Origin of the sequence: Nitrosopumilus zosterae (assembly GCF_025998175.1) — an archaeon.
Classification (GTDB): Archaea; Thermoproteota; Nitrososphaeria; order Nitrososphaerales; family Nitrosopumilaceae; genus Nitrosopumilus; species Nitrosopumilus zosterae.
The window spans coordinates 1,713,428-1,771,098 of the sequence record NZ_AP026695.1; the positions used below are offsets into that span (position 1 = coordinate 1,713,428).

62 protein-coding genes (2 of these 62 running past the window's edge) are annotated in these 57,671 nt (G+C 33.7%); 26 read left to right on the forward strand and 36 right to left on the reverse strand.

Going from position 1 to position 57,671, the window contains the following annotated elements; translation table 11 throughout:
• Together OO712_RS10710 and OO712_RS10360 are read right to left on the reverse strand one after the other, a co-directional pair.
• A protein-coding gene (locus OO712_RS10710; RefSeq protein WP_425342916.1) for a hypothetical protein crosses the window boundary here: on the reverse strand, positions 1 to 10,927 show its 5' portion. 4,673 nt of this gene lie to the left of the window's left edge; 10,927 of the gene's 15,600 nt are visible here — the first part of the coding sequence; its start codon is at positions 10,925 to 10,927; its stop codon lies beyond the left edge, outside the window.
• Positions 10,928 to 11,485: 558 nt separating this feature from the next.
• A complete protein-coding gene (locus OO712_RS10360) occupies positions 11,486 to 12,250 on the reverse strand; it encodes a glutamate racemase (protein ID WP_109877642.1) in 765 nt (254 codons plus the stop codon).
• 110 nt (positions 12,251 to 12,360) lie between these two features.
• Here OO712_RS10360 and OO712_RS10365 point away from each other — a divergent pair, with 110 nt between their 5' ends.
• Positions 12,361 to 13,011: a Snf7 family protein gene (locus tag OO712_RS10365; RefSeq protein WP_109877641.1), complete on the forward strand. Its 651-nt coding sequence runs from the start codon at positions 12,361 to 12,363 to the stop codon at positions 13,009 to 13,011.
• 35 nt (positions 13,012 to 13,046) lie between these two features.
• Here OO712_RS10365 and OO712_RS10370 read toward each other — a convergent pair whose 3' ends face one another.
• The 3 genes from OO712_RS10370 to OO712_RS10380 form a co-directional block, all read right to left on the reverse strand.
• Positions 13,047 to 13,925 carry a hypothetical protein gene (locus OO712_RS10370; protein ID WP_109877640.1) on the reverse strand — a complete coding sequence of 293 codons (879 nt, stop codon included), beginning with the start codon at positions 13,923 to 13,925 and terminating at the stop codon, positions 13,047 to 13,049.
• Positions 13,919 to 15,085: a glycosyltransferase gene (locus tag OO712_RS10375; RefSeq protein ID WP_109877639.1), complete on the reverse strand. Its 1,167-nt coding sequence runs from the start codon at positions 15,083 to 15,085 to the stop codon at positions 13,919 to 13,921. The genes OO712_RS10370 and OO712_RS10375 overlap by 7 nt, the downstream gene beginning before the upstream one ends.
• A gap of 92 nt (positions 15,086 to 15,177) precedes the next feature.
• Positions 15,178 to 15,936 (reverse strand): hypothetical protein, encoded by a 759-nt coding sequence (locus tag OO712_RS10380; protein ID WP_225866932.1) that lies wholly within the window; start codon positions 15,934 to 15,936, stop codon positions 15,178 to 15,180.
• Positions 15,937 to 16,051: 115 nt separating this feature from the next.
• Between OO712_RS10380 and OO712_RS10385 the strand changes: the two genes are divergently transcribed.
• Both OO712_RS10385 and OO712_RS10390 read left to right on the forward strand, forming a co-directional pair.
• Entirely contained in the window at positions 16,052 to 16,252 is a 201-nt protein-coding gene (locus tag OO712_RS10385; RefSeq protein WP_109877637.1) for a hypothetical protein, read from the forward strand.
• 85 nt (positions 16,253 to 16,337) lie between these two features.
• Positions 16,338 to 17,006 (forward strand): hypothetical protein, encoded by a 669-nt coding sequence (locus OO712_RS10390; protein WP_109877636.1) that lies wholly within the window; start codon positions 16,338 to 16,340, stop codon positions 17,004 to 17,006.
• Positions 17,007 to 17,032: 26 nt separating this feature from the next.
• Here the strand turns inward: OO712_RS10390 and cobM are convergent, their stop codons facing one another.
• The 4 genes from cobM to OO712_RS10410 are packed head-to-tail and all read right to left on the reverse strand — an operon-like array spanning position 17,033 to position 19,629.
• Positions 17,033 to 17,791, reverse strand: coding sequence for a precorrin-4 C(11)-methyltransferase (cobM, locus tag OO712_RS10395; protein WP_109877635.1), 759 nt, complete (start codon positions 17,789 to 17,791; stop codon positions 17,033 to 17,035).
• Entirely contained in the window at positions 17,784 to 18,506 is a 723-nt protein-coding gene (cobI, locus tag OO712_RS10400) for a precorrin-2 C(20)-methyltransferase (RefSeq protein WP_109877634.1), read from the reverse strand. The genes cobM and cobI overlap by 8 nt, the downstream gene beginning before the upstream one ends.
• Positions 18,507 to 18,542: 36 nt before the next feature.
• Positions 18,543 to 19,133, reverse strand: a complete 591-nt coding sequence (gene cbiT / locus OO712_RS10405) for a precorrin-6Y C5,15-methyltransferase (decarboxylating) subunit CbiT (protein WP_109877633.1) — start codon at positions 19,131 to 19,133, stop codon at positions 18,543 to 18,545.
• Between the two features lie 19 nt (positions 19,134 to 19,152).
• A complete protein-coding gene (locus OO712_RS10410) occupies positions 19,153 to 19,629 on the reverse strand; it encodes a hypothetical protein (protein ID WP_109877632.1) in 477 nt (158 codons plus the stop codon).
• Positions 19,630 to 19,728: 99 nt separating this feature from the next.
• Between OO712_RS10410 and rqcH the strand changes: the two genes are divergently transcribed.
• Positions 19,729 to 21,675 (forward strand): ribosome rescue protein RqcH, encoded by a 1,947-nt coding sequence (rqcH, locus tag OO712_RS10415; protein WP_109877631.1) that lies wholly within the window; start codon positions 19,729 to 19,731, stop codon positions 21,673 to 21,675.
• Here rqcH and OO712_RS10420 read toward each other — a convergent pair.
• The gene (locus OO712_RS10420) at positions 21,653 to 22,039 is read right to left on the reverse strand and encodes an aconitase X swivel domain-containing protein (RefSeq protein WP_109877630.1); all 387 of its coding nucleotides are present in this window, start codon (positions 22,037 to 22,039) and stop codon (positions 21,653 to 21,655) included. The two genes, rqcH and OO712_RS10420, sit on opposite strands and share 23 nt — an antisense overlap.
• Positions 22,036 to 23,190, reverse strand: coding sequence for an aconitase X (locus OO712_RS10425; RefSeq protein ID WP_109877629.1), 1,155 nt, complete (start codon positions 23,188 to 23,190; stop codon positions 22,036 to 22,038). The genes OO712_RS10420 and OO712_RS10425 overlap by 4 nt, the downstream gene beginning before the upstream one ends.
• A gap of 53 nt (positions 23,191 to 23,243) precedes the next feature.
• On the opposite strand from OO712_RS10425, the gene OO712_RS10430 reads away from it, so the two are divergent.
• Positions 23,244 to 23,894 (forward strand): endonuclease III domain-containing protein, encoded by a 651-nt coding sequence (locus OO712_RS10430; protein ID WP_109877628.1) that lies wholly within the window; start codon positions 23,244 to 23,246, stop codon positions 23,892 to 23,894.
• On the opposite strand, the gene OO712_RS10435 is transcribed toward OO712_RS10430, so the two are convergent.
• Genes OO712_RS10435 through OO712_RS10445 form a run of 3 tightly spaced genes read right to left on the reverse strand, consistent with a single transcriptional unit; the run spans position 23,878 to position 26,442 of the window.
• Entirely contained in the window at positions 23,878 to 24,543 is a 666-nt protein-coding gene (locus OO712_RS10435) for a hypothetical protein (RefSeq protein WP_109877627.1), read from the reverse strand. The genes OO712_RS10430 and OO712_RS10435 overlap by 17 nt on opposite strands.
• A gap of 30 nt (positions 24,544 to 24,573) precedes the next feature.
• Positions 24,574 to 25,716, reverse strand: a complete 1,143-nt coding sequence (sat, locus tag OO712_RS10440) for a sulfate adenylyltransferase (RefSeq protein ID WP_109877626.1) — start codon at positions 25,714 to 25,716, stop codon at positions 24,574 to 24,576.
• Between the two features lie 9 nt (positions 25,717 to 25,725).
• On the reverse strand, positions 25,726 to 26,442 hold the full coding sequence (locus tag OO712_RS10445; protein ID WP_109877625.1) for a phosphoadenylyl-sulfate reductase: 717 nt from the start codon (positions 26,440 to 26,442) through the stop codon (positions 25,726 to 25,728).
• A gap of 84 nt (positions 26,443 to 26,526) precedes the next feature.
• On the opposite strand from OO712_RS10445, the gene OO712_RS10450 reads away from it, so the two are divergent.
• The 4 genes from OO712_RS10450 to OO712_RS10465 all read left to right on the forward strand — a co-directional run bounded on the left by OO712_RS10450 (position 26,527) and on the right by OO712_RS10465 (position 29,783).
• A complete protein-coding gene (locus OO712_RS10450) occupies positions 26,527 to 27,642 on the forward strand; it encodes a thiamine biosynthesis protein (RefSeq protein ID WP_109877624.1) in 1,116 nt (371 codons plus the stop codon).
• Between the two features lie 30 nt (positions 27,643 to 27,672).
• Positions 27,673 to 28,905 (forward strand): glycosyltransferase, encoded by a 1,233-nt coding sequence (locus OO712_RS10455; protein WP_109877623.1) that lies wholly within the window; start codon positions 27,673 to 27,675, stop codon positions 28,903 to 28,905.
• Positions 28,906 to 29,057: 152 nt separating this feature from the next.
• Entirely contained in the window at positions 29,058 to 29,369 is a 312-nt protein-coding gene (locus OO712_RS10460; protein ID WP_109877622.1) for a hypothetical protein, read from the forward strand.
• Positions 29,370 to 29,381: 12 nt separating this feature from the next.
• Positions 29,382 to 29,783: a hypothetical protein gene (locus OO712_RS10465; RefSeq protein WP_109877621.1), complete on the forward strand. Its 402-nt coding sequence runs from the start codon at positions 29,382 to 29,384 to the stop codon at positions 29,781 to 29,783.
• Positions 29,784 to 29,785: 2 nt separating this feature from the next.
• Here OO712_RS10465 and OO712_RS10470 read toward each other — a convergent pair whose 3' ends face one another.
• The 3 genes from OO712_RS10470 to OO712_RS10480 form a co-directional block, all read right to left on the reverse strand.
• A complete protein-coding gene (locus tag OO712_RS10470; RefSeq protein ID WP_109877620.1) occupies positions 29,786 to 30,586 on the reverse strand; it encodes an SDR family NAD(P)-dependent oxidoreductase in 801 nt (266 codons plus the stop codon).
• A 74-nt stretch (positions 30,587 to 30,660) separates the two neighbouring features.
• Entirely contained in the window at positions 30,661 to 31,668 is a 1,008-nt protein-coding gene (locus OO712_RS10475; protein WP_109877619.1) for a lysylphosphatidylglycerol synthase transmembrane domain-containing protein, read from the reverse strand.
• A 92-nt stretch (positions 31,669 to 31,760) separates the two neighbouring features.
• Positions 31,761 to 31,913 carry a hypothetical protein gene (locus OO712_RS10480; RefSeq protein WP_200829113.1) on the reverse strand — a complete coding sequence of 51 codons (153 nt, stop codon included), beginning with the start codon at positions 31,911 to 31,913 and terminating at the stop codon, positions 31,761 to 31,763.
• A 135-nt stretch (positions 31,914 to 32,048) separates the two neighbouring features.
• Here OO712_RS10480 and OO712_RS10485 point away from each other — a divergent pair, with 135 nt between their 5' ends.
• The 3 genes from OO712_RS10485 to OO712_RS10495 are packed head-to-tail and all read left to right on the forward strand — an operon-like array spanning position 32,049 to position 34,412.
• The gene (locus OO712_RS10485) at positions 32,049 to 32,807 is read left to right on the forward strand and encodes a PRK13768 family protein (protein ID WP_109877669.1); all 759 of its coding nucleotides are present in this window, start codon (positions 32,049 to 32,051) and stop codon (positions 32,805 to 32,807) included.
• Complete coding sequence (locus tag OO712_RS10490; RefSeq protein ID WP_109877618.1) at positions 32,807 to 33,727, forward strand: homoserine kinase; 921 nt, start codon at positions 32,807 to 32,809, stop codon at positions 33,725 to 33,727. The genes OO712_RS10485 and OO712_RS10490 overlap by 1 nt, the downstream gene beginning before the upstream one ends.
• A 10-nt stretch (positions 33,728 to 33,737) precedes the next feature.
• Positions 33,738 to 34,412 (forward strand): 7-cyano-7-deazaguanine synthase, encoded by a 675-nt coding sequence (locus tag OO712_RS10495; RefSeq protein ID WP_109877617.1) that lies wholly within the window; start codon positions 33,738 to 33,740, stop codon positions 34,410 to 34,412.
• A gap of 2 nt (positions 34,413 to 34,414) precedes the next feature.
• On the opposite strand, the gene OO712_RS10500 is transcribed toward OO712_RS10495, so the two are convergent.
• The 7 genes from OO712_RS10500 to OO712_RS10530 form a co-directional block, all read right to left on the reverse strand.
• Entirely contained in the window at positions 34,415 to 34,666 is a 252-nt protein-coding gene (locus tag OO712_RS10500; RefSeq protein ID WP_109877616.1) for a hypothetical protein, read from the reverse strand.
• 43 nt (positions 34,667 to 34,709) lie between these two features.
• Entirely contained in the window at positions 34,710 to 35,267 is a 558-nt protein-coding gene (gene folE / locus OO712_RS10505; protein WP_109877615.1) for a GTP cyclohydrolase I FolE, read from the reverse strand.
• A 63-nt stretch (positions 35,268 to 35,330) separates the two neighbouring features.
• Positions 35,331 to 36,044: a 7-carboxy-7-deazaguanine synthase QueE gene (locus OO712_RS10510; protein ID WP_109877614.1), complete on the reverse strand. Its 714-nt coding sequence runs from the start codon at positions 36,042 to 36,044 to the stop codon at positions 35,331 to 35,333.
• Between the two features lie 41 nt (positions 36,045 to 36,085).
• Positions 36,086 to 36,280: a hypothetical protein gene (locus OO712_RS10515; protein ID WP_109877613.1), complete on the reverse strand. Its 195-nt coding sequence runs from the start codon at positions 36,278 to 36,280 to the stop codon at positions 36,086 to 36,088.
• 45 nt (positions 36,281 to 36,325) lie between these two features.
• Positions 36,326 to 37,360 carry a hypothetical protein gene (locus tag OO712_RS10520; protein WP_109877612.1) on the reverse strand — a complete coding sequence of 345 codons (1,035 nt, stop codon included), beginning with the start codon at positions 37,358 to 37,360 and terminating at the stop codon, positions 36,326 to 36,328.
• Complete coding sequence (locus OO712_RS10525) at positions 37,357 to 38,388, reverse strand: helix-turn-helix transcriptional regulator (protein ID WP_109877668.1); 1,032 nt, start codon at positions 38,386 to 38,388, stop codon at positions 37,357 to 37,359. Before OO712_RS10525 ends, OO712_RS10520 begins: the two co-directional genes overlap by 4 nt.
• Before the next feature lie 5 nt (positions 38,389 to 38,393).
• Positions 38,394 to 38,681: a winged helix-turn-helix domain-containing protein gene (locus OO712_RS10530; protein WP_225866931.1), complete on the reverse strand. Its 288-nt coding sequence runs from the start codon at positions 38,679 to 38,681 to the stop codon at positions 38,394 to 38,396.
• A 316-nt stretch (positions 38,682 to 38,997) separates the two neighbouring features.
• Between OO712_RS10530 and OO712_RS10535 the strand changes: the two genes are divergently transcribed.
• The gene (locus tag OO712_RS10535) at positions 38,998 to 39,672 is read left to right on the forward strand and encodes a hypothetical protein (protein ID WP_109877610.1); all 675 of its coding nucleotides are present in this window, start codon (positions 38,998 to 39,000) and stop codon (positions 39,670 to 39,672) included.
• 98 nt (positions 39,673 to 39,770) lie between these two features.
• The gene (locus OO712_RS10540; RefSeq protein WP_109877609.1) at positions 39,771 to 40,235 is read left to right on the forward strand and encodes a transcriptional regulator; all 465 of its coding nucleotides are present in this window, start codon (positions 39,771 to 39,773) and stop codon (positions 40,233 to 40,235) included.
• 10 nt (positions 40,236 to 40,245) lie between these two features.
• Here OO712_RS10540 and OO712_RS10545 read toward each other — a convergent pair whose 3' ends face one another.
• The gene (locus OO712_RS10545; protein WP_109877608.1) at positions 40,246 to 40,887 is read right to left on the reverse strand and encodes a Snf7 family protein; all 642 of its coding nucleotides are present in this window, start codon (positions 40,885 to 40,887) and stop codon (positions 40,246 to 40,248) included.
• Between the two features lie 219 nt (positions 40,888 to 41,106).
• Between OO712_RS10545 and OO712_RS10550 the strand changes: the two genes are divergently transcribed.
• From OO712_RS10550 to OO712_RS10565, 4 genes are all read left to right on the forward strand, one after another.
• On the forward strand, positions 41,107 to 41,538 hold the full coding sequence (locus tag OO712_RS10550; RefSeq protein WP_109877607.1) for a hypothetical protein: 432 nt from the start codon (positions 41,107 to 41,109) through the stop codon (positions 41,536 to 41,538).
• Positions 41,539 to 41,802: 264 nt separating this feature from the next.
• Positions 41,803 to 42,546 (forward strand): SDR family NAD(P)-dependent oxidoreductase, encoded by a 744-nt coding sequence (locus OO712_RS10555; protein WP_109877606.1) that lies wholly within the window; start codon positions 41,803 to 41,805, stop codon positions 42,544 to 42,546.
• Positions 42,547 to 42,586: 40 nt separating this feature from the next.
• A complete protein-coding gene (locus OO712_RS10560) occupies positions 42,587 to 42,793 on the forward strand; it encodes a hypothetical protein (RefSeq protein WP_109877605.1) in 207 nt (68 codons plus the stop codon).
• A gap of 10 nt (positions 42,794 to 42,803) precedes the next feature.
• On the forward strand, positions 42,804 to 43,619 hold the full coding sequence (locus tag OO712_RS10565) for a 3'(2'),5'-bisphosphate nucleotidase CysQ family protein (RefSeq protein WP_109877604.1): 816 nt from the start codon (positions 42,804 to 42,806) through the stop codon (positions 43,617 to 43,619).
• Here OO712_RS10565 and cysC read toward each other — a convergent pair.
• Both cysC and OO712_RS10575 read right to left on the reverse strand, forming a co-directional pair.
• Positions 43,611 to 44,126, reverse strand: a complete 516-nt coding sequence (cysC, locus tag OO712_RS10570) for an adenylyl-sulfate kinase (protein WP_109877603.1) — start codon at positions 44,124 to 44,126, stop codon at positions 43,611 to 43,613. The genes OO712_RS10565 and cysC overlap by 9 nt on opposite strands.
• A 32-nt stretch (positions 44,127 to 44,158) precedes the next feature.
• The gene (locus OO712_RS10575) at positions 44,159 to 44,704 is read right to left on the reverse strand and encodes a hemerythrin domain-containing protein (RefSeq protein WP_109877667.1); all 546 of its coding nucleotides are present in this window, start codon (positions 44,702 to 44,704) and stop codon (positions 44,159 to 44,161) included.
• 117 nt (positions 44,705 to 44,821) lie between these two features.
• On the opposite strand from OO712_RS10575, the gene OO712_RS10580 reads away from it, so the two are divergent.
• On the forward strand, positions 44,822 to 46,279 hold the full coding sequence (locus tag OO712_RS10580; protein WP_109877602.1) for a cation:proton antiporter: 1,458 nt from the start codon (positions 44,822 to 44,824) through the stop codon (positions 46,277 to 46,279).
• 1 nt (position 46,280) lies between these two features.
• Here the strand turns inward: OO712_RS10580 and OO712_RS10585 are convergent, their stop codons facing one another.
• A complete protein-coding gene (locus tag OO712_RS10585) occupies positions 46,281 to 47,186 on the reverse strand; it encodes a transcription initiation factor IIB (protein ID WP_109877601.1) in 906 nt (301 codons plus the stop codon).
• Positions 47,187 to 47,309: 123 nt separating this feature from the next.
• On the opposite strand from OO712_RS10585, the gene OO712_RS10590 reads away from it, so the two are divergent.
• Positions 47,310 to 48,260, forward strand: a complete 951-nt coding sequence (locus OO712_RS10590) for a COG1361 family protein (protein ID WP_109877600.1) — start codon at positions 47,310 to 47,312, stop codon at positions 48,258 to 48,260.
• On the opposite strand, the gene OO712_RS10595 is transcribed toward OO712_RS10590, so the two are convergent.
• Positions 48,257 to 48,556: a hypothetical protein gene (locus OO712_RS10595; protein ID WP_109877599.1), complete on the reverse strand. Its 300-nt coding sequence runs from the start codon at positions 48,554 to 48,556 to the stop codon at positions 48,257 to 48,259. The genes OO712_RS10590 and OO712_RS10595 overlap by 4 nt on opposite strands.
• A 107-nt stretch (positions 48,557 to 48,663) precedes the next feature.
• Between OO712_RS10595 and OO712_RS10600 the strand changes: the two genes are divergently transcribed.
• Positions 48,664 to 48,873, forward strand: a complete 210-nt coding sequence (locus OO712_RS10600) for a hypothetical protein (RefSeq protein ID WP_109877598.1) — start codon at positions 48,664 to 48,666, stop codon at positions 48,871 to 48,873.
• Positions 48,874 to 48,972: 99 nt separating this feature from the next.
• Entirely contained in the window at positions 48,973 to 49,245 is a 273-nt protein-coding gene (locus OO712_RS10605; protein ID WP_109877597.1) for a hypothetical protein, read from the forward strand.
• On the opposite strand, the gene OO712_RS10610 is transcribed toward OO712_RS10605, so the two are convergent.
• Both OO712_RS10610 and crcB read right to left on the reverse strand, forming a co-directional pair.
• Positions 49,246 to 49,476, reverse strand: a complete 231-nt coding sequence (locus OO712_RS10610; RefSeq protein WP_109877666.1) for a hypothetical protein — start codon at positions 49,474 to 49,476, stop codon at positions 49,246 to 49,248.
• A gap of 5 nt (positions 49,477 to 49,481) precedes the next feature.
• Complete coding sequence (gene crcB / locus OO712_RS10615) at positions 49,482 to 49,862, reverse strand: fluoride efflux transporter CrcB (protein ID WP_109877596.1); 381 nt, start codon at positions 49,860 to 49,862, stop codon at positions 49,482 to 49,484.
• A 128-nt stretch (positions 49,863 to 49,990) separates the two neighbouring features.
• On the opposite strand from crcB, the gene OO712_RS10620 reads away from it, so the two are divergent.
• Together OO712_RS10620 and OO712_RS10625 are read left to right on the forward strand one after the other, a co-directional pair.
• Positions 49,991 to 50,182, forward strand: coding sequence for a DUF1059 domain-containing protein (locus OO712_RS10620; protein WP_109877595.1), 192 nt, complete (start codon positions 49,991 to 49,993; stop codon positions 50,180 to 50,182).
• A gap of 177 nt (positions 50,183 to 50,359) precedes the next feature.
• Positions 50,360 to 51,280 carry a transcription initiation factor IIB gene (locus tag OO712_RS10625; protein ID WP_109877594.1) on the forward strand — a complete coding sequence of 307 codons (921 nt, stop codon included), beginning with the start codon at positions 50,360 to 50,362 and terminating at the stop codon, positions 51,278 to 51,280.
• 17 nt (positions 51,281 to 51,297) lie between these two features.
• Here the strand turns inward: OO712_RS10625 and OO712_RS10630 are convergent, their stop codons facing one another.
• The 4 genes from OO712_RS10630 to hsp20 all read right to left on the reverse strand — a co-directional run bounded on the left by OO712_RS10630 (position 51,298) and on the right by hsp20 (position 54,719).
• A complete protein-coding gene (locus tag OO712_RS10630; RefSeq protein ID WP_109877593.1) occupies positions 51,298 to 51,729 on the reverse strand; it encodes a hypothetical protein in 432 nt (143 codons plus the stop codon).
• Between the two features lie 71 nt (positions 51,730 to 51,800).
• Positions 51,801 to 52,019, reverse strand: coding sequence for a hypothetical protein (locus OO712_RS10635; RefSeq protein WP_048114480.1), 219 nt, complete (start codon positions 52,017 to 52,019; stop codon positions 51,801 to 51,803).
• Positions 52,020 to 52,049: 30 nt separating this feature from the next.
• Entirely contained in the window at positions 52,050 to 54,191 is a 2,142-nt protein-coding gene (locus tag OO712_RS10640) for a CDC48 family AAA ATPase (RefSeq protein WP_109877592.1), read from the reverse strand.
• Positions 54,192 to 54,218: 27 nt separating this feature from the next.
• Entirely contained in the window at positions 54,219 to 54,719 is a 501-nt protein-coding gene (gene hsp20 / locus OO712_RS10645; protein ID WP_109877591.1) for an archaeal heat shock protein Hsp20, read from the reverse strand.
• 120 nt (positions 54,720 to 54,839) lie between these two features.
• Here hsp20 and OO712_RS10650 point away from each other — a divergent pair, with 120 nt between their 5' ends.
• Positions 54,840 to 55,490: an ACT domain-containing protein gene (locus OO712_RS10650; protein WP_225866930.1), complete on the forward strand. Its 651-nt coding sequence runs from the start codon at positions 54,840 to 54,842 to the stop codon at positions 55,488 to 55,490.
• Positions 55,491 to 55,568: 78 nt separating this feature from the next.
• On the forward strand, positions 55,569 to 56,924 hold the full coding sequence (locus OO712_RS10655) for an NAD(P)/FAD-dependent oxidoreductase (protein WP_109877589.1): 1,356 nt from the start codon (positions 55,569 to 55,571) through the stop codon (positions 56,922 to 56,924).
• Positions 56,925 to 56,975: 51 nt separating this feature from the next.
• On the opposite strand, the gene OO712_RS10660 is transcribed toward OO712_RS10655, so the two are convergent.
• A protein-coding gene (locus tag OO712_RS10660) for a peptidylprolyl isomerase (RefSeq protein WP_109877588.1) crosses the window boundary here: on the reverse strand, positions 56,976 to 57,671 show its 3' end. It continues 852 nt past the right edge of the window; the window shows 696 of its 1,548 coding nt (coding positions 853-1,548); its start codon lies beyond the right edge, outside the window; its stop codon occupies positions 56,976 to 56,978.

The window sequence follows — 57,671 nt, forward strand, 5'->3', positions numbered from 1 at the left end:
TTACAGTTTCAGATGTTGCAACAGAGTCAGATGGTGTGAGTGTTTCTGTGAGTGTTACAGTTTCAGATGTTGCAACAGAGTCAGATGGTGTGAGTGTTTCTGTGAGTGTTACAGTTTCAGATGTTGCAACAGAGTCAGATGGTGTGAGTGTTTCTGTGAGTGTTACAGTTTCAGATGTTGCAACAGAGTCAGATGGGGTCAAGGTCTCAGATAGTGTTACAGTTTCAGATGTTGCAACAGAGTCAGATGGGGTCAAGGTCTCAGATAGTGTTACAGTTTCAGATGTTGCAACAGAGTCAGATGGTGTGAGTGTTTCTGTGAGTGTTACAGTTTCAGATGTTGCAACAGAGTCAGATGGTGTGAGTGTTTCTGTGAGTGTTACAGTTTCAGATGTTGCAACAGAGTCAGATGGTGTGAGTGTTTCTGTGAGTGTTACAGTTTCAGATGTTGCAACAGAGTCAGATGGTGTCAAGGTCTCAGATAGTGTTACAGTTTCAGATGTTGCAACAGAGTCAGATGGGGTCAAGGTCTCAGATAGTGTTACAGTTTCAGATGTTGCAACAGAGTCAGATGGGGTCAAGGTCTCAGATAGTGTTACTGATGCTGCAGTGGTTGTGGTGAGTACATCAGATGGAGTCAAGGTCTCAGATAGTGTTACTGATGCTGCAGTGGTTGTGGTGAGTACATCAGATGGTGTGAGTGTTTCATCCAGGGTTACTGATGCTGCAGTGGTTGTTGTGAGTACATCAGATGGAGTCAAGGTCTCAGATAGTGTTACTGATGCTGCAGTGGTTGTGGTGAGTACATCAGATGGAGTCAAGGTCTCAGATAGTGTTACTGATGCTGCAGTGGTTGTGGTGAGTACATCAGATGGAGTCAAGGTCTCAGATAGTGTTACTGATGCTGCAGTGGTTGTGGTGAGTACATCAGATGGTGTGAGTGTTTCATCCAGGGTTACTGATGCTGCAGTGGTTGTTGTGAGTACATCAGATGGAGTCAAGGTCTCAGATAGTGTTACTGATGCTGCAGTGGTTGTGGTGAGTACATCAGATGGTGTGAGTGTTTCATCCAGGGTTACTGATGCTGCAGTGGTTGTGGTGAGTACATCAGATGGAGTCAAGGTCTCAGATAGTGTTACTGATGCTGCAGTGGTTGTGGTGAGTACATCAGATGGTGTGAGTGTTTCATCCAGGGTTACTGATGCTGCAGTGGTTGTTGTGAGTACATCAGATGGAGTCAAGGTCTCAGATAGTGTTACTGATGCTGCAGTGGTTGTTGTGAGTACATCAGATGGAGTCAAGGTCTCAGATAGTGTTACTGATGCTGCAGTGGTTGTGGTGAGTACATCAGATGGAGTCAAGGTCTCAGATAGTGTTACTGATGCTGCAGTGGTTGTTGTGAGTACATCAGATGGAGTCAAGGTCTCAGATAGTGTTACTGATGCTGCAGTGGTTGTGGTGAGTACATCAGATGGTGTGAGTGTTTCATCCAGGGTTACTGATGCTGCAGTGGTTGTTGTGAGTACATCAGATGGAGTCAAGGTCTCAGATAGTGTTACTGATGCTGCAGTGGTTGTGGTGAGTACATCAGATGGTGTGAGTGTTTCATCCAGGGTTACTGATGCTGCAGTGGTTGTGGTGAGTACATCAGATGGAGTCAAGGTCTCAGATAGTGTTACTGATGCTGCAGTGGTTGTGGTGAGTACATCAGATGGTGTGAGTGTTTCATCCAGGGTTACTGATGCTGCAGTGGTTGTTGTGAGTACATCAGATGGAGTCAAGGTCTCAGATAGTGTTACTGATGCTGCAGTGGTTGTTGTGAGTACATCAGATGGAGTCAAGGTCTCAGATAGTGTTACTGATGCTGCAGTGGTTGTGGTGAGTACATCAGATGGAGTCAAGGTCTCAGATAGTGTTACTGATGCTGCAGTGGTTGTTGTGAGTACATCAGATGGAGTCAAGGTCTCAGATAGTGTTACTGATGCTGCAGTGGTTGTGGTGAGTACATCAGATGGAGTCAAGGTCTCAGATAGTGTTACTGATGCTGCAGTGGTTGTTGTGAGTACATCAGATGGAGTCAAGGTCTCAGATAGTGTTACTGATGCTGCAGTGGTTGTTGTGAGTACATCAGATGGAGTCAAGGTCTCAGATAGTGTTACTGATGCTGCAGTGGTTGTGGTGAGTACATCAGATGGAGTCAAGGTCTCAGATAGTGTTACTGATGCTGCAGTGGTTGTGGTGAGTACATCAGATGGAGTCAAGGTCTCAGATAGTGTTACTGATGCTGCAGTGGTTGTGGTGAGTACATCAGATGGTGTGAGTGTTTCATCCAGGGTTACTGATGCTGCAGTGGTTGTGGTGAGTACATCAGATGGTGTGAGTGTTTCATCCAGGGTTACTGATGCTGCAGTGGTTGTGGTGAGTACATCAGATGGAGTCAAGGTCTCAGATAGTGTTACTGATGCTGCAGTGGTTGTGGTGAGTACATCAGATGGAGTCAAGGTCTCAGATAGTGTTACTGATGCTGCAGTGGTTGTGGTGAGTACATCAGATGGAGTCAAGGTCTCAGATAGTGTTACTGATGCTGCAGTGGTTGTGGTGAGTACATCAGATGGAGTCAAGGTCTCAGATAGTGTTACTGATGCTGCAGTGGTTGTGGTGAGTACATCAGATGGTGTGAGTGTTTCATCCAGGGTTACTGATGCTGCAGTGGTTGTGGTGAGTACATCAGATGGTGTGAGTGTTTCATCCAGGGTTACTGATGCTGCAGTGGTTGTTGTGAGTACATCAGATGGAGTCAAGGTCTCAGATAGTGTTACTGATGCTGCAGTGGTTGTGGTGAGTACATCAGATGGAGTCAAGGTCTCAGATAGTGTTACTGATGCTGCAGTGGTTGTTGTGAGTACATCAGATGGAGTCAAGGTCTCAGATAGTGTTACTGATGCTGCAGTGGTTGTTGTGAGTACATCAGATGGAGTCAAGGTCTCAGATAGTGTTACTGATGCTGCAGTGGTTGTGGTGAGTACATCAGATGGTGTGAGTGTTTCATCCAGGGTTACTGATGCTGCAGTGGTTGTTGTGAGTACATCAGATGGAGTCAAGGTCTCAGATAGTGTTACTGATGCTGCAGTGGTTGTGGTGAGTACATCAGATGGAGTCAAGGTCTCAGATAGTGTTACTGATGCTGCAGTGGTTGTTGTGAGTACATCAGATGGAGTCAAGGTCTCAGATAGTGTTACTGATGCTGCAGTGGTTGTGGTGAGTACATCAGATGGAGTCAAGGTCTCAGATAGTGTTACTGATGCTGCAGTGGTTGTGGTGAGTACATCAGATGGAGTCAAGGTCTCAGATAGTGTTACTGATGCTGCAGTGGTTGTGGTGAGTACATCAGATGGAGTCAAGGTCTCAGATAGTGTTACTGATGCTGCAGTGGTTGTGGTGAGTACATCAGATGGAGTCAAGGTCTCAGATAGTGTTACTGATGCTGCAGTGGTTGTTGTGAGTACATCAGATGGAGTCAAGGTCTCAGATAGTGTTACTGATGCTGCAGTGGTTGTGGTGAGTACATCAGATGGAGTCAAGGTCTCAGATAGTGTTACTGATGCTGCAGTGGTTGTGGTGAGTACATCAGATGGAGTCAAGGTCTCAGATAGTGTTACTGATGCTGCAGTGGTTGTGGTGAGTACATCAGATGGTGTGAGTGTTTCATCCAGGGTTACTGATGCTGCAGTGGTTGTGGTGAGTACATCAGATGGAGTCAAGGTCTCAGATAGTGTTACTGATGCTGCAGTGGTTGTGGTGAGTACATCAGATGGTGTGAGTGTTTCATCCAGGGTTACTGATGCTGCAGTGGTTGTGGTGAGTACATCAGATGGAGTCAAGGTCTCAGATAGTGTTACTGATGCTGCAGTGGTTGTGGTGAGTACATCAGATGGAGTCAAGGTCTCAGATAGTGTTACTGATGCTGCAGTGGTTGTGGTGAGTACATCAGATGGTGTGAGTGTTTCATCCAGGGTTACTGATGCTGCAGTGGTTGTGGTGAGTACATCAGATGGTGTGAGTGTTTCATCCAGGGTTACTGATGCTGCAGTGGTTGTGGTGAGTACATCAGATGGAGTCAAGGTCTCAGATAGTGTTACTGATGCTGCAGTGGTTGTGGTGAGTACATCAGATGGAGTCAAGGTCTCAGATAGTGTTACTGATGCTGCAGTGGTTGTGGTGAGTACATCAGATGGTGTGAGTGTTTCATCCAGGGTTACTGATGCTGCAGTGGTTGTTGTGAGTACATCAGATGGAGTCAAGGTCTCAGATAGTGTTACTGATGCTGCAGTGGTTGTGGTGAGTACATCAGATGGAGTCAAGGTCTCAGATAGTGTTACTGATGCTGCAGTGGTTGTGGTGAGTACATCAGATGGAGTCAAGGTCTCAGATAGTGTTACTGATGCAGTATAGTTGGTTGTAATGGTATCAGAATGGGTTAATGTTTCAGATAGAGTAACGGATCTGGCGATATTTGTTGCAACTACATCAGATGGGGTGAGTGTCTCAGATAGAGTAGTTGATGATATTGTCATTGTGGTGATTGTGTCAGATGGAGTGAGTGTCTCAGATAGAGTAGTTGATGATATTGTCATTGTGGTGATTGTGTCAGATGGAGTGAGTGTCTCAGATAGAGTAGTTGATGCAGTGTAATTAGTTGTAATTGTATCAGAATGGGTTAATGTTTCAGATAGGTCTGCAGTTCTGGCAATATTTGTTGTAATTGTGTCAGATGGAATTAATGTTTCAGATAGAGTAACAGTTCCAATATTTTGTGTGACAATGAAGTCAGAGATGGATAATGTTTCAGTGAGAACAACTTTCTTTGGCAAAAATTCTATTGTTTGGTATCCAACTGTAAATGTTCCAGTTCCATCACCTCTTATTACACGTATAGTATTTGCGTCATCAAGTTGCAAGGTTGACTGAATTCTATCAATTGAACCGGCAACAGTACTAGAACCACTACCTGTTCCACAACCAAATGGTGAACAAACGGTACCAATAACAAATGCTCTATCCACATTTGTAATAGAATCTCCTCCCTCTAGATCAAAAGTAGTATTAGACTGAGTATCACTCTGAGTGTGTGTTCCATGTCTAATATTTGCATAATCCTCAGGAAGCTCAACTAGAGTCCAGTTAATCTCAATTGCAGGAGCCCCGGTTCCAGAGTTTCTTGCAAATACCAAGTCGTTATTAGAATTGATTGTGGCATGGATGTATGATTGGTTAGGAATATAGTCAAATGCTGTATCATCTTTCATAAAAGATACAAACAAAAGGCTTCTTGTTCTATCAATTGATGTAGGTGGAGTAATGGTAGTGGTGGTACTTCCTGATGAAATTGATGTCTGTCCTCTTTGAACATTAACTTCAAGGTTATTCCAGTCAAACAAGCCCATGTAATTATCTTGAGGACCACTGCCAGGGGCAGTCTTTACTTGCCATTCCCATTGAGTTGAACTAGTAAGTCTGATTCTATCAAGCTCTTCTGAACCAACTTGGGATTCATTATTGTCATGAACATGTCCTTGATACCACTCCATTGTTTCACTCAAATCTACTGGAGTGCCACTCAAAGTTGTAGTAACTACAGTACTTCCTGATGCAGCTTGAGTAAAAGACTGAGTGCTGCCTTCAACAGTAGATGCATTGCCAAATTCAATTACACTACAAACATAGTTCACGGAGTTTGGTCCGGGTGGTTTTGCAGTTGCGTGAATTGTAAGTGTGGTATCATCAAGTTCCCACGCTCTAAATATTTTGTTGTGTTCACTTTGTCGATTATGATTAAACGAGCACATTGCAAATGCTTTGCTTGCATCTGCAAGTGGTGAATCAAGAGTAATGGTTGTTGGATCACTAGAACTAGTACCAGAATAAACCGTTACTTTGAGAGGTCTTGCGTTAGGATCATCCCCAGGAGATCTTTTGGCTGCATCAACACTGTCAGAGAGAGAAAGTGTCTCTGAAATAGTACTGATAATACTGATGGATAAGGAAACAGAATCAGAAATTGAAAGAGATTCATCTAAAATAATATTCGTGAGAGGTGTATTCGTTGCAATAGCATCAGATGTATTCAATGTTTCAGAAAGATCAACATCCTGCGTAATTGCTGCAAAAATATCATCTGAGATGCTTAATGTTTCGGTTAAGGTTCTAGAAGCACTGATTCCAATTACTAAATCATCAGAAATACCAAGTGTTTCTGAAAGTAATGGCTGTTTTACAATTGGTGAACCATATAATCTGTTTATATTTGTGTCAAAGAAATCTGCATACAATAAATTCTCATTGTAGTTGTTAATAGATAATCCTCTAAAGTTACTTGTAGAATTCGTTAACAGTTTTTCAGAACTCCAACTAATTGATGGGATTGAAGTTGATTTGTAGTAGACATCGTTTGAAGTTGCAACAGCACCATAATTGTAAATTGCATATAATTTTCCAGAATCTCCGTTAATTCCTACTGATGTATCTATATACCGTTTGCTTCCATCAGTGCTGGTTACTTTAGGTAAAGTGGACCAACCAGATCCATCAACATAACGATAAATTCTAACTTCGCTGTCTGTGGCAGCAACATTAGGAACTGCTGTGACATAAATGTCTCCGGTTTTTTTATCAACCACTCCTGAGACTGCATGATCATAAGCAGTAGAATCAACTATTCCTGTGTCAATTGTGGTCCAACCTGCATCCCAAGTACCTGCACTCTGATCGTATTGTTTGGAACGTAAGACATGACCGCTAATGTCTAGTGAAACCAGTAAGATATCGTCATCATTAGGTAATGGCAACAATATTAGAGAATCATTGCCGTCATCATTACCCCATATTGTATTTCTTGCACCAGCGTTACTCCAATCTGATTGAGATTCACAAGAATGACCAGATTCAGTACATACTCTAACACGTGATAATGGATCATCAGTTGCAGAACCATCAATTGTACCAATATAGATATCACCATTTGTACCCAGAGCGATTGAAATGTTTCCTGCATCAGCCAAAGTACCAAAGTTTCCTATGCCGTTACTAATGTCCACCAATGGAGTAGCAATAGTTGCATCTGAAGGATCAAACTTTATGTAAAACATTGTATCATCACCGCCGTCATATGCCGCAATGTGGATGAAATTATCAGTCAATTCAGGCGTATCAAGCTCATACCAAGTAGCAATTCCTATAAACAGATTATTCACAGATTCTATTTCACCACCATAATTCCATGAAAATCCGCCATCTGTGGAATAGCTGTAGGCAAGATCCTGTTCTGCATCAATGTAAAATGAGTAGACATGGGAGCCGTTAACTGCAACAGTTCTTTTGGAGGCATCCTGCCACCTATCATCATTGATAGTTACACTTGCGTCAATTAAGAAGTGAGGATCAACTGCTACAAACCAGTTTCTAGCTTCAGTGAAAGTTGGAATGCCTGACTGCATAATTTCCATTTTACCCAGGGGATATAGTTCAGGTGTTACAAGTGGTACAGAGTATGAGTATGAAAATGTTTCAACATAGCCATCTTGAGGGGTTTTCTTCCATGTCAACACTTTATAATTTCCAACAGTCTCAACAGTGGCATCTGTATTGAAAATCCCAAATGATGATGGAACATATTCACGAATTGTAAGCTCATCATTTCCAACAAATGATGTAATGTCAATTTCTACATCAAAGTCATTAGGATCTACAAATGGATCAATTTTGCTGTCAGTGTATCTAATAATGTCATAATCATAATTATCAAGTACGGTAAAGTATGTTGAAAAGTTTGCAATTCCATTTCCAGTTTCAGCTTGAATATTTATTGTGTAGTTTCCTATAATGGATGTAGGATAGTTTGTAAGATATAATCCACAAGAAGCTTCAATGATATCATTTGAAGATATCAATGTTGATGACAAGTTTGGATCTATGATTTGCATTATAGTATTTGCAGGACATACAGGAGCTCCTGTTCCATTAAGGACAACAATTTCAAACTCTGCAAGTTCTCCTGGTTTGTAAATACTTTTCATCGAGTTTACAGATACAAGACCCCATGCAAATTCACTTTCTGAAATGAATTGTTTTCCATCCATATTGAGAATTGTTTTGATTTTGTAAATTCCCGGTTTTGCTTTTGCAGGATCAAACTTTATATTGAATTTTCCTTCTCTTTGTTTTTCAAACGTTACATCTAGTTCTACTTTGTTGTTGTTTACATCATATACTTCAGTTGTGATTGTTTCCTTGTCATTCCAGTTATCTTTTTGTTTCTGCTGTTTGTTTGTAATTTTTTCGAGTTTTTCAATTACAGAGTTTAGTTTGTCAGTTTTCTTTTGTTGTTTTGATTCTTTTACTTCTTCTTTTATTTGATCAACTAAGAGTTTGATTTTATTTTTTATTGTATCTAGTTCGTTTTCTGATACAGTTTCGCTTTTTTTGATTTGAGTGATTTCTTTTTTGAGTTGTTTTATTTTTGCTTTAATTGAGGTGCCATCATCTTTTGCTGCATCAGCTTCTGGAATTGGTAGTACAAATAATCCAAAAATTTCATCTAATGGAGATGGATTGAGAGCACTTTCAGTGTCAGTATCAGCAGTTTCTATGGCAACATCAAGATTCTCAAATTCTTGAACCATAGCCTCAGTTTCAGTGAAGAATTCAAAGACGATTTCAGCCTCCTCATTAATTGTAAATGTATCCTTTACAGGTATCAAATGAGGAGAAATATCAGGCACCACTATGATTGCAGAGGTGTTATTTCGTGCCTGAGAATAATCAAATGATAGAATGTCTTGAATGGACATTTGTGCCTGTAAGGAATCTGATGAGATTTGTGCCTGAGGATCTTCAGCAATATTTTGTGCCTGAATATGAGTAGTTGAGAGGATATCAGAAAGGGACATTTGTGCCTGTAAGATTTGTGTGTAATTTTGTGCCTGCAGTGCGGCCATCTCTTGCTCGATTTCTTTTAGAATATCATCCAATGTTTTTTCTTGGGTTGGACCATGAGCAGATTTACCTTGGGAATACAATTGTCCAATTTCTGTCTCTAAAAGGGAGTAATCAAACAAAAGAATCTCATCGATCATGCCTGAGAACATGTTGTTTGGATGGGAAATGTTGTTTCTTGTAGTGATGTAGGCTCCAACTACAATATCATTTTCCGATGAAATGTTTTCAATATCAACATATTCTAATTTTCCATCTATGGATAGGGAAGGTATTCTTGTTAGCTGCTTTGTGCCTTCAATTTCTCCGTTTACATAGATACTGATAGTTTGGTTGCTAAATGACGCCAAAATATGCGTCCATTCTTCAGGAATTTCAGATATGGAATCTATTTGGGTCCATTTTATACCATCAAAAACAGAGAATTTTGCGGTATTTCCGGATTTTAGATTGTTTACAGCCAATGAAAATGAACCCTCTTTGCTCATAATTGTGAATTCTGGAGAACCGTGGGAGTAGTCAGGTTTTATCCAGGTACTAATGACAAAAGATTGTAGATTATTTGTAGAATTTTCATTTATCTGCATAAAATCTTGATATCCATTTAGGTCAACAGTATTCTCTTCATTGATTTTTGCTTTATCTGTAGAAAATTTAGGCGTGAAAATTATTTCCAATAGATCAGAGATGGACATGTTTGATTTAGTTGAGGATGAGTCAGATGTGTCAGGCATGTTGTCTGTAAATGGTGACAGCGTGATGCTGAGAATGTCAGAGATGGACATGTTTGATTTAGTTGAGGATGAGTCAGATGTGTCAGGCATGTTGTCTGTAAATGGTGACAGCGTGATGCTGAGAATGTCAGAGATGGACATGTTTGATTTAGTTGAGGATGAGTCAGATGTGTCAGGCATGTTGTCTGTAAATGGTGACAGCGTGATGCTGAGAATGTCAGAGATGGACATGTTTGATTTAGTTGAGGATGAGTCAGATGTGTCAGGCATGTTGTCTGTAAATGGTGACAGCGTGATGCTGAGAATGTCAGAGATGGACAAATCATTATTTGATTGAGTTCGGAATGATTCAATAGGAATAACTTCAGATAGATCAATTTCAGGATTATCATTCAATTGAGAAATAATTGTAACATTCTCCTGAGAAATAATTTCAGAATCATCTAATTGAGAAATAACTTCAGTACTGTTATCCATTTCTCCAAATGCATAACCCCAATAAGATGAAGAGATTGATAATGGAGTAATTACTGCAGATGAAACAAGAATAATTATAAAAGCAAAAGTAAAAAATTGTTTTATTTGATAAAATTTAGTTTGTTCGTTATCATAACGAATTAGGACAAAACCTGCAAAAGGTATCAATAATATTAATAATATTGGATTTTCTGGATCAAAAATTTGATCATTTAAAAATTCAATATTATTTTGAATGTAAAGATCAGAGTTAGGGTTAAAATAATTTGAAATTGTTTTTTGTGTTTCAATAGTATTTGAAAGTAGATCAGTTAATTCAAAATATAATTTGTCAAATGATAAATAATCTGAAAATATTAGATCATTATTAACAATATTTTGATCGTGGTAATCTAATGTTGATGGTAAAACCATTTTTAAAAATTTAGATTCATTAATTTGGAATTTTGATTGTCTGTCAGAAATTCTTTCCATCATTACTTTTCTATCAGATTCATGTTTAACCAAAATAATTTGATCTTTAACTTCTTTGGAACTTGAAGTAGAAAGTTTTTCATACAATGAAACTGAAAATGAATTTACTTGATCAGTTTTTTCTTTTGTTTCTAAAAATCCAATTTTTTCAATTAAATCAACTGTAAAATTTTCTGGAACTGATTTAAAATTTTCTGGAACTGATTGTGAATAAACATAATCAGTTCCAGATGAAAGTGTTGACAGAACCAAAATCAAAAACATGGATATGGCTAAAGATTTCAGAACTGATCACCTCCAAAAATTTTAGGACATGGAATTGAATTTGAGATGACTCTAGAAAAATGAATTTGTGTAAAACTTACGTTTACAGATGTACTAAATTCAAGTGCCATATCCAATAAAATTCAGTCAGATCAAAGCATAAGGATCGAGGAAATTACGAGAAATGACTGGATCCATGATGGAATTTTGTGATTTCAGAGATACCAAAACGGCAATTTGATTTTTCGTAAAATTGATCAAGAAAAAATGAAAATTTATGAAAATTTTAAAAAAATATTTTTTGAAAAAATAAATTATTGAATTGAAAATAATACAACATGATCTATTGAATTGAAAATAATACAACATGATCTATTGAATTGAAAATAATACAACATGATCTATTGAATTGAAAATAATACAACATGATCTATTGAATTGAAAATAATACAACATGATCTATTGAATTGAAAATAATACAACATGATCTATTGAATTGAAAATAATACAACATGATCTATTGAATTGAAAATAATACAACATGATCTATTGAATTGAAAATTTTGAAATTTTATTGTTAATATTCATATAACTAAGTTTTTTTTCAAGTAATTTAATACTGCCAGAGGTAAAAATTTGTAGTGAATTTCTTTTTTTGTTAGGATCAGCATAATGTTGTTTTAAATTAATAGCTAATGACTCACTAGGATCAAGAAAGACAATATTAGGAAATATCTTTTTAAAGAATTTCAAAAGAAATGGCAAGTGTGTGCTAGATAACGTAACTACATCCACGTTGTTTTTAAGAAATGTCAAACTTAGAATTTTTTTAATCATGTTCTTACATAATTCAGGATTTGAATAAAACTTACCAGATTCTACCAAGTCAACTAGTGCAGATGCATTTATTTTAATAATTTTGATGTTATTTATTTTCAAGCTTTTGATATAATTATCAAGTAGTTTACTTTTTACAATTGATTCTGTTGCCAATATTGCGATAGATTTTGATTTTGAAATTGCTTTTGCTTCATTTATTGGTGGCAATACGGTAAAAATATTATTTGAATGTGAATCTAATGTGAGTGATAGAGTGTTTGAACCAATAACAATTAACTTAGGCGCAAAAGAATTTTGAATTGATGAAATTGTTTTTAATGTAATGCTTTTTAATTCTTTAATAGGTTTTTTTCCATAAGGAAAGTTTTTTGTGTCAGCAAAGTAAATTATGTCGCACTTCATTTGTTTTTGAATAGGTTTTATGATGGATAATGAACCTAAACCAGAATCAAATACAGCAATTTTTACCATCTATGAACAATATTTTGAATATGATTTAGATTTTGTTAGCTAAATTTAATCTAAAACTGATCTAAATTTACACTGTTGATTAAGACTAAATTTGTAAATCATCATTCATAATGCCAAACTTCGATAAAACTTGGGCTCATCAAGAGACCCAAAGCGTAACTGGCAAACTCCGTGAAGCAGTAAAGCCTCAAGGTGCATTAAAACCACGAATTCAAACTGCAGTGAATAAACTACAGGTCCAAATATCAAAAATGGATTCTATGTTAGGAAAGCTGCATGAAAGAGATGCGCAACTCTTTCAACGTGTGGTAACCGCAATGCAACAACATGATACTAGCACAAGTAGAGTTTTGTCCAACGAATTAGCTGAAATTCGTAAAGTTACAAAGATGCTCGGCAATGCAAGAATGTCATTAGAACAAGTCCAACTAAGACTGACAACTATTCACGATCTTGGTGATGCAATGGTAGCAATTGGACCAGCGATGTCTACAATGAAGGGATTGAAGTCATCACTAGGAAGATTCATGCCAGAAGCTGATTCAGAATTGAATAGTATGACACAGACACTTAATGGACTCATGATGGATTCACTTGCAGGAGACTCGTTTAGCATGGAGTCTGCCGCTTCAAATGAAGAAACCGAAAAGATTCTACAGGAAGCATCTGCAGTAGCTGAGCAACAGATTGGTGATAGATTTCCATCTGTACCAACTTCCACCGGACTTTCGTCTCAAAGCTCTACAACAACGTTTGAGTAGAGTAGAAAAGACGAACGTTTCTTATTTTTAATTTTCTAGATTTCTTTGAGGGCTTTTAATAATGAGGCATCTTCATAGAGTTGTTCTTCAGGAAAACAATTTAGCATTTTACCATTCTCAATTTCATAAAATTCCCAATTATCACAATCTCTATCAAATTCATATGGACGAGTATTATCAAAAACCCAGTCAAAGCCATTATCAATGTGCTTTTCTGGGTATCCATGACCCCTGATCAAAGTAGCAGTATTTTGGTCATAATTTACTTCTATTTCAGCATATAATGCATTAGGGTATAGATAGATTACATTTGGATGTGAAGTGATAGCATCAAATTCTTTCTTTGTAACATATTCACTATGTAATAGAATAACTTTATCAAAATGGTTTAAAATTTCAGGATTTTTATCAACATCGATATCACTTAGAAATTTATAATTTAGAAGTTTTAGAATCTGTGCACCATTACCGCCCATTTCTGTACGTAAAATTAATTTTATTGGGACAGTAAGACATGATACATCACATCTGTCAGAATAATAATCATAAAATCCAGGAGAATTATATGCAGAAGAAGTAAAAATTGGAAATATAACTACTGTTTTTTCATCTGTGTTGGATAATTCGTCGTATAATGATAAGTTTTCATCATCCAATTCAAAAGCGAGTTTAAGATATTTGTGAATATTTTTATCAAGAATATAATCATCTTTGATTGCTTTAATTATAAAAATGGAATCAATAGGTAATTCAACCATATCAAAATCTTTAAAATCAATATTGAAATTAAAAAATTCAATATCATGAATGTTTGATTCTTCTATAGGAATTTCTGTTTGATATTGTGTAAAAATCACTAATGTGATGAAAGCTGCAATTATTCCAATAAAAATTATTTTGAAATTAATTACCATAGTTTATCTTTGAATGTCCATTTTTTATTCAAAATGAAATTACTAAAAGCTCCAGTTAAGACCCCAACACCCAATGCAGTTGTATACATCCAATCATAATTATCGACCAATGAAAATACAACACCAAGTTGTATTAATGCACCAAACGAACTGAACATGATGAATTTTGAAAACTGTGAAATTGTTTTCTTAAAAGAAAAATCTCTATCACCAAATGTCCACCACTTGTTCAAGACAAAATTTGATGTCATTGACGTTATTATTCCCAAAATATTTGCATGTAGATACCAAATCTCTGTTAGCCCACCAGAAAACATCAATGAAATGATATAGTTTATTGCAAAACCTGTTGCCCCAATGGTATAAAATCTTCCTGCCTTAGAGAAGAATTTTACAGATTTTCTTTTTTCATTATTTTCTTCTGGTTTACCTGAACGGTATAGTTTCCAAACAGATTTAACATAATCAATGATTATAGGAAAATCTAATTTGCTCGAACCTAATGTTCTGTTTTGAAATGTATATGGTATTTCTTTGATATCAAGTCCTCTTTTCTTAACTAGAATTTCTAAGAGTATTTTGTAACCAATTGCGTCAAAATTCAATCCTTTCAGAATACCTTTTCTAAATGCAAAAAACCCGGACATTGGATCATTTGTTTTAACCCCAAGACCTTTTTTTGCAATCATTGTTGCAATTTTACTTAACAACTTTCGTTTTTTGTTCCATCCGTTAATTTTACCGCCAGTAATATATCGAGATGCGACCACCATATCGCATTGATAATGTCTTAGTGTTTCAATCATTTTAGGAATTATTTGTGGAGGATGAGAGAGATCACTATCCATTACAACAATTGTATCGCCGGTTGCTCGTTGTATTCCACTAAGAATAGCTGAACTCAACCCATTTTTTGCCGTTCTATGAATGACATTTACTGTGTATCCAGCAATTTTTTTAACATTTTTCAAATAATCTTCTACAATTTTGCCTGTTCCATCAGGAGAATTATCATCAACAACAATTGCTTCTGTAAAAATATTTTTTGGAATAATATCTCCGATAGATTTTAAGACATTTAGGATATTTTGTGATTCGTTATAGGTTGGAATAATTATTGAAACTTGAGGCTTGTTTGCGTTCCTAGTTTCAAGAGCCATTTGATTAAATGGAAAAATTAGTAGTTATTAATTTTTAATTAAAAATATCAGATTTCAGGCACCAAATTTTTGAAATTGATATTATAGTTTTTTTAATGTCTAAAGGTATTGATCTTAAACATGTTAAATTTTGTAATAATGATAGATACTGTCATTAATGAGAATGTTAAAGAGAACATAATTAGTAGATCAAATTCTGGAAGTGATTTGTCAGGAGACACTAAATCACCCCATTGACTTGGACTAGAAAAAGAAGTTTGATTTTTTATTTCATAGGGCCATGAATAATGATTTTGGGAATCTCCATCATATACAGAAACATAAAAACCGTAATTGTCTGAACGTCCCAACACATCTAATGGAATTCTAAATTCATAGCTTGTATGTGGGACTTTGCTATATCTGTCATATTTATCAGATGCAGTGCCCTTTGCAACAAAATTTTTGTCATTGGAAATTATATCAAAACTATCATCAATTGAAGAATTATTTCCTCTGTAGGTGAATGAATTTTTTGTATCTAGTGTTGTGGAAAAACAATAATCATCAGATTGTGGAATTATGGTTTTATCATTTTTAGTGTCAAAACAAATCATTGCATTATCAGATCCTTTATCGATATTTGTATCACTTGCAAAATTAATATGAACATAAATAAAATTATCTTGATGACCTGTTCTCAAGTGAATTTCATTTCCATCGTCAAATACAAATCTGTTATAGCTAGATTGTTTCCATTCATACGCATGAGTCCATTTTCCATCAAAGATTACTTGATCTAAATCAGACGAGATAGAAATCAGGATAGGATCTTCAGCATGTACGCTCTCAAAAAAAATAGGAAAAAACAAAATTATGAATAAGATATTAAGAATTTTTAATTTATTTTTCATTGGATTTGTTTATTTATTCACCTATAGAAAAATTTATTTCAGTCTTTTTATACTAGATGTAGATTAAAAAATTATGAATAAAGTAATAATTATCGGAATTATTGTAGCAATTATTGGGATTGGTGCATTATCAGTTTTAGGCATTAGTTCAGATAGCAATAATAAAGAATCAATGGATGAATTTGGCAATGAAGTTTCCAGCGACGATGTTAAAACTGAGCCTAAACAATTTACAATAGGATTAGAGGAATCTGTAGGAGTTTCAGGAGGATAGTTATTTCCAAAATGATCCATTTTGGAGCTAATATTCAGAAAAATTTACCAGAATGCCTATAAGTTAATTTATCTACAAGATTTCAATGAAAAACGCAACAGGCATTGGTATGTTAGCCGCAATCACATTTGCAGTCGGAATGGTTGGATTAAACTTTTCAGATGGTACATTTGATTTGCAAAGTAATACCGCATCTTCATATTCAGAAGGTTCAAGTATACTAGGACATATCGAAGTCATACACACTGATAGTGAAGGAAATATTCTTTCTTATCAACAAACAGATAATGCAATTGTAAATGATGGACGAAACTGTACTGCAATGTTGCTATTTGGAGCAAACAGTGGCTGTACTGCTGCAACCGCAGCTAGTTTAGGCAAATACACAGTTATTGGTATCAGTAACGGTTCAGCATTAGCAGATACAACTGCAAACACAGTGCTTCCAGCTGAAATCACGGTTGGCGATGGATTAAATGCAGTAGCAGGTACTTTGGGTACATTCACAAATTCAACTGGCGACTCTGATCCTGCAGTACAAAGAATTTCAAATCAATTCACGTATGATTCAGGAGCATCCCAAACTGGAAACCAAATTAATGCAGCAGGCTTGTTTAATCAAACAGCCACTGGTGCAGACAGAGGAGTATTCGCATTGAAGAACTTCCCATCAACAGTAACCATGAATCCAGGTGATCAGTTAACTGTTAACTGGGATATCACAATTGATGGTTCAGACGCAGTAGGACCTTAGACATCTAAATCTGTTTTTATTTTTCTTTATTTTTTCTTTCTATAGCCATGGCTAAAGTTTTTGTCATACAGTTTTGAATATTCGTATGATTCAGGATCAATTACATCACTAATAATCACAATTGCGGTTCGAGTAATTTTTTCATCTTTGACTTTTTTTGCAATATCTTCCAGAGTTCCCTTGACAATCTTTTGATCTTCCCAGCTTGCTCTGTACACTACTGCAACGGGTGTAGTTTTTTTGTATCCGCCTTCAATTGCTTCTTTAACTAATTTAGAAAGTAGATGGACACTAAGATAAAAGATCAACGTAGCTTTGTGTTTTGCAAGTTCAGAGATGCTTTCGCGTTTGGGTACTTTGGTTCGAGATTCTGCCCTGGTAACTATGATTGTCTGAGTTACACCGGGAAGTGTCAATTGAGTTCCAAGTGCTGCAGCTGAGGCTAAAAATGCAGTTACGCCTGGAACAACTACAGAGTTTATTCCGTTTTTCTCAAGATTGTCAATCTGTTCCTTTATCGCACCATAAATTGAAGGATCACCATCATGCAATCTGACAACAAGTTTGCCTTTTTTTGCATTCTTGTACAGCAAGTCAAAAATTTCCTCTCTCACCAGTTTTGCAGCATCAAAAAGATTTCCCTTTTTGCAAAGATTCAAGATAGGTTCAGGAATTAAAGAGCCAGAATAAACTACGACGTCTGCTTTTTGAATCAGTTTTTTTGCCTTTATTGTGATTAGTTCAGGATCACCGGGACCACAGCCTACAAAGAATACATCAGACACGCTTTACCACCAAGATTGAGAAATATTTTGTAGTTAATGTATCATCATTTACTTCACCCAATGTAAGTTTCCGAATAATTTCATGGTCTGTTCCAAGATCTTGCCCTATTGCAAAGATAGAGTCATCGGGAAATCCAGATTCCTTTAGAACTTGAATCACCTGATCAAAGTACCTTCCGTCTTTTAAAAATACCATAGTCTCAGAATTCTTTGCAATTTCTTTTACACTTGACAGATCATAGCATGATGGAATTATTGCAACTTTTTCTGCACCTTCAGCAATACTTACACCTACCTTTGATGCAAATGTAAACATGGAAACAATTCCAGGAATCACACTAATCTCCATGTCGGGATAATTTTCTTTGAGATCCTTGTGCATGTATATCCAAGTGCTGTACAAATATGGATCACCTACTGTAAGATATACCACATTTTTTCCTGACAAAACAGTTTCAGCCATTATCTTTGCATTTTTTTTCCATGTCTGCTCCAGAATATCCTTGTCTTTAGTCATTGGAAAGATTAGTTTTACAATTTGTTGATTTTTTGATTTATCAATTAATGATGAAACAACTGACAACGCAATGCTGGGTCTGTCCTCTTTAGAAGCTGGACACATGATGATGTCTGCATTATTTATTGCATTTACTGCCTTGACTGTAAGTAATTCTGGATCCCCAGGACCAACACCAATTCCAATTAATCCAGGCATGAAAAGAATCACTTTTCTCCCAATTAAAAATCTAGATTACACTCTAGTAGCAGAAATTATGGTGACAGGATTTCTTGCAAGCATCATAGTTCCGGTACTAGTCTTTCGACTCTTGGATATGGTTACTTGGGTGATATCAATTGACTCAAACTGTAATTTATCTAATATTTGCAGTACGGAATAGAGTGTCTCAATTAGAATAATACCAATTACAATTCTGCCGCCTGATTTTAGCTTGTTCTCAGAAAGTTCAACTATATCTCTGGTATCGCCTCCAGTACCTCCGATAAATATTACATCAGCCTCTTCAAGATCTTTTATCTTTTCTTTGGCATCTCCAAATATTACTGAAATATTTGATAATCCAAATTTTTTCATATTTTTTTTTGTTAGTTCTATTGCATTCTCATCATGATCAATTGCTAATACCTTGCCTGTTGATTCTATTTGAAAGCCAGCTTCAACAGATATAGAACCGCTTCCGCATCCAATATCATAAATTGTTTGGCCTGGTTTTAATCTAGCTTTGCTGATTTGTATAGTTCTTACTTCTTCTTTTGTGATTGGAACATTTTCTGTTCTCTCAAAATATTCATCAGGAATTCCAGGCGTTTTGTAATTCCACATATACAATCTTCATTTGTTTTTAGATGTTAATTCCACTTGAAACACTTCCTGCGTGGACTAGCGTATATGTTACAATCCATGTAAACAAGTACAAGAAAACATAACTGCCAATTGCTTGTGTGACAATTTTCTTTCTATCTGAAGAAGGTAATTGCATTTTCATTCCCTTTGCAACTATAATTGTTCCAAAAAACACCATAATCATAAACGCAATTGATGCCCATCTTCTGTCTTCACCTTCTATATCTTCAAAGATAAAAGTTGCAGCAGTTCCTGCTATTACTGCCAATGCAACACGCATCCAAAATAATTTGTTTAGTTTTCTATCTTTCTCGCTTTTCTCAGCTACACTGACTGGTGGTTCAGATGATGGATTCTCCGAAGTAGGTTCAGATTTCTCCGTTTCAGGAATATCAACTGGATTTTCACTAGATTCTTTTTTAGAATCTTCAGGTCCTGAAGTAGGTTCAGATTTTTTCTTTTTGAATTTTGCCAAAGTAAATTTCTAGCGTGACTCAGGCAAACCATGTTTAATATCTTTGGTCAAAGGAATAGTATAGCAAGGGTATAATTTTAGATATAAAACACAATAACCATGACATTATCGGGCATAGAACTACGGTATTTAGTAAATCAGATTTCAGAACAAGTTCAGGATTATTACATTAGCAACATTTACGGAATTACAAAGGACAGCATTCTCTTCAAGCTTCATCATACTGAAAAAAGTGATCTGTTCATGATGATTTCAACTTCAGGAGTGTGGCTGACCAAAGTAAAAATCGATCAAATGGAACCAAATAGATTGCTCAAAAGACTACGAAGTGATCTACTTCGATTGAAATTAAAAAAAATAGAACAAATAGGTGCAGAAAGAATTGCATATTTTACATTTGAAGGATTTGGAAAAGAATTTGTTCTAGTAGGGGAATTTTTTGGAGATGGAAATATTTTGCTCTGCAACAATGATATGAAGATTTTAGCATTGCAGCATTCAATAGAAGTCAGACATAGAAAACTTAGTGTAGGATTAGATTATGTACAACCACCTACTAGTGGAACAGATATTTTTAACATATCCGAATCAGACTTTGAAGATCTTAAAACCACTGATTTAGTTTGTGCAAAATGGTTTGGTAGAACCTTGGGTTTACCAAAAAAATATGTTGAAGGAATTTTTGAGATTTCAAATGTTGATGGTAAAAAAATCGGTAATTTGTTAACTGCTGAAGAGACAAAGAGAATTTTTGATACAACAAAAAAAATTGTTTCAGATATTGTATCAGGAAATCATGATCCAATTATTGTTAGAAATGGAAAAGCTGAAGTCCTTCCAGTAAGATTAGGAAAAATGGAAGGCGAAGTAATTAAGGCAAATAGCTTCATAGAAGGATTAGATACTGTTTTTACTGAAAACATTGTTGAGAAAGGAAAATCAATTCAGTCAAGCGGATCTGATAAAAAAATAAAAGAACTGGAAACTCAGATTTCAGAGCAAGAAAAAGCAATCGAGACAGTAAAAGAAAGATCAAAAAACATTACAAATGTAGCAAATTCCCTTTTTGAAATGGTCTCACATGGAATTGTATCAATTGAAGACAATTCTGCTCATAAGATTTTAGCTAATAATAATGCAAAATTAATTACTGAAAAAGGGATTCCATTAATTGTAATTCAGGATGAAAAAATAAAGATCAACACCAAAGCTCCTCTTCAATCTATTGCATCCGTACTATTTAATGAAGCCAAAAAACAATCAGGTGCAATCAAATCAATCCAGGAAATCAAAGAACGAACAATGAAAAAATTGGAAAAATTACAAAACAAAACAGAATCTGAAAAAGACATCACTGTGATTTCAGAAATTAGGAAAAAAAATTGGTATGAAAGGTATAGGTGGTTCTTTACATCTGATGATTTACTTGCTATTGGTGGAAGAGATGCAGCATCAAATTCTGCAGTAGTTAGAAAGCACTTGGTAAAAAATGACAAGATATTTCATGGGGATATTTTTGGTTCTCCATTCTTCATCCTTAAAGAAGCACAAAATGCTCCAGATAGAAGTATGAATGAAGTTGCTCATGCCACTGTATGTTTCAGTCGTGCTTGGAAAGAAGGAATGTATGGTGTGAGTGCCTTTTGGGTAAATCCAGAACAAGTAAAAAAATCAGCCCCAAGCGGAGAGTTTCTTCCAAAAGGTTCCTTTACAATAGAAGGGCAAAGAAATTTTATCAAATCAGATACTCTCAAGTTAGCTGTAGGAATTATTCCTCAAGATGATGATTATGTGTTAACGTGTGGTCCCCCAGATCCAATCAAGAAAAAATCTATTTGTTACGCAATAATTGAACCACATGGATTAGAATTAGTGGATGTTGCAAAGAAAATTCGAATAGAGTTTTTAAAAATGTATGAAGACATCGTGAAGAAAATCAATCTTGACGAGTTTGTTCGTGTCTTACCCTCCGGTAAAAGTCAGATAAAGGAAATTAGTATTGGAGATCTAGATATAGAAAAATTCACTGATTCTGAATTGGATTAGAAGAATCAGTATCCAGAGATATTCTCATTCCATCTTTAATAGAGTCAAATTCTTTATCTGAAATTGTTATTAATAGAATATTTGCCAGTGCACATCCAGTAGCTACTGTGAGATCTGCCTTTTTACAAATCATTGCAAGGGGTGCAGATTTGTTTGATTTTATTGAATAAATAGTATAGGCACCAACGCTACTGCCCACTCCCGATGGAAATACAAGAATTGCATCTTTAATTGATTTGCCAAACAAATCATGGTTGTTATCACTAATTATTCCAGTCTTTTTGTCCACTGTTCCTAGGAAATTAATTGGATTTTCAGATTTTAAAACAGTCCCTTCTACTTTTCCCGCAACTAGAACTTTCATCTTGTTTCATCTTGAATTATTTGTGATAAGGATTTCAGATTTACATCTACACCGTTGGAGTTTTTAAGATAAAATGCACCCTTGATACTATTTGTCGTAACAGAATCAACATTATCTTTGTTAATCAACGGAGTCAAACATGTACAACAATCAGAGAGAATTTCGCATCCAGCACGTTCAAGTTCTGTTGTGTATCCAATTTTTCTTGCTTGCTCTTTTACGGTCCTCGGACAAAAAACCATACATCTCTTTTGAAAAGATCTTCCCTTTAGCATATTTGTAAGATCAGAAATTTCATCCAATCCCAATTGAGGACTGCCAAGTGTAATCATGTCACCTTTTTCAGCAGTGTTTAGCTCATCATGTACATTTTGCATCTCTTTTTCATCAAAATCTATTTTTTCACAATCAGAATCACCATCACTGAAAATGAATTTGGCACAAGTTCCTGATGTACCCATTCCACCACACATTGCTTTGCATTGTCTGTTATCCATTTCAGCGAGTCCTGAAATATTTACAGATGTATCTCCAACTTTTCCTGCAAAGAATCCTAGCATTCCATATGTCAGTTCGTTTGGATTTTTTATCTTCATGTTAATTGTAACATTTGGAGTGTCGTCTTTTCTTATTGAAGAATAAGGACTTTTTCCAACTAACGCACTAGCTAGTGCACTGAATGCACTTTCTTTGTTTGTTTTGAGATTATCATATGAATTTGCATGAATTGCTGCATTACTTTCTGCAAATGCAACTTGAGTCCCATCTTTTGGAATCTCAAAAATTTCATAAGGAATGCACGAGAAAGAAGGGATTACACCCATTGTCTCATATGATTTTCTAATTGATAGTTGCTTTAAGATAAAATTTTCGTCTAATCCATAGTTTATTACATTGTCAATATCAAATCCCATTGGATTAAGGGTAGTTTTTACGGTGACTCGTGCGTCTTTGCTAATACTTGACAGAAATTCTTCTCCGGCATCCCCAATTGTATTATAATTTACGCCTGAAAGGTGTGCCCATTCTATTGGAATTAATTTTTCTGCATCTGTCGCCTCTCCTGTTGCAATTAAAATTCTATATGCCATCTGCATAATTTCCCCTTGCTCGCCTTTTAATGCAGATTCTTCTTCTCTAGTTAATTCCAACGAGATAATTTGTTATTACAGTTATAATACTTGTACGTAGATTTTCGTTGAAAATGGAAAAAATTCTTCGTGGAATGACTGATACAATGAATTCTGTAAAGCCACCAAGAATTACAGCATTACAAGATCTTCATGATGCAGAAACTGGTCCATTTAGCATTCTAATTGGAACAATACTTTCAGCTAGAACCAAAGACGAAGCTACAACAAAGGCTGTAAAAGCATTATTCTCAAAGTACAAAAATCCAAAAGAACTAGCAAAGGCGAAAATAAAGGACGTAGAGAAAATAATAAAATCAATTGGATTCTATCATGTAAAATCAAAAAGAATCATAGAAGTTGCAAAAATTATTGATAAAAAATACAAAGGAAAAGTTCCAGATAATCTAGATACTTTGGTGCAGCTGCCAGGAGTTGGAAGAAAGACTGCAAATTGTGTTCTAGTATATGCATTTGAAAAGCCCGCAATTCCAGTTGATATTCATGTTCATAGAATCTCAAACAGATTAGGATTGGTGGATACCAAAAATCCAGAGGAGACAGAGCAGGAACTAATGAAGAAAATTCAAAAAAAATATTGGATAGACATTAATGATACGTTTGTAATGTATGGTCAAAATATCTGTAAACCAATTTCTCCAATGTGTGATGTATGCAAGATTAAAAAAATGTGCAAGTATTACAAATCTAAGAACGTTTCTTAGTTAGAAATAATATGCCAACTATTATCCCAATTGCTGCTGCCATGTAAAAAGGCAACATTGCAAACGTATTCTTTGCAGGATCACCTGATAGAAATTCTATGATCATTACTCCAGAATTGATCGCTGGAGGATCGGTTGAATCTTCCATTCCATAAACTGAATACGAGTCAATTACAAATGTACCAATATCCAGATTGGTAACTACAATTCTTGCGCCATTATTGACGGTCAATCCTGCTGTATCAGTAAATGATACGATGGATTTTGCTTGTGGATACCAACCTCTATCTAGATCTTTATGGACAACAACGTATCCTTCTTTTGGAGTTTGAACCGCAACCCAAAACTTGTGATCAGGTTGTGAACCCATTCCGACTTCAATAAACTCATCAGGAGTCTCTTTATCATATAGTCTCAGAACAGCATTTCCATTAGGATTTGCATAAAGTAGATTGTTATCAATTGTTACTTGCCAGCTAACAGCATGTACGTCATCAAGCATTATAACTGGTGCATCTCGCAGAATTGTGTTAAATTCACCTGCGGGAATCTCTATTGTATTTATGATTAATGACGGATTAGTTAACTCTTGAGCAAAAACAGGAGTGAAAAAAAATCCTAGAGATAGAATAAGAAAAACATATTTCACAAGCTAGAACAAATTTGATTGAATAAAAATCTAATCAACAAAAGGTTTAGGATGATCTAAAATAACTTTAGCAACTTCGGGTCTTAGAATAAATTCAGAAGGTGCTTGACCGTTTTGAATCATTTCTCTTAATTTGGTTCCACTAATTTGCTCTTTATCATCATCACCATGTGGACATGCTTTTGGAGTTGTGTATGTTAGACATTTTCTACAATAGAAGAATGGTGGAAAAAATACAGGAGCAATTTCTAATTCCGGATAATCAGAGAAGATTTTTTGTGCAGCAAATGGATCATAGAATGTTCCTACACCCGCATGATCTCGTCCAATAATGATGTGTGTGCATCCATAGTTTTGCCTCATTATTGCATGATGAATCGCTTCTTTTGGACCTGCATATTTCATCTCAGTGTGTAAAGTTCCTAAAATACATCTGTTTTCTGGATAGTACAACTTTATCATGGTCTCATAGCATTTTACAATGACTTCATCAACAAAATCGCCTGATTTTTTCTTTCCAATAATTGGATTTACAAATACGCCATCCCGTGTAGTAATTGATGTTTTTTGTAGCATTTCATGTGCTACATGTGGAGGATTTCTGGTTTGAAATGCACAAATTGTCTTCCATCCTGCCTTTGCAAAGGCTTCTCGTGTCTGTTTTGGAGTTAATCTATTTTCTCTAATTTCAGTATCACTAGGTCTTTGAATATAATCAATCTTGCCGCCAACCAAATAATCTTGCATTGACATTGTCTTTGCAACACCCGGATGTGAGTTATCATTTGTACCATACACTCCTTGCACAAATTTTTCCTTATCAAGAGAATATGTTTCATCTACATGTAAAACTGCAACTCCAACTCCATCTGGGTTTTTTAATAATACATCACCTGATTCTTTCATTTTAGAAGCAGTTTGCTCATCAACATCAAGAACTATGGGTATGGTCCAAGCTAAATCATTTGCCAGTCTTCCTCTTGAAACAACACTTTCAAAGTCTTGTTTTCCTAAAAATCCCTCAAGTGGGCTGAATATTCCATCGGCAATGTTTTCAACATCATTTGCAAGATCTTCTGTAATTGTTATTGAGAATAGTCCAGTAGGATCAACTTTAGCAATTCTATTTACCAGTATTCCACCATGCGGTTTAATCGAGTTGCCTTCTGACATGTTATTTCTCTATTCAGGGTCTATATGAAGGCCACACTCTTTGTTTCCTCCTTGCTCCCACCACCATCTTCCTGCACGAATATCTTCTCCAGGTTTTACAGCCCTAGTACATGGTTCACAGCCAATGCTCGGATACCCTTTGTCAAGAAGACTATTGTATGGGAGATCATTCTTTTTGATATATTCTTGGATTTGTTCCCAAGTCCAATTAATAATTGGATTAATTTTTAGAATACCGCCATGTCCGTGATCAAGTTGAAACATGGTTACATTTTCTCGATTTTTTGTCTGCTCACGTCTCAATCCTGTTATCCATCCATCCAAAGTTTTCAGCATTTTGTTCATTGGATGAACTTTACGAATTTCACAACATAGTTTTCTATTTTCTATGCTTTCATAGAATAGATTCATTCCTTTTTCTCTAACCATATCTTCTACTTCCTTTGTATCAGGAAACAAGACTTCAATTGAAATATTGTATTTTTTACTGACAATGTCTATTATATCATAGGTTTCTTGTGGAAGTCTGCCAGTATCTAGTGTAAAGAAACGAAATTTAGGATTAATTTTTAGCATAATATCCATTACTACTGCGTCTTCTGCGCCAAAACTGGATGCCTTTGCAACTTTTGGGTGAAGGTTATCAGATACCCACTGAAGTGCTTCTTCAGTCGTGTTAATTTTGGAGTTTAGTTCATCTACTTGCTCTTGTGTGAATTGTTTCACATTTTTCAATAAAGTATTTGTTTTATATTGATTACCCGAAATTTTATCCTAAATTATAAACAAGTATATTTTAATTTAAAAAATATGGCCGAAATATCTTATGTAGTAGTTTTTCCAACAATTTTTTCAAAAAATAAAATTCCGCAATTAATTACAAATATAAAAAAAATTCTTAAGATAAAAAATCAGCAATTCAAATCAGTCAAACGTGATGATAATATTATTTTAGTTGATGCAAATGATCCTGTATTTGCATCATCTGCTATAAATTTATTATTTGGAATAGAAAAAATCGCTATTGCAAGACAAATAAAAAATGATTTTCAAGGAATTGTTTCAGAGATTACTGATGTAGGCGGTAATTTACTGCTTAAGGGAGAAAAATTTCTAGTTAAAGTGGAAGGAACATCAAAAGGATTTCTAACTAAAGATGTTGAAATTGCTGCGACATCAAACATTATAGAAAGAAAACAAAATCTTGGAGCTCATCCTGGAACTGATGAAAATCATGATAAAATATTGTATTCGTATTTGACAAAAAATAATGCATATATCTGCATTTTTTCGGATAAAGGAAACAATGGAATTCCATATGATGTAGAAAGTCAGAAAACAATTTGTGCTATATATGATGAATTATCAGCTGTTTCATGTTTTGAAACAATTAAGCAAGGAAATGATGTTAGAATAATCATTTGTTACAGACAGAAATCAGAATTGCAGAATCTTGCAAAAATTATTAATCAAATTCTACCACGATTAGCACAAGACAATGTAGAGTTGGAGTTCTTTGAATTAAAAATCAAACCAACAGGAATTAAAAATTATTTGATTTATGTTAACTCAATTTTAGAAATAATGTTACAGTATTCATACAATCGCATATCATTAGCTTTATCACCACTAGTTTTTTCTTCAGACTTTATTGATAATTCATTAAAATCTGTCTTTGAGAAAAAGAAAATCCCAATAATTCCACTTTCTGGAGTGGATGTAAATTTGTTTGATGACGCAAAAGAGATAGGATTAGAAAGAAATCTCAAAAAACTGGAAAATATAGTCACAATCACTTCTAATGAAGTTCCGGATTTTGCAAAAAAAGAAATGGAATTTGCTATCAGAACAAAGAAAAAGATTTCAGTTAAGGTAGGACCTAACAATGTTCATGATATTTTAGATTCATTTGAAGAAAATCACTGAGAATTTAAACGGCATAATTTGTTCCATATTGTGCTCAAAATAGGAGAATTCATCTATCCATGGGGAAGTGGTCATTATTCTAGAATGATGAGGCTAAATGAAGTATTAGGAGATCATATTAAAGAAGAATTTGAAGTTCATTTTTCAAGCAAGGATCATGTTTATGAAAAATTATTAAAAAAATTTCCAGAGCAAAAAGAAAAAATTCACGAGATTTTAATGCCAACCCCAATTGATGGGAAATTTGGTCCAAGCGTTACAATGTCTTTGATGAATCTATTATTACCAATTTCAAAAAATCCTCCATTAGTAAGACAGATTGCAAATTATTTGAGGGAAGAAAGAAAACTGTACAATAAAGAAAGATTTGATTTGGTGATCAATGATGGGGATATGGGTTCAAACATCATAGCTAAAAATCGAAATATTCCAAGTTTATTTATAACAAATCAATTTAGACCAAAATTATACAATTCAAGAGCATATCTGTATCCATCATTAATTTTTGTAGCAAAACAAATTGCAAAAGCAACAAAAATTCTTGTTGCAGATTCACCACCACCATATACAATGTGTGAATACAATCTAAATTTAACGGATGATGTAAAAGAAAAAGTTGTCTATGTAGGACAGTTTACTAGTAAACAAATTAAAAATGAAGAAAAAACAGATCTTGAGAAATTGGTCGAGAACAATGAATTTGGATACTGGATGAGAACAGGAAATAAATCTACAAATGATGGAACTGGGCAGAGATATGAAAAAGTTTTTCATCAAGATAATATGAGAAATGAAAAAAGGGTTATTTCACATGCAAGAAATGATCCAAATATTGATTCAGTAATAGGAAAAAACGGTAATAAATATTCAGTTTCAGAAGCATTAGATAAAAAAGTAGATTGGATTCAAATCGATATTGGTTTTCTTTCAGAGCAGGAAAAAGATACGATTTTGAATTTGTGTAAATATGCAGTAGTTAATGGTTCACACACAGTAATGGGTGAGATAATGGGAGGAAAATCAAAGCCAATAATCGGGATTCCAATTTATGATGAGCATACAAACAATATCTTATGGGCACAAGAGAAGAATTTAGGGATACTTGCTACAAAAACAACTCAAGTAATTGATGCAATATACAAGATTAAGAATAATTACGAAGAATTTGAAGGAAATTTGGACGAGTTTTCAAAAAAATTTGTTCCTAATGGAGCAGAAAATTCGGCAAAAATTGCCGCTGAAATTTTGGAAGAAAAGAGATAATAGATTATTTTTGGAATTTTGCTCATCTGGCACGCGGGATTTCGATGGGCGAACGGACCGCAAGGGATGATGAAAAAATCCGCGTGTCAGATGAATATCGATCTGTAAAGATGTGGGAACGCTTTTATGGAAAAAATTAAGCAAAATCAACAGTGCCTAACTGTCCAGAATGTACATCACGAGAAAAAAAGAAAATAGAAGCAAAATATGAGGAAGAGATTCCTGAAGAAGAAAGGAGTAGAGACGCCTTATTCAAATTATTTGATGAAATTGACATTCCAATGAAAATGGATGAAAAAAACAGAAGACATTTCATTTGTAAACGGTGTGGATTATACGCAACCAGAGAAGAGATTTCCGATATAAGATTCAAATTAAATCAAAGAGAAAGAACACGTGATGACAAACATGATGACTATCTAGAGTGGTGGTCAAAAAGTAAAAAAGAAAAAGCTGAAAGCTAGAGTGAGTATAGTATGGTAAAAAAGAAAGAAGGCGATATTCCTGATTGGGTTACAGACGAAATACAAAATGCAAAATTTCAGAAGCCTCAAGAGATGAAAAAGACAGGATATGTCTTAGAAATGTATAATGAAGACAATAAGATAGACGCCCAGTTATACGATCCGGTTGAAGATGGGAGACACATAGTAACAATGGATTTATCTAAAAAGATCAAAATTGACGATTTGGAAAAAGGAGTTGTGTATGAATTTACTTTTGATCAACATAAGGCTCCATTAAGTAAAAAAGTTTCAGAATATCTTGAAAAAGAAAAAGAAATAGAGATGAATGCAATTTATCAATTTGAATTAAAATCATTGGAATTGCTAGATGTGGGCTCAAGTGAAGCTGCAGATGATGATCTAGAAGAATAAACTTAGTTCTGTTTTGTACAATCTAACTGTTTTTTGAATGATTTTCCTAGTATTGGATTGATAAAAAAAGGAAATGTGCTTTTCATCCATATTGCTCCACGTACAACTGAGGGTACAACAATTTCTAATCGTGAAGAGTTTGCGGCTTTGAGAATTGCTTTTGCAACAGTTTTAGCATCAAGGGATGTTGGTGAATATTTTGGCATTTTTTCAAATGAAGAATGATCAAAAAAGTTAGTTCTTACCATAATTGGACTAACAACTGTAATTCCTATTCCAGTATTTTTTAATTCATGTTTAAGACCTTCGGAAAATCCCAACATTGCAAATTTGGATGCACAGTATGAAGCGATTCCAGGTAAACCAAAACTTGCTGCAACAGATGCAATGTTGACTATGTGACCAGATTTTTTCTTTAACATTGATGGAAGAAAATTTTTGATACAGTAAACCATACCAAAATAATTCGTTTCCATCTGTGATTCTATATCATCAATAGAAAGACTAGAAACAGAACCATATATTGCAAATCCAGCATTATTTATCAAAATATCAATAGAATCAAATTTTTCTAAAACTATTTTTGACATTTCTTTAACCTGCTCCTTTTTTGAAACATCACATTGGCAAACAAATGTAGTTACATTAAATTTTTTTAATTCATTTGCAACTTGTTCAAGCTTATCTATTTTTCTTGCAACTAAAATTATGTTTGAACCCAGTTTTGCAAATTCTATTGCAGTTTCTCTACCTATTCCAGATGATGCGCCAGTAATTAGAACTACTTTATTTTTGAAATTCACAGATCAAAAAAAATCATTAGAAGATAAAGTGGTTTCTATAATGGATTTTTATCATATAAACAAGAAATCTTTATTCAAGATTTTGATATTTTACTTAAGGCTAACTTTACTAAAAGTAGCCAAGTAATTACTATGGGTACATAGTATGTTGCAATTCTCCAGCCAATAACGGAATTCCATCCAACAATGTCCTCAGATATTTCAAATGCAAATGGATCTAAATTATTTAGATATGCAACAATTCCAAATTCAGCAAGCCCTGATCCACCAATAGTGATTGGCAAGTTTCCAATTGCATTTGCTCCCATTACAGCCATTATAGAATCAAATGAAGAAATGACAAATCCTGTTCCCATTGCAATAACCATAAAAGAAATTCCATAAAATGACCAAGATGCAAGTGAAAACAAGAATGAAATTGTAAAGATTTTTTTCGATTCAGGAGTTTTTAGATTTTCTCTACTCATAGTACATACTTCTTCCATCCAAGTGTTTGTTTTTTTAATGGCTTTGGCACCTTTTTCTTTTCCGAATCTTTTTGTCAAATTTTCTAGTATTTTTGGAACTTGAAATGTACGTTTAGAAGAAAGAAAGAACATCACCATCCATAAAGATGTAATAACAATACTAACGGCTAAAATAACAGCTGCTACTACATATGCGCCATTTAACAAAGCAATAATTCCCGCCATTATTGATAGCAACCCTGCTGCAAATACTTCAGTTACTATATCCATAATGGCAATCCATGCTGCTTTTGCTGGATTGACTCCCTTCTTGTGTAAATAATAGATCACAACTAATTCTGCTCCAACAAACATAGGAGTTGTAAATTTGATGAATTCGCTTCCAATTCTTACACCAGTTAATTTGAAAAATGAGTCAAAGCTTCCAAGATATTTTCTCGTAATATATGCAAATTTGATTCCCTGCAGACCTAATTTGATCATCATTACTATAATTGCACCAACAAATGGAAATATTCCGATTGCCAGCAAATCATCTAATTGAATATCGAATTGAATAGCTATTATGAAGATAGGAATTAGAGTAACAGGAATAGCAACAAGTCTCCAGTTCATTTGATAATTTTTTTGAGGATTCAAATATGAAAGTTGACTAGACGCCTAGTCATCAAAACATACACGGTAAAAATTAGGCATGAAAAATTGATTTAATTCATATTTTTGGGTTGGTTTTCAAGGTCTTGTTTTAGTTCTGCAAATAACGAGTCTAGCATATCAAAATTTGAGAGATTTCTTTCTCTAAGGAGTTTTAACACTAAATCTTTTAGATAATTTTCTTTTTCAGATATACTTTCAATCACAAATAAAATAAAAAAAGAATTAGATAAAGAGAAGGTGGAATATTATGAATTTTTTTAATACCAATTTGGAATTTCTTAGAGAATTCAGATAATCAAGTTAGTTTGAAATATAAGCAAATAAAGAATCAGACAGGTTTGAAAACAATTTTTATTTCTGGTACAGCTGGTTCTGGAAAATCATTACTTACATCAAAATTACATGATTATTATACAAAAAATGGAGCGTTTGTAGCCGTTTTGAATTTAGATCCTGGTGTAGAAAATATACCATATACTTGTGATGTTGATGTTAGAGATTATGTAGATATTGTATCCATAATGCATCAATACGATCTTGGTCCAAACGGTGCCATGATAATGGCAAATGATTTGATTGCATCAAAAATTGATGATATTCAGAATGAAGTAAATAGAATAAATCCCGATTATCTAATTGTTGATACACCAGGTCAAATTGAGTTATTTGCATATCGTTCCAGTGGTCGTTTTCTTGTGGAAAATATTTCATCAGATGAAAAAACAAATATTTTTCTCTTCGATGGTGCTCTGGTTACCACTCCAGTTAATTTTGTTTCAATTGCACTTCTTGCAACATCAATAAGATTACGTTTGAATTTATCTACAATTAATGTAGTTACCAAAATAGATCTTATTCAAGACAAATTAAAAGAAATATTACAATGGTCAACAAATTTGAATACGTTAGAAAATGCAATTGCTAAAGAAGCAGACGGTGATACATACTCATTGACAACTAATATTTTACGAGGTTTGAATCTAGGTGGCTTTGCTCAAGGTTTGATTCCAATCTCTAATGTAACAGGAGAAGGTCTTGTAAATCTCCAAGGTGCGTTAAGCAGAATTCTTAATTTGGGTGAAGAGGTGGAAGATTAATGGAATCAATTTCTATAAAAGCACCATCGTCAACTGCAAATCTAGGTCCAGGATTTGATGTTTTTGGATTGGCAATAGATGCATTTTATGATGAAATTACGCTGACTAAAACAAAAGGTGGAATTACAATAATTACTCAAGATGATATTCCTACAAATCCTGAAAATAATACAGCCGGTTTAGTTGTAAAAAATATGAAAAACAAATTTAAAATAAAAAAAGGAATTGAAATTAAAATAAAAAAAGGAGTTCCTGCTGGATTTGGAATGGGTAGTAGTGCTGCATCAGCAGCGGCTACTGCAGTAGCATTTGATAGATTGTTTGGACTTGGACTTGATGAAAACACTCTGGTAGAATTTGCAGGTTTTGGTGAAAAAGCTAGTGCAGGAACTGTTCATTATGATAATGTCGCTGCATCTGTTTTAGGAGGATTTGTTATTGTGAAAACTAATCCTTTAGAGGTAATTAGGATAGATCCTCCAATTAATCTTCGAATGTGTGTTGCAGTTCCAAAACTTGATGTTCCAAAAAAGAAAACCAAAGTATCAAGAGGAGTTATTCCAAAAAAAGTAAAATTAACAGACAGTATTTTGAACATATCTAACGCCTCTGCGATTGTTGCAGGGTTTATGAAAAAAGATCCAGAACTAATTGGAAATTCAATTAAGGATGTAATAGTTGAACCCGCAAGACAACATATGATTCCAGGTTATGTTAAAGTAAAGCAAAATGCTCTAAAAGCAGGAGCATTAGGAGTAACAATTAGTGGTGCAGGTCCATCAATAATTGCATTTTCACAAAAATCTGCAAACTTAAAAAAGATTAGTTTGGCAATGTCTAAGGGATTTGCATCTGCAAAGATTGAATGTCAGACAATAATCTGTAAACCCAGTAAAGGTGCTGTAGATAAAAGAAAATGATTTGTAGGGTATGAAAAAAGCAGTCATAGTATTTAGTGGAGGAGTAGACTCTGTTTGTGCAGTTTCATTTTTAAAATCAAAATATGAATTATATGGAATTACATTTTCTTACGGACAAAAGGCAAGTAATGAAATAACAGCAGCAAAATCTTTTGCAAAAAAACTTGGATTAAAACAGCATAAAATTATCGATATTGGTTTTATGAAAGAACTGTATGGTGATTCGAATGTTTTGACAAGTTCAAAAAAGAAAATTCCAAGTGAATTTGAATATTCAATAGTAGTTCCAATTAGAAATGCAGTATTTTTATCAATAGCGTCTGCTTGGGCATTTACCCTTAATGCCTCGCTGGTTGCATACGGTGCACATACTGGAGATACACACTATCCAGATTGTAGACCTCTTTTTGCAAAAAAACTTGAAGCAGCATTTAATCAAGGAGAGATTGATGGAATTAAATCAAAAATACGGAAAAATATAGAAATTTGGTCACCATATAGAAAGGGTCTATCAAAAAGCGATTTACTAAAATCAGGAATGAAGGTATTGGGAGATTCTATTTTTAAAACTTGGAGTTGTTATTCAAATAAAAAATATCATTGTGGGATTTGTGAATCATGTAATAATAGAAAAGATGCATTTGAAAAAGCGGGCATCATAGATAAAACAGAATATGTAGAATAATTCTAGTATTTGTTTTGAAGAATTTTCTTTTTTAGAATAAAACCTCTTATTCCAATATACCATGCTAAAAATATCAATCCCACAATTCCCATGAAGACATAATTTTGTAGTTCAGGAGTAAGATTCTCAAATGAGTTAGTAATTTCTCTAGATACTAACATAGAGATTGCAATAACAATTCCAAATTCAATTGCATACCATGTCCAACTAGGCCAAGATTCTTTTGGAATGTGAACATATGGATTTGCTCCCATGTGGATAATCAAAAATGATGATTATTTAATTTTTCAGTATTGCCTAAAAGGAAGAGTATGATGTGCGTTTTCTGATAAGTGTCATAATTCCTGCTTTTTCTTCTTTATTTTCATAAATTCCTCTAAATGCGGATGAGGAGAGTGTTGCATCGTTTCTAACACCTCTCATTTTCATACAGAGGTGTTCTGCATCAGCTAAAACAACAACTCCTTTTACACCTTGAGAGTATAATTCATCAGCAATATTTTTGGTCAGGCGCTCTTGAATTTGTAGTCTCTTTGAATACTTTTCAACCAATCTAACAAGTTTTGATATTCCAAAAACTCTTCCATTTGGAGAATAAGCAATGTGAATTTTTCCAAAAAAGGGCAACATGTGATGTTCACACATTGAATAAAATTGAATATCTCGTGCTATTACTACATCAGAGTCTTCTGAAAATTGTACAGATAGTTCTGAATCAGAATCATATCCTTCAAAAATTTCTTTGTACATGCTTGCGATTCTATCTGGAGTTTCCCGTAGTCCCTCACGTGTAGGATCCTCCCCAATTTCAATAATTAATTCTCTTACAAGTTTTTTTACACGTTCTTTATCCATGCACATTTTCACAGAATTTTTCTAGTATTTGAACCTAGTTAGGTTTTCAGTCAAGTAGTAACTTTATGGGGCTCCTATGAATTTGTGTAATTGAGGAACTACCTTGACATCTATATAATATGGATACACAACATCATACAAATTTAATAAAAGATCCAATGATGGTTCAGAAATACCATATGTAGGTTGGATGATAAATCCATCTATATCGTCTTTAGAAACAATCTTGAAAATTTGGTTTACTAATTCTTTGAATTCATCTAACTTAGTTTTAGAGCTAACGACAATTTTGATATAAGTTATTTTTTTAGCTTCGATAGATGATTTGAGACATTTCATTGTATTATCAATCAATTTTTCATAATGATCAGAATCTACAAAATCAGAATCTTTTGTTTTAAATTCAATTTTTACAATATCGATGAATGGTAATACATGGTTGAATCTATCAATATCAAAACATGATGATTCAAGATATGTAGGAATTTTTTTATCTTGAACATGTTTTGCAAGTAATGCTACAGCTTGATGTTGAATTAGAGGATCACCGCCAGTAAAATTTACTTTGTAAGTTTGTCTTTGAAGATTTGAATCAATTAATCTATTTGCTTCTTCAATAGCATATTCCGTTCCAGAATCAAGTGGAAGAGATTCTTTAGTGTCACAGTAAAAACAAGTAAATGGACAGCCAGCAAGTCTAATAAAAAGAGTCTTTGTTCCATAAAGAATTCCTTCGCCTTCAACTGATGTAAATATCTCAAATAATCTTACTTTCAAGTAATAATTGTAATTTTTTTCATTATTTATTCAATGAGTTTCTAGTGCATTACGGGTTGTTTAGTATAAAATAATCCTGAGATGAAAAATACTACTCCCAAAATTCCAATAGTGCTTCCAATTAGCTCTACTTGATTTTGAAAAACTCCTTCAAGTGGAGCCCACAACCAAGCCATCAAAGCACCAACAATAATCATAGGGATGCCTACTCCAACTGTAATTGATTTTGAGGCCATATGCTCATGCTGTTTAGAAAATGTATATGAAGTTTATGATAAGTATCAAAGAGAATTTTTAATTTCTTCTAATTGTTTTGCTAAATCTCTCAATAATTGATTAGCATTATCAAATTCTCCATCATACAAATATCTTTTAATGGTTTGAAGTGTTTCTTTGGCGTCAACCAAAATATCGTGATCTACTCCATCTATTTGAGATAACTGTGATATAGTTTTTTCAATCTGTAATACTCTAGATTCAAGTCTATCATTTTTTGTTAGTTCAAACTGTTTTTTTATTGATAAAATTTTTCTAATTTCTTGTACAATATCTGCAGGATTATCTGCAGAAGAGAGGTTTTCTCTTGCATTTTCCAGTTTATTTATAATTTCATCAGATAGACCCTGTTTTTTGGCATTTTCAATTAGTCTATCTAATTGCTCCAGATATTGTTGAGCATATTCTTTAGCACGTTGAGATTCTTGTTTTGCAGCTTCCTCACGAATTTCTTTATTGATTTCTACAACAATTTCCTGAATTTTTTGAAGTGTTTCTGATGCTAATGAAAATTGATTATCACTAATTTGTTGTCTAGATAATTCGAATAATTTATCTAGTTCAGAAAAATCGATTGAAGTTTCGTATTTTTCAGCAAGTGATTTTAGATTATTTACATAAACTTGTAATCTTTGAATATCATTTGATGGATCTTTAGCAGTTGATCTTGCAGGATTTGTAGGTGTTTCTTCTGAAATATCTCTAGATGATTTAGCGGCAGCATCATCTGATGTTGATAAATGTCTAGAAATTTCAGTAAATATTTTCATTGCTGAAAGAAAATGCTCCTTTGCTGAAACAGTGTCATTATTTCTAATTGCTTTTTCTAGATAATTGACGTTTTGAATTCCTTCTTCAAATAATCTTTTTATTTCATCTGGGGATTCAGAAGAAATTTGGTTTTGAATTTGGTTTTGTGCACGTTTTGCAAGTTTTAAAAGAATTGATGGATCATCTTGAGCATAAATACTATTTGTTATTCCACCTAGAGCCATACTTGCTACTAAAATCAATAATCCAAAAGTCACTATCGTATTCATTCTTCATCCTCCAATACTTTCTTTAGTTTAACCAGATTTTGTAGATCTTTTTTAGAAATTTCAATTACTCCTTGTCTTTCTAGTCGTTTTACTGCTCTCCACATTGTTGTTCTTGGTTGAAGGAATTTTTTCCGCAAATCACTTTCTAAAACTTGTCCACCATTTTCAGAAATAAATTTTATAATTTCTTTATCATCTTCGCGCATTTCAGGCCTTAGATTGAAAATGGTTTCAGTATCAAGGGAATCAATATTTGTTTCAGATTTAGGAGATTCGTTTTCTAAAATGGACAATGATTGCGTTTGTTTTCTTTTAATTAAAATTATTCCTCCAACTATAGCTGCTGCAATAGATACACCAATAATAGATATTGTAAAAATATCAACGCTAAATTGTTCTGGATCTGTTACTGGCGGGCTTATTACTGGTGGATTTGTAGTTCCAAGAATATAATTAATTTCAGACAAGCCGGTACTTAGTTCTAATTGTGTTTGATCATTTACTATGATCATATTTGATGGCAATGCATTCATACCAACAATAATCGAGTTTTGAGGCATAAGTAACGAGTAATTAGTTGGCGAATCAAGAGAGAAAGTCCATACTCTTCCTTCTTTTGAAATTAAATCATGAATATCATAATCAATTGTAATAGAAGATGAGCCAAAAGTATCGATGGTTACTTTATCATCAACAATTTCACTAGATAACAAAAAGCCATTTTCGCTAACCGCTACAAAATTGTCAATTGATGGACCAAATAATTTAATCTCAAAATCTGGATTTAATGGATCTACATCCAAATTAGATGATACATGTACTGAACCATCTGAATAAAGAATAAGATCAAGAGTTCGAGTAGAGCTGAATGAGGTCTGAATAGGCATCGCAAGCGCAACAACGATAAAGCTAGCTATTATCAAAGGTGCTTTTACCATTGTTTCGATGATACCCTCAGTCCTTACAAAAAGCATTCCATCTTCTCGAAGAAACTCTTTCCTATGAATTGGTACGATTTCTGGATTCAATGGATTCAATACCTCAGATTCATGCTTTCTACTAATCCCTGAAACCTCTTAAATTCCTGGAAAAATTGAAGTCCTTTTTCGGTAATCAAAAAGACCCTATTCCTATCATTTTTGACGGATTCTACTAAGCCGGCTTCTACCAGTTTCTCACATTTGTCTAGTACTGCATAGTGAGATAGGTTGGCTTTACGAGAGATTGCAGATACAATGATTCCACTACGACCGCCATCGGCGGTAACGTCTAAGATATCACCCATTATGCCCATTTCGGACCTGTATTGTTGTTTTGACATGCATTAGTATACAACTACTTAGTTTATGAGGGACATTTTGAAACTTCATAGCGGAACACAAAGCGGAACGCTCATTCCAGTGAAAAAAATGATAATTTTTATCAAAATTTGATGCGATGAGGAAAAATAGGGTAAAACTCATGCCTGAAAAAATGATTATCCAAGTTGGAATTTCTGAAAAAATTCTAGTTTTACATGACTTGATAAAAATGATTTAGTTTTCAGATATTTTTGGAAAATTTATTAAAATTTTGTATATAAAGAACAGGATGTTTCCTAGCCGTTCCTAAACTATCATGTTAGTAATGATTACTCAATGGTAAAAATCCAAAAAAGAACCATTAGAGGAATAATCATCCTTTTGATGCTTTTTGCTTCACCATTATCTGTAAACTATTCGTTTGCTGAATCAGAAGACAGTCAAGAGGAAAAGGTAAAAGTTTCAAAAACCATTAAAAAAGATAGACTTTGGGCAATTCTAACTGAAAAAGTAGTTGATGGGAAGTTAGAACTGCAGCGTTATGCTTTACCTGCTAATCTTTCAGAAGAGGATTTACAGAGAATGCCCATTAAAGACCAAACATCTGGTTGGGCATATGTAAACTATAAGGCATTTCACTCTGGAATTGTACTTTTTGATGGAAAAGCATCAAAAGTTGGAGACAATTTATGGAAGATTTCAGGAAAAAGTGAATTAAATCTTGAAGAAAGAAAGTTTGACTTAGAAATAAGTGGAAAATCTAATGATTCACATGATGTAATACATGAAATAGTCTCAGATGAGGATTTCAGTTACAAAGTAATATTTTCTGGAAAAATAACAGAAACCGATGAGGAAAATGAGTTTGCTATTTCTTTTCTTATCTCAGGTTTAAAAAATATTGAGACAGAACAAAATATCAAGCTTTTACAGATTGGAGAATTAAGCATTAATTCAGAAGAATCTAATAGTTTTACTCAAGAATTTAGAAACTCAATATCGGTGAAATAATCACCATTTTTTTCTTTAATTGAATAAAAATCATTCACAAGGTCAGCTTTGAGATTCATAATAACTTTTTATTCCCATTTTGAAAAGAAAATCATAAAATGTTTGATAAATTCAAAAATGAAGGAGGAGAAATGGTAAAAGAAAATGTCAATTCAGAAGAATCTGTAGAAGCAGATTCAACAATTGAATCTACTAGTGAGATTGGAATTGGAGAGTTGATGGGTAAACGTGCAAAATTAGAAGAGGCAATAGATTATGTAGGTTTAATGATTAAAAATCTTAAAGACAAGAGAACTTTACTTGAAAAGGACATTGAGGAAGAATCTGTAGACATCAAAAATCTTAAAGAAAAGTTACAAAAAGTCAGTGAATACATAGACGAGGAAAATAGAGGAATTCATGAGCTTACAAAAAAGAGACAGCAGGTAGAAAATGAGGCAGATGAGGTAGGTTCGATTATCAATACTTTAAGAGAGAAACTCTCAGGTGTGGATAAAGTAATTGATGATGAAGGCAATAGGGTTAAGAGAATTAAAGAATCTAGAGAATCATTAACTGATTAAAAAAATTTGTTCAGTAGAATTTTGTGCTAGTTGCTTCTTTAGTATTTGTAGGAACTGAAGGGAACATTTGACCAGTTGAACTTTCTGCAACAGCTGCAGCCTCTTTTAATATACTCTCAGATTCTGCATTAGTGGTTGCATCCATTCCAAATGCTGCATCACCTGAGAAACTTTCAGTCATGAATCCACCTAACATTTCTGCCATTTGGCCAATTTCTTGTTCAGCTCCTGGCATTATTTTTCCTAATGATGATTTTAGATTTTTCATTAACCCCATTGTTGGCATGATTGCTACAACTGTGTCTCCAAGATCACTACAGGTAGTTAATCTCAATTCAATTTGTTCCAATGCTATTCTGGCACTACTTAAAATTTTTGTAACTTTTCGTACCTCTGCTAATTCATTTCCTAAAACTTTTGAAGTCTGAGTATCATGTTTTTGTGTTGCATCTACAATTCTTTGAAATAGTTTTGCATCACGTTCTTGTAAATTTGTTAACATTGAATCTAATTTTCTAATTTGATTTTGTAATTTTTTAATACCTTCTTGGACTCTTGGTTTTAATGCACCTTTTGGTTTAATAGTATCATTAATTTTTTCAGATATACTAGGCTGTGGTTGTTTTGACCAATCTTTAGTTAAGTTAGGCATAATTTCAATAATAGAATATGTACTTAATCTCAAGAGTAAATAATGCTTAACAGTACATTAAATTTTACTAGCTAAACTAAACAGTAGAAATAGGATCTTGTCATCAGGTTCATATTTTTGATAGGTCATTTTGGAAATCAATGACTTAAATCTGTCATTAATAAAGTCATAATTCCTTTTATAGTAAGTATTTTAATAATTGATTTTGGATTTGATTTAATGAACAAAAAAATTATTGTGATTCCCATAGTAGCTTTAATTGTAGTTTTTGTAGTAAATTTTTCATTAGAACAACCTGAGAGGGAGGGAAATACGGTGTTTCATGTAACTCTTGCAGATCCTAATCTTTATTCGAATGGAGTTTATTCTGATTCATTTGTTTTGGATGAAGGTCAATACTCATTTAGATTTGTTCCAAATGGAAGCAGTCCAGAAATTTTATCAATTTCATTAAATGGAGAGAGTTTTAATTTTATTGAAGATTTTAAGCTTGAAAGCACATCACATCAAACAGGAATTTCCGAATATTTTACCTGGAAATATACTGGAAAAGAAATACTTGAAATTTCTGAAAAACAAGAAATTTCTATCATCATTAATCCAAATGGAAAAATTATGGGTTCTGTATCTGTGTATATCTTACAAAATTAAGAGGCGTAAACCCCTTTACTGCAGAACTCTGAGAGATTTCCTCTCTTTCTCAGATGCTAAATATCTGATTACCTTTTTTGTTCTGCGGGGTTACGCTGTTTTAGTCGATAGAATTTATATCTATTGACATTATAATATATACAAACTCTAAGTATTTAAAATTTTATATGAAATATTATAAAAACATAGATAGTTTTTTAAAAAAAATTATACCTAATTATGTGTTAATGGAGGTATAAATTACGATTTTTCAATTAAAAACTATTGAAATTATCTGGTAAAGTTGCAATAGTTACTGGCGGAAGTCGGGGTATAGGTTTTGCTACTGCAAGAATTTTATCTGAAAATGGTGCAACAGTAGTTCTAACAGCAAAAAATCAAGAAAGATTAGAAAAGGCATCATCCGAAATTCCAAATTCATTAGGAATAGCTGCAGATATCAAAAACAAAAATGATGTAAAAAATGTAGTGAGTAAAACAGTTGCAAAGTTTGGGCAAATAGATATTCTTGTAAATAATGCTGGAATTTTTCCAAAAATTAAGGAATTACATATGATTGATGAGGATGAATGGAATGAGATTTTGGACGTTAATCTTACAGGACAATTTAGATTTACTAAGGAAGCAATTCCATATCTACAGAAGACATCTGGTTCAATAATTAACATTTCATCTGATGCAGGATTGAAGGCATATCAGGGATTTAATGCGGATGCATATTCTGCAACAAAAGCCGCATTGATTTTGCTGACAAAGTGTTGGGCATTAGAATATGCTAAAGATAAGATCCGAGTAAATTGTATTTGTCCAGGAGTAGTTGATACAGATATGACAAAACCATTTTTGAAAACTCAAAAAGATAAAGAATTCATGGATAATGAACATCCAATAGGTAGAATTGGTCAGCCAGAAGAAGTAGGAAAGGCAGTTTTGTATTTTGCATCAGATGATGCGTCTTGGACTACAGGGGCAATTCTTGCTGTAGACGGAGGAGAATCAATAAAATGAATGCATATGAATTTAATACGACTTAGGAGAACAAAAAATGATGAAAAATAAAAAATCAAAAGCTAAATTGATAATATTATTAGGAGTTATTTGGGTGCTAATTACATTACCTCTTCCATGGATAGTGAATAATTCAGAAGTTTCAGAATCTCAATTCAATACTATTCTTGGAATAATTGGAATTATGTCAATACCATTTATTGTTCTAGGAGTTGCATGGACGTTAAAACCAGAACTTACAACTTAGGTAATTTCAATTGAAAGATATTCCAATAATTGATAAAATTCCTGAATTAGAAATTGCTATCAAGGCTGTAGAAGATGCTGGAAAAGCTATTTTGGAAATTTATCAAGGAAATTTTGAATCATTTACAAAAAGTGATGACTCCCCAATTACTGAGGCAGATATTAAAAGTAATAATATCATTAAAGAGATTCTTTCACAAACAAAATATCCAATTTTATCTGAAGAAGACAAGGACGATCTTAGTAGACTATCAAAAGATATGATATGGATAGTGGATCCACTTGATGGAACTTCTGATTTTATTGATAAAACAGGCGAATTCACTGTTATGATTGGATTAATTAAAAATAAAAAACCAATTCTTGGGATAATTGGTTGGCCAACAGAAAAAACGATATTTGTTGCACAAAAAGGAAGTGGGGCATTTAGATATTCAAATGGTGAATGGAAGAAAATTACTGTAACAAAAGTTGCAGATATTTCGAAATGCAGAACTGTTGGATCAAGACATCATTTGTCTGATAAAGAAAAAGCATTCATCAAAAAATTAGGTATTGAAGATTTTACAAGTATCGGTAGTTCATTAAAAGTAGGAAAAATTAGCTCAGGTGAAGCTGAGGCATATATTACAACTACAAATAAAATGAAAGAGTGGGATTCTGCAGCTTCTTATTGTATTATTTCTGAAGCTGGAGGAAAAATGACAGATATGTTAGGAAATGATATCACGTACAATAACAAAGAAGTTAATCATCAAAATGGAATTTTAGTAACAAATGGACTAATTCATGATAAAATTATTGATGAATTTAAAAAATTAGAGTAGGTTTCTTTCTTTAAGAAAGTCCTTTACTTTGTTTGCACTGTCTGAAAGAGGTTCATTTTCTGTATCAATTACTAAATCTGCCTTTTCTGGAGCTTCATAAGGATCATCAATTCCGGTAAAACCTTTGATTTCTCCTTTTCTTGCCTTGGCATACATACCTTTGACATCTCTTTCCTCACATTTTGCAAGTGAACATTTCACATAAACTTCTGCAAATTGATTTCCGGCATTAATTATTTCTCTAGCATTTTTTCGGTTTTCAGAATACGGAGAAACTAGTGATACCACGCTTGGAACACCATGATTTAACAAAAGTTTTGCCAGGTGAGCTACTTTTTTGTTATGTTCATCTCTGCCTGCCTTTGAAAAATCTTTTGGGGAGAACCATTCTCTCAATTCATCTCCGTCAAGCATTGCCAAATTTGGAATATCTTTTTGCAAGTCTTTTACGATGGTGGTCTTTCCTGAACAAGGAAGGCCTGTCATCCAAAGAACAAAAGGTTTCATAAACAAAAATATCTAAACAACCCATAAAGAGCTTACGTTAATTTAGCCCACGGTTGATTTTCTAAATAATCAATCTCTGCAATCATCTCATCTACTTTTTTTACTATAGCAAATACTGATCTGTATTGTTCATACATTTCAATTTCTTCTTCTTGAGATAAGACATTTGCTTCTGCGTCATCAAAAAATTTATTTTCTTTGGTGAGATGATCATTTAAGAAAATGGCATACGTCCTCAAGTATCTCGATACAGGCTCTTGTGCATCTTCCCCTTCTTTCCATCTTTTTAGATGATGTGATATTTGTCTAGCAATGTTTCTTCCAAATTCGTGTTCTATCATAAATTTTCTAATTTCTTCTTTTAGAGAATCATAACTTGCAACACATGGAAAATACGAATCTTCTTCTCTTGAGTGATGGATAGAATCAATAAATTCTGAAATTATCATGGTAATTTTTGTTAGGTCTGAAAAGGGAATTTTTGTTCCTTTATAGAGTTCTTCAGAACATTTTAGAACTATCTTCTCTAGACGACGAACTTGATCATGATCAGCACGTAGTTGATTTGTAGCACTCAAGTAAGATAAGTACAATAAATGCTGATTTAATGTGTATCTAAAATCAATCAAGGAGCTAAATTTATCAAATAAATCTGATTTAACTTCCCTCTAGAAATATTTAGATTCAGACATATAATGAGTTTCATAGTTTTGTCTGTATTGCAGTTGTTTAGAGGACAAATTGATGGATTGGAAACATTGTTTAATTTTGATTCAAGTTCGATTTTAACTAAAATTACAGAGTTACAAAGTTCTATAGCAGCGTTATCTATTCAGGATGGTCCAATTGCTTCAGCACATGTAATTTTACTTGCAGCAGGTGTTGTTATTTTTCTAGGAGTTGCAGGTGAGGCGTTCTTTAAAAAAACAGGAATTCCCGATGTTGCATTTTTAATGATTCTTGGAGTAATTATAGGTCCAGTATTTGGTTTAATTCAACCAGAAGCAGTAATCCAAGTTGTTCCATACTTTGCGGCACTAGCACTAATTATTATCATGTTTGATGGAGGATTAAATCTAGACATCAAACATGTTATAAGAACTGCTCATTTCTCAGTTACATTAGCAATTTTAGGTTTTATTTTATCTGTTGCAATAATCACATTTGCTGCTCATTTTGCCTTGGGTTGGTTATGGTTAGAAAGTATTTTGTTAGGTTCAATTGTTGGCGGAAGCAGTTCTGCTATTGTTTTTGGCCTTGTCAGAAATATCAAAATTTCTGAAGAGACAAAGTCTATGTTAAGTTTTGAATCTGCGCTAACAGATATCTTAGCTACAATTATTGCATTCATATTATTTGAAGCAGTACTTGTAGGACATTTTGATCTGCAAACATTAGAAGAAACGCTTGGAAGAGCAGTTGTTGTGGGTTTGGTGCTTGGGTTTGGTGTAGGAATTCCTTGGATGTATGTTTCAACAAAGCTTGGAAATGCTCAACATGCATACATGCTAACATTAGGTGTTTTGTTTGTTTTATTTTTCTTGGCAAATTCATTTGGGGAATCCGGAGCTTTGACAGCGTTAGTATTTGGTTTAATGATTGGAAACAAAAGACATCTTTCAAAAATACTCAGATTTAAGCTACCAAAAATTGAGATGGATGATCCAACACATAATCAACTTACATTTTTGGTAAGATCATTCTTTTTTGTATTTGTAGGATTGATGGCAAGTTTTGGACAAGTAGAGTATCTTATCTTTGGTGTTCTAATTACAATTGTAATTTATTTTGGAAGAATGTTTGTTGGCAAAATAACCCTAACCAAGAAATTCTCGTTATTAGACAAGGCAGTTACAAATGCGATGATACCAAGAGGACTGGCAGCTGCAGTACTCGCTACATATCCAATTACGATGGGAATATCAAATGCAGAAGCATATCCACAGCTTGTTTTCTTTATCATCTTATCATCAGTGATAATTACAACAATAGGATTGGGAAAATCAAAGAAGATTCCTCCTCCCGAATCAGTGGAAGGTGGTTTTGTTAAACCAACTAAAGGAGATTCGGATGAAGGCATATTTACTGACGATCATATAGATAAATCAGTTGGAGGTGGTTTTGTTAAACCAACTGAAGATTCTCAAAAATAGATCACAGATCTAATGATTCTTTGAGGCCTTTGTATCTATTTCTAATAGTTACTTCAGTTACATTTGCAGCTTCCGCAATATCACGCTGAGTCTTGTCCTCACCATTTTTTACACAAGATAGATACAATGCAGCAGCTGCCAACCCCATAGGATCTTTTCCAGCTGATACTTCATTGTCTTGAGCCATTTTTAGCACCTTTGTCGCATATCTTTTTGTTTTCTCTGCAATTCCAATTCTGCTTGCAATTCTTGCAACACATTGAATTGAATCAGTTACTGGCATCTTCAAGTCAAGCTCTTTGACTAGCAATCTGTAACATCTTGCAATATCTTTTCTTTTGATGTTTGCTGCTTGCTCTACATCTTTGAGATTTCTTGGAGTTTCAGTATCTCTGCATGCAGCATAAAGAGCAGATGCCATCAAAGCTGAAATCGAGCGACCTCGAACTAGACCTTTCTCGAGTGCTTTTCTATAAATGTAGGCTGCTTTTTCAATAACTGCATCAGATATTGCTAGTTTGTCTTTTAGTCTGTTTAATTCGCTAAATGCCTGTCGGAAATTTCTGTCAACTGGTTCATGAACTTGACTTCTACTATCCCAAGTTCTGAGTCTTTCAATAGTACTTTTCATTGATGCTGTTAGAGGTCTACCTGATGCATCTTTGTTTATAGGATTAATTATTGTTGCAAGACCCATGTCATGCATTGTTAGTGATGTTGGAGCACCGGCTCTTGCCTTGTTTCCTCCTTCATCTTGGGTAAAGGATCTCCATTCAGGTCCTGCTTCTTGCAGTTTTTCAGTAATTACAAATCCGCACTTTGAGCAAAACATTTCTCCCGATTCATTATCAGTAACTAGTTTTCCTTGTGCACATCGTGGACATAGATCCTTGCCTTTACTTACCATGATTATTTCAGGAATCCTCTTTTTTATGGTATTTATGAATCAACAAGTTTTTTCTTCAAATTTCATGCCAAAAATGAGGCTAACAATAATACTGAATAGTCATTATTGAATTAAAGTAAGAGTATGAAGTTTCTTTGGTTGATTCCATTGGTAATCGGAGTCTTTGTTTTGGTTCCAGATATTGATGCAGAAACTATTACACGGAATCTAGAAGGCGGGATGGATATTCAAATTACATATCCTGAAGAGATAGTAGTAGGTAGAGAAGGTGTTATTTCTATTTTAGTTAAAAACAACGGATGGGAAAATAAGGAAAATATTTCGTTTGGAATTTCATTATCAGCTATACCGGGACTAATCACAGAGCCATCAGATAAGATTACTTTGGAAAAACTTGCTCAAGGAGGATCATACGGTGAAAATATCAGTTTGCAAATTCCTAGTGACGCAAGTTTGGGAGTACATTATCTAAATTTAAAATACTCTCATGTTCTTGTTGCAAATAATGAAACACCAAAACCGCCTTTTTTTCATGACATTGCAATTCCTTTGACAATAAAGAAAGACCCAAGTGTAACAATTCACACAAAAATGCCTGAATCAATTTTTTCAAATGCCGAGTTTCCAATAGAAATTGAAGTATTATCAAAGGACATTGACATTACAAATGTTGGAATCAAGATTATCCCTCCAAAAGATATAGAATTTAGAGGAGAAACACTGCATACATTCTCAAATATTCAAAAAAACATGCCTATAGCAGTTACATCTCAAATCATTACACCAGTTAAAGAAGTCAATACAGAATACAAGCTTCCATTTCAAATCATTGTTACATATACAGATGATATAGGATTAGACAAAGAAGATTCGCAAACAGTCTCGGTGGTTTTACGACCTAGGACATTTATGGAATTAACCACAGACGGTGGAATTTGGATTGGCAGTTTTTTTATTGCTCCATATGTGAGTCTTGGAACAATTATTGGAATTCCTGCAGGAGCAATCATATCACTACTAATTAGGAAAAAACAGAATTCTAGTAAAAAACGAACAAAAAAGAAAAAACTCTAAGACTCTAATTTTTCTTTAATTTTTTGAATGTATTTCTCATTATATACATTGAATAGTTTTATTTTGTTTTGCGCCAAAGCCATAGCACCAGGTCTACTGTTAATGTGATCTTCAGCAATTTTTTGTTCTTTTAATAATTTTTCAAGATTGTCTTTTGAGGATGATTCTAGTTTGGAAAGTAAAGTTGTAAGTTCTTTTTCAAGATTGTCTTTGGTATTAGGAATTTCGGGTGGATCAGAGCCAATAATTTCCTTTGTAGTAATATTTCCAAATACTTTCTTGTCTAATTCAAGCAATAATAAAAAACAGAGAAAGTGGTATAAATTTTATTTTATAATTTTCCATACAAGTGAGTGCAGTGCAATCAAACGTTTTATCTTTTTGATAATTTTAGTCTTCATTAATGGCTTATTGTATAGGTGAATGTAAAAAATACAAGGCTCTCAAACCATTACAGATTGGCAGATATGCAGCTGGACAAAAAAGATGTAATTATTGTGAAATATTTGTAGAAATTGATGGAATTATTTGTCCATGCTGTAAAAGCCAGTTACGATGCTTACCTAGAAGTAGAAAAGGAAAAGAAAAATACCTTGCTCAAATTGTAAGATAAATCAATGAAAGATTAATTATTTTAAAAAAACTATATTTTAGATTTTTTCATGCCTAAGAATTAAAGTTCTATTTATAAGAAATCACTACAAGTAAGAATATGGCAATTCCAGCAGATGTTGAAGAGTATGTTGAAAAACATATCAAGTTAATGATTTCCCAGACTGAGACATATTTGCCATTTATCAAAGTTGCATTTCCATATTCAAATAATGTAGCAGATGGAGTTTACAGTCTAATTATTGGAAGTGCATTATCTGTATTTGTAAATCAATTTGCAATGAAAATGAAGTATCCAACTGCAGAAGATTTTACAGACTTTGGAAAGATTGCTATAAAATACAGAGATCAAGTAGACAAGTTTTTTACATAATTAGGCAAGTTCGCCTAAAAAATGAACAATATCATTAGTTACAACAACTGTTCTATCTTTTGGAACATGGTATAGTTTTTTTGAACCATTACTTGATTGAATTATAATTTTTGAGAATGGATCTTTGAGAGATTTGTAAAGAATGCCCTTTTCTCCAACTGATTGCGACCAATGAGTTCCTTGGACAAAAGATATTGTTTGAAATTTGACTACTTGATATGAGAAGACCATTTGCATTAATTGTTAATTATTGCACTCATTAAGGATTTTCCCCCAATTAATGCTGTAATTGATAAGCCAATATTTGCAATTATATTGATTACAAGTGCCCCATAGTGATTATTCTCAAGCAAATTGCTTGAATCAAGTGCAAATGATGACATTGTAGTAAGTGAACCGCAGAACCCTACTGCAGCAAAAAGAGAATATCTGCCATCAAGATTCCATTGTTCCGAAAATACTACAAATGCACCAAGGATAAATGCACCAATAACATTGACTATCAAAACATTGACAGGCAATGTATTGAAAAGTAAAGGAGATTCAGTAATTTTGTATCTTAGAAATGCTCCAAATACTGAACCAACTGCAAGAAAAACAAATTCTAAACCTTTCATCTATACCATCTAATTATTTGGCATTATTAGTGCTATTTGGGGGGGATTTGGGTAAATTCATACCTAATTTTGTTTTTTCAGAGATACATGTCTATGGTTTTTATAGGTTCAATTATTTTCCAGACTAAATGACCCTTAAACTAAGATGCAATGACTATGGTTTTGAATGTGAATTCATTCTAGATGAAGAGAAAACCGTAGGATTGATCGAAAAATTAAGAAATCATTTTGAAGAGGAACATGGAATCGATTATACAATTGAAGCAGTCACTCAAATGATTACAAACCGTGGACATTCTTTAGAATCAATAAAAAAATAGATTTTTCCTAAAAAAATATTTTTATTTTTAACATTTATTATATTGTGTATCGTATACGATTTAAGAACCAAACCAAGCAAAAATTCTAGGAATTTTTGGTTTGCAATGTTATGATCTTAATACAAAATTACCTGAAAGTATTTGTTTTTATTTGATAATCACTAATACTAACTAGTAGTGTTAGAAAATTATTCAAACGATTATGATGTCAAGTGTAAACTAGATACTTGCAAAACCTATCCTGCAATAACAGATTCTGAAAGAGGAGAAATTGTTTGTGGGGGATGCGGTCTTATTCTAGTGGAAAATATGTCTGATGCATCATATGAAAATAATGGTTACTCTCAGGAAGATTTTATGAAGTTAGCAAGAACAGGTCCTGCAACATCACTAACAATGAATGACAAGGGATTATCAACTGTAATTGGTACAAATAAAGATTCTACTGGAAAAGCATTATCCAACAAAACAAAATATGAATTCAATAGATTACGAACATGGGATCAGAGAAGTAAATCAAGAAAAACTGCTACATTAAGCAAGGCCTTTACATTACTTCACGGAATGAAAACAAAATTGGGAATTCCAGATAATGTTGTAGAAAATGCTGCCTATCTTTACAGAAAAGCAGTCAATGCAAAATTAACTAGAGGAAGAACCATGGCTTCATTGGTTTCTGCCTCATTGTATGCAGCATGTAGAGAAAATAATATTCCTAGAACATTAGATGATGTTGCTGAGGCTGGAAATGTAGAAAGAAGAATACTTTCCCGAGATTTAAGAACCATAATCAAAAAGCTTGAATTGAATCTTAATCAATATGACACTTCATCGTTTATCTCAAAAATTTCAAATAATATGAATTTGAAGGAGAAAACCAAACGAGATGCATTTGATATACTAAAGCGGTGCGAGAAGGAAGACATTACCGCTGGAAAACATCCTGTAGCACAAGCTGCTGCATCATTATATCTTGCATGTATAATGAATGGTGAAAAAATTAGTCAAAAGAAATTTTCAGTGGAATCTGGAGTCAGTGATGTTACAATTAGAAATAGAGCTGTTTTGATTAAGAAAACATTAAAGCTTATTGAATAGATCATTCAAAAAAAATCCTACAAGTTAATTGTAGGGTAAAATATTTTTTCAAATAATACATCTTTTAGTCTGTTCGCCAAATCAATTATGACACGTACTTGTTCCATTGTAATTTCTTTAAGACTTGTAATAGTCTCATTTAATTCTGAAATCATATCTTGTAATCTCATATTTTCATTTTTTAGATATGATATATCTCCTCGAAGATTGGTATTTTCTTGTTTTAGTTTATTATTTTCTTCAGTTAGTCTTTTTATTTTTTCTGACTCTGTTTCTTCTGGAAATGGTGCGGGTGCGGGTGCGGGTTCTGGCATTCTAATTGGTTCGGGTTCTGGAGAAGGTTCTGGAATTTCTGGAGGTTCTGGTTCTTGCTCTGTATTGATTGCAAAGACAAATGGAATGCTTGTCAAAATAATCAAAGTCAAGCTAAAGATTAAACCAGATTTCATTTTTCCACATACAAACTAGAATAATTTTGTATATGAATATGATTACTAATTTCTAAGAATGAAAAAGGAAATTATTTGTAGAAATCAGGTTCTTGATCTTTCTTTTGTTTAGGAAGATCCTCCATTACTGCTTGAACTACTTCATTGTGGTTATATGTTAAATGTCTAAGAAATTTCGCTGATTCATCCGCTCTAGTTTTTTCATCAGCAAATAACATCTCAGGACTACTTAACTCTGCCATCATTGTATTGCATTCTTGGCATGGATTAAAGTCAAGATATAGTTTCATTGATTTGTGTCATCCTCCTTAGTATTTAGACTATTTTATGGATTGAGGGATAGTAGCCTTCTTTTTTTGAGGTTTTACCTTATCGATTGAATCAATCAGATCTTCTTGTGTTATCTTGATGTCTTTTATAATTTGAGATTTTCCACCAACATGCCTCTTCAAAGCCGTAATTGCTGCTCTATTTGCGACTGCAGCAATTTCTGCACCACTGAAACCCTCTGTTAACTCTACTAGTTTTCCAATGTTAACATCACTTGCGAGTGGTTTCTTTTTGGTATGAATCTCGAAGATATGTTGTCTTCCTTTTGAATCAGGGTTTGGAACTTCAATGATTCTATCAAATCTTCCAGGTCTTAGCAATGCTTCATCTACTATATCTAGTCTGTTGGTTGCACCAATAATCAATACGTTGTGTAATTCTTCTAGACCATCAATTTCAGTTAAAATTTGAGATACTACATTTTCCGTTACATGTGAACCTGAATCTCCACTGCTTCTTCGTGGTACAAGCGCATCAACTTCATCTAAGAAGATAATACATGGTGCAGCTTGTCGTGCTTTTCTGAAGATTTCTCTTACTCCTTTTTCAGATTCGCCAACCCATTTTGAAAGTAGTTCAGGGCCTTTGATGCTGATAAAGTTAGATTCCGTCATTTTAGCAAGTGCTTTTGCAATCAAAGTTTTACCAGTTCCTGGTGGACCATGAAGTAAAATTCCTTTTGGACTTTCTACATCAACATAATCAAATGCTTCTTTGTATTTCATAGGCCACTCAACTGCCTCTAAAAGTTCTTCTTTTAGTTCATCTAAACCCCCAACATCGTCCCAACTAACATCTGGAATTTGGACTTGGACTTCTCTTAGAGCACTAGGTCTTACTTCTTTTAATGCATCTCTAAAATCTTCACTTGTGATTTTAATTTTTTGAAGAATTTCAGATGAAATTTTTTCTTCATCAAGATCAATCTCAGGAAGAAGTCTTCTAAGGGATCTCATTGCAGCCTCTTTTGATAATACTTCTAAATCAGCTCCTACAAATCCATGTGTAATCTTTGAGATTTGTTTTAGATCTACTTTTTCATCAATTGGCATTCCACGTGTATGAATTGAGAGAATGTCAAATCTTCCCTCAGTATCAGGAATTCCAATTTCTATTTCTCGATCAAATCTTCCTGGTCTTCTAAGTGCAGGATCAATTGAATCTGGTCTGTTAGTTGCAGCAATTACTACAACTTTTCCTCGAGATTTCATTCCATCCATTAATGTTAAGAGTTGTGAAACTATTCTCTTTTCAAGTTCGCCTGATACTTCATCTCTTTTTGGTGCAATAGAATCAATCTCATCTATGAAAATTATGCTTGGTGCATTTTCTTCAGCCTGTGAGAATATTTCTCTAATTTTCTCTTCACTTTCCCCATAATATTTACCCATAATTTCAGGGCCGCTAAGTGAAATGAAATGAGCATTGGTTTCTCCAGCTACTGCTTTGGCAAGTAAGGTTTTACCAGTTCCTGGTGGACCATATAATAATACACCTTTTGGTGCATCTACACCTATCTTTTCAAATAATTCAGGATGTCTCATTGGTAATTCAACCATCTCGCGAATTTTTAGAACTTCATGTTTTAGGCCTCCAAGTTCATCATATGTGATTCTTGGAACTGATGCATCAACGGCTTTAGTCATGGAACCGAGTTTGAAGATTGTTTCTTCAGTAACAATTACTGGTTTTGATGGTTTGGTGCTAGTTACAACAAACTGAACTCTTCCACCCATCTGTGTATTCAAAGATACTGAATCTCCAGTTGTAAAGACATGATTAAGATAATTGTAAATCATGTAATCTTGTAATCCTTCTGCAGAAATTTTTTCTGTTGGTGATAATACAACCTGCTCTGCATTTTCAGCTTCTACTGATTTTAGTGAGATTTTATCACCAATTCCTGCACCGATATTTTGTCTTGTCATTCCATCGACTTTTATTATTCCTGCGCCATATTCTTCAGGTGTACCTGGCCAAAGTTTTACATGTGTTTTTTTGTTATATGTTAATTCTAAAATTTGTCCAGTATTCCATTTCTGATCCTCAATAATTTTAGGATCAACAATTGCTCTACCCTTCCCAACATGTTGTTGTGGAATTTCATCTATTTTTAAAACAATTTCACTCATATTATTACCTCAAAAATTAGGAGAGGTTTATTCAACCTCCACTGTTTTGCCTTTTGGTTTTTCATCTTCAATTAACTTGAAGATTACTTCTAAAACTCCATTTTTGTAAGAAGCCTTTGCAGAGTTCTCATCAATTTTTTGTTGAACTGGAACTTTGGCATGATATTTCTTTTTGTCATGTTCGGCAAAAAGTTCCACAATCTTGTTTTCAACAACAACTTTGACATCAGTCTTTTCAACGCCTGGCATCTCAGCTATGAGTTTTACTACTTTTTCTTTTTCATCGATTATTGTATCGACTACTGGTTCTCGTGTATCAGAAGTTGGAAGAAGTCCTGGTTTGACATTTCCATATTCCTTTACAACAGGTTTTCCATCTGGACCAATGGTCATTGTATATCCATAATAATATGGACCAGTGGTAGGACCATTACCCTTGAATTCCTCGAAAATGTCATCTATGTTAAAAAAAGAGTTTGACATTCTCTTGAAGATTCTATCAAATTCACTATCAAAGAACATTGTCATATTCACCTATAGTATGTAATATATATGACATTATATAAAGATTATTGTAATTTTCTTGATTTCTTACATAATCCTATTATAATTGACATAATATAATAATCTTTAATGAGAGTAGCCAGCATGTCTATACCAGAGATTGTAAGAGAAATAATTACTAGAAATCGATCAATTTATGATTGTATGAAAATGGATCTGATAAACTACACAGCATTAGCAGTAAAGATTCAACCAGAGATTGAAAAAATACTAGGAAATTCTGTTAATCTCAATACTGTAGTAGTTGCAATAAAGCGATATGCAGATTCATTTGAGTCTAAAGATGAGGTAAAAGATGGATCAGTTTTGAAAAATGCTCGATTGGCATTAACTGATGGAATTATGGACATTAAATTTTCAGTTAAGGAATCTGGCGAGATGGATCCTATGGCTATTTTGGATAAATTCTCCAAGATTACTAATAATTACGAATTTTTTAGATTATCTGATTCTTTTAGATTTCTTACTGAAGATTTAGAGGATATACGACAAATTTTCAACAACGTCCCAAGTAGGGAAGATATGTTCAGTACGGGACTTGCAAAGATTAGAATCTCAATTCCTAATGCTCAAAATCAGTCAGATGTTGTCTCTTATGTTGCGGAGGTATTACATGCAAATGGAATTGAGCTTGTAAATGCATTTTTTAGTCAAGATGGTATTATCATCATTCTAAATGAAAAAGATGCTTCAAGGGCTTATGATATTTTACATTCGGATATAATGAGAGCCTAAAAATTTTTGTTAATAAGTAATACCTATTTTTGATGTTATCTCATAGGATATATTCAGTAATTTTGTGGGTACAGGTAAATGGCTAGAAATAAGAAAAAAATTGTTGTTTTAGGTGGAGGTTTTGCAGGTTTAGAATGTACTCTAAAATTAGAGAAATTTTTTAAGAACGATTTAGAAATTGAGATTGTTTTAGTTAGTGAGGATAATTTCTTATTATTTACTCCAATGTTGCCACAGGTAGCATCTGGGATGATTGAAACTAGACATATTGTAATGCCAATTAGAACAATTACTAAAAAAGCGGTTTTTTATGAAGGCAGAGTCAAAAATATTGATCCGTATGGAAAGATTGTCAATTTATGGGGAAGTAGAGATAAAAGAGGAATTTCGATTCATTATGATTTTTTAGTTGTTGCATTAGGAAGTGAAACCAATTTTTTTGGAATGAGTGATCTTGAAAAGAATGCTTACCAAATGAAGACACTCAATGATGCAGTTCTTGTAAGAAATAGGATTATTGATATGTTAGAGCAGGCTGAAAATGAAACTAACCCAATTTTAAAGAAAAGTTTTCTAACATTTGTAATTGTAGGCGGAGGTTTTGCAGGAATAGAAACTGCAGGAGAATTGATGGATTTTCTTTTGGATGTGAGAAAATATTATCCAAATATCAAACGAGAAGATATTCGCGTAATTGTTTTAGAAGCACTGCAAAATATTTTACCTGGTTTCAGTGAAAGTCTTGCAAAGTTTGCCCAAGAAAAATTATCTGGGCGCGGAATCGAGATTAAGCTTCAAACAGCTGTTACGAGTTTTAATGGAGATGAAGTAATGATTAAGAGATCAGATATTGATAAAGATGCAATTGATGATTCAATGGTAAGTTCAATTCAATCAAAAACTGTAATTTGGACTGCCGGTGTTACTCCAGTTAATACAATCAAAAGATCATTATTCAAAACAGATAAGGGAAAAATCATTGTTGATGATAATTTAGAAGTGGTCGACTTTCCAGGTGTTTTTGCAATAGGTGATTGTGCATTATTTTTAGATCCTAAAACTCAAAGACCTTTTGCTCCTACTGCTCAAATTGCAGAAGCTCAAGCAAAAATTGCTGCAAAAAATCTTTATTCTTTGATTAAAAATAAAGAAAAAACGAAATTTGTTTATGAATCAAAAGGGCAGATGGCAATAATTGGGAAAAGAACAGGAATTGCCTCATTTTTGGGAATGAACATTCACGGTATTGTTGCATGGCTTCTCTGGAGAAATGTTTACTTGTCAAAAATACCTACATGGGATAAGCGTTTCAGAGTATTTCTTGATTGGACAGTAGATGTTTTCTTTGATAGAGATATCTCTAGATTGAAATTCATGAGACGTGAACCAGAAAAAGAATACAAGATTTTGGATGAAGTAGATGATGTTTGGTAATTAAATTATTTTTAATTAATTTTTTGATTTAGAATATACAAAAATTGAAATTTATAGAAACTTTCTTTTCAAACTATAAACAAAAATTGCGGGTGCCAAGAAATACATGCTCAAATTCATGACAATTATTCCTATTCCATATCCCAACATATCTTCTTCAGAATTAACATCTACATAATTCAGAATTGATAATGAAGTCAACATTGGAGTAATGGAGAATTTTACTAATTCCCTGAAAACAGTATTTTCTCTCTCAAAATCAGCGATAGTAGGTGAAAATGAGTAATAGAATTGGTTGAAACTGGTCATAAATGCAGTACCAGATTCAGTTGATAAAATAGTATTATCTCTGAGTTCTCTTAATTGTTGAACTTGGGGTGCAAGTTCAGAACCATAGGTTGCAGTAGCGATTAGGCATCCGCCACCCTCTTGATTCTCATCTGATTGCGATGTATTATTTTGATTTGGATTAGTTAAAATTTCAAAAGAGTCAATTGTTTCTTCAAATCTTGAAAGTTGGGAATCAAATTCATTTACACCATTACTGTATGAAAGTGTGTAAAATTTTTCGTCACCATAAACCATTATTTCTCTAAATTTTACATTATATGATTGTCCATCTGACGAAAATTTTCCTTCGGCATCAATTGCATATGCTGGATTTCCATGAACGGTAATCTTTTCTTGAGAAATTACATTCAAATTTCCGGATTCAACTGCTTGCCTTATAATTTCAATTTTTTCGGA

Coding starts and splice junctions, on each gene's coding strand:
- OO712_RS10640 (WP_109877592.1), bottom strand. CDS start 54,191: ATGAGTGAAATTGTTTTAAAAATAGATGAAATTCCACAACAACATGTT.
- OO712_RS10475 (WP_109877619.1), bottom strand. CDS start 31,668: ATGAACTGGAGACTTGTTGCTATTCCTGTTACTCTAATTCCTATCTTC.
- OO712_RS10515 (WP_109877613.1), bottom strand. CDS start 36,280: ATGGCCTCAAAATCAATTACAGTTGGAGTAGGCATCCCTATGATTATT.
- OO712_RS10650 (WP_225866930.1), top strand. CDS start 54,840: ATGTCTATACCAGAGATTGTAAGAGAAATAATTACTAGAAATCGATCA.
- OO712_RS10530 (WP_225866931.1), bottom strand. CDS start 38,681: ATGTCAAAACAACAATACAGGTCCGAAATGGGCATAATGGGTGATATC.
- OO712_RS10365 (WP_109877641.1), top strand. CDS start 12,361: ATGCCAAACTTCGATAAAACTTGGGCTCATCAAGAGACCCAAAGCGTA.
- OO712_RS10540 (WP_109877609.1), top strand. CDS start 39,771: ATGTTTGATAAATTCAAAAATGAAGGAGGAGAAATGGTAAAAGAAAAT.
- OO712_RS10385 (WP_109877637.1), top strand. CDS start 16,052: ATGAATAAAGTAATAATTATCGGAATTATTGTAGCAATTATTGGGATT.
- OO712_RS10545 (WP_109877608.1), bottom strand. CDS start 40,887: ATGCCTAACTTAACTAAAGATTGGTCAAAACAACCACAGCCTAGTATA.
- OO712_RS10635 (WP_048114480.1), bottom strand. CDS start 52,019: ATGAAACTATATCTTGACTTTAATCCATGCCAAGAATGCAATACAATG.
- cobI (WP_109877634.1), bottom strand. CDS start 18,506: ATGCCTGGATTAATTGGAATTGGTGTTGGTCCTGGGGATCCAGAATTA.
- OO712_RS10550 (WP_109877607.1), top strand. CDS start 41,107: ATGAACAAAAAAATTATTGTGATTCCCATAGTAGCTTTAATTGTAGTT.
- OO712_RS10360 (WP_109877642.1), bottom strand. CDS start 12,250: ATGGTAAAAATTGCTGTATTTGATTCTGGTTTAGGTTCATTATCCATC.
- OO712_RS10450 (WP_109877624.1), top strand. CDS start 26,527: ATGGCCGAAATATCTTATGTAGTAGTTTTTCCAACAATTTTTTCAAAA.
- OO712_RS10390 (WP_109877636.1), top strand. CDS start 16,338: ATGAAAAACGCAACAGGCATTGGTATGTTAGCCGCAATCACATTTGCA.
- OO712_RS10500 (WP_109877616.1), bottom strand. CDS start 34,666: ATGGGAGCAAATCCATATGTTCACATTCCAAAAGAATCTTGGCCTAGT.
- cbiT (WP_109877633.1), bottom strand. CDS start 19,133: ATGTGGAATTACAAAACGCCTGGAATTCCTGATGAATATTTTGAGAGA.
- hsp20 (WP_109877591.1), bottom strand. CDS start 54,719: ATGACAATGTTCTTTGATAGTGAATTTGATAGAATCTTCAAGAGAATG.
- sat (WP_109877626.1), bottom strand. CDS start 25,716: ATGTCAGAAGGCAACTCGATTAAACCGCATGGTGGAATACTGGTAAAT.
- cysC (WP_109877603.1), bottom strand. CDS start 44,126: ATGAAACCTTTTGTTCTTTGGATGACAGGCCTTCCTTGTTCAGGAAAG.
- OO712_RS10420 (WP_109877630.1), bottom strand. CDS start 22,039: ATGAAAGTTCTAGTTGCGGGAAAAGTAGAAGGGACTGTTTTAAAATCT.
- OO712_RS10610 (WP_109877666.1), bottom strand. CDS start 49,476: ATGGTCTTCTCATATCAAGTAGTCAAATTTCAAACAATATCTTTTGTC.
- OO712_RS10585 (WP_109877601.1), bottom strand. CDS start 47,186: ATGGTAAGTAAAGGCAAGGATCTATGTCCACGATGTGCACAAGGAAAA.
- OO712_RS10430 (WP_109877628.1), top strand. CDS start 23,244: ATGGAAAAAATTCTTCGTGGAATGACTGATACAATGAATTCTGTAAAG.
- OO712_RS10605 (WP_109877597.1), top strand. CDS start 48,973: ATGGCAATTCCAGCAGATGTTGAAGAGTATGTTGAAAAACATATCAAG.
- OO712_RS10560 (WP_109877605.1), top strand. CDS start 42,587: ATGAAAAATAAAAAATCAAAAGCTAAATTGATAATATTATTAGGAGTT.
- OO712_RS10370 (WP_109877640.1), bottom strand. CDS start 13,925: ATGGTAATTAATTTCAAAATAATTTTTATTGGAATAATTGCAGCTTTC.
- crcB (WP_109877596.1), bottom strand. CDS start 49,862: ATGAAAGGTTTAGAATTTGTTTTTCTTGCAGTTGGTTCAGTATTTGGA.
- OO712_RS10630 (WP_109877593.1), bottom strand. CDS start 51,729: ATGAAATCTGGTTTAATCTTTAGCTTGACTTTGATTATTTTGACAAGC.
- OO712_RS10535 (WP_109877610.1), top strand. CDS start 38,998: ATGGTAAAAATCCAAAAAAGAACCATTAGAGGAATAATCATCCTTTTG.
- OO712_RS10495 (WP_109877617.1), top strand. CDS start 33,738: ATGAAAAAAGCAGTCATAGTATTTAGTGGAGGAGTAGACTCTGTTTGT.
- OO712_RS10465 (WP_109877621.1), top strand. CDS start 29,382: ATGGTAAAAAAGAAAGAAGGCGATATTCCTGATTGGGTTACAGACGAA.
- rqcH (WP_109877631.1), top strand. CDS start 19,729: ATGACATTATCGGGCATAGAACTACGGTATTTAGTAAATCAGATTTCA.
- OO712_RS10655 (WP_109877589.1), top strand. CDS start 55,569: ATGGCTAGAAATAAGAAAAAAATTGTTGTTTTAGGTGGAGGTTTTGCA.
- OO712_RS10490 (WP_109877618.1), top strand. CDS start 32,807: ATGGAATCAATTTCTATAAAAGCACCATCGTCAACTGCAAATCTAGGT.
- OO712_RS10620 (WP_109877595.1), top strand. CDS start 49,991: ATGACCCTTAAACTAAGATGCAATGACTATGGTTTTGAATGTGAATTC.
- OO712_RS10590 (WP_109877600.1), top strand. CDS start 47,310: ATGAAGTTTCTTTGGTTGATTCCATTGGTAATCGGAGTCTTTGTTTTG.
- OO712_RS10520 (WP_109877612.1), bottom strand. CDS start 37,360: ATGAATACGATAGTGACTTTTGGATTATTGATTTTAGTAGCAAGTATG.
- folE (WP_109877615.1), bottom strand. CDS start 35,267: ATGGATAAAGAACGTGTAAAAAAACTTGTAAGAGAATTAATTATTGAA.
- OO712_RS10580 (WP_109877602.1), top strand. CDS start 44,822: ATGAGTTTCATAGTTTTGTCTGTATTGCAGTTGTTTAGAGGACAAATT.
- OO712_RS10375 (WP_109877639.1), bottom strand. CDS start 15,085: ATGGCTCTTGAAACTAGGAACGCAAACAAGCCTCAAGTTTCAATAATT.
- OO712_RS10600 (WP_109877598.1), top strand. CDS start 48,664: ATGGCTTATTGTATAGGTGAATGTAAAAAATACAAGGCTCTCAAACCA.